Origin of the sequence: Odoribacter sp. N54.MGS-14, assembly GCF_000980295.1 — a bacterium.
In the GTDB taxonomy this organism is placed as follows: Bacteria; Bacteroidota; Bacteroidia; order Bacteroidales; family Marinifilaceae; genus Odoribacter; species Odoribacter splanchnicus.
In genome coordinates this window covers 1-55,681 of sequence record NZ_LARL01000019.1, presented here as the reverse complement: position 1 = coordinate 55,681, position 55,681 = coordinate 1, and the positions used below count along the sequence as shown (strand labels likewise).

The window sequence follows — 55,681 nt, the reverse complement described above, 5'->3', positions numbered from 1 at the left end:
GCAGCGGCAAGCATAACTATGAGGTGGACTTTCTGATTGCGGATGGTGACAAGGTAAGCCCCGTCGAAGTCAAGTCATCCGGTTATAAGGCGCATACATCGCTGGATGCCTTTTGCGGCAAGTTCTCTTCCCGGATAAGGAACAAATATCTGGTTTACACGAAAGATATGCGCAAGGACGGCGATGTCTTGTATCTTCCCGTATATATGACAATGTTTCTATGATTATGGACGGTATGCTATCGAATATCTCCCAACGGTTGCACGAAGTGAACACACTTCTTGCCACTTACGGACAAGGTGTCTTGTCTTTTGAACAGGTCTTGCCGCCGTCCCTGTTCTATCAGGATTTCAACGACACGAACCTTCTTGTCAAGGAGGCTGCCTGTCTGGTAAAGGAGAACCCTGGACAACTTCTGGACTTTTCCTCTTCCCTTCTTTCGGAAACGAACAAATTCCTCTCACTCGACAGGACACCGTTGCAGGTGGCGGACTTTGAAACCCTTTTCAGGGAACACCTCAAACCGCTTGAACTCCGGTACGAGGAAGCGAAAGCAAGCGCCACAAAACTATGGAGCGAATATTCGGCGATGAGCAGCCGATTGGATTTTCTGCCTCTGGGTAGCAGTTGAACTTGCGGTTGTACATCGTTGTAAGCCGTTCCTTGAACTGCGGCGACTGCTCTTCCAGCCATTCGGAGAACCCGTTTCGTATCTCGTCAATCTTGGCGTTGGCGAGCTGTATGCCCTCGCTGTCGCGTACCTTGATGTCGTTGCCATGCTCGTCCTTACCGATGAACTTCATCATATCCGGGCAGGTGTTGTGCAGGGCGTGTTTCAGCAGGTGCATCCCGTCATAGTTCCGGTAATAGCCCTTCACTAAAAACTCGTCCGTGATTTTCATGGTGCGGCAGCCGCACGCCACCGAGAATTCGTCCAGACTTGCGGAGTAGGCTATCTTGACCTCCGTGTCGAAAAGGCGGCTCATGTAGGCGGCGTACACGCCCGTGGGAATCCAGCGTTCCCCGAAGTTGAAGTCGAGGTCCTCGAACGGGATTTTCTCCGGCTCGGCTTCTTTCAGAGCCTCCAACGACTGCCTTACTTCCGGCAACCGCTCACTTTCGGGGTTGCCGTCGATCCATGCCTCGATGCGTTCCGCCTTCTCTATCACGTTCCCCGCGATGAACCTGTCCTTTATCTCGTAGCCGGTCACGAGCGGATTGTAGAAGATGCGCCCCTTGAGGGCACCAAGCAGTTCCTCCTCCGAAAACAAAGGGACGGGGGTAATGTTTCATACATAACACCAGAAAATTGCTCAAAATGAATAAATCACAATACAAGGATTGCTATCTTCCTGTATGCCGGAAAATTCTTCTCTCATCCGTTGTATCTGTTTGGGATACTTCTCTTCAAAATTGACATATTCATTTCCTCCTTTCAAATACGTACACATATCCGAGGCACTGACAGAGGTTATTATATAATCCGAAGTGATGTCAATCATACGCCCAAAGGAAATAAAATACTTTCCGGTATAAGCCGTTAGTTCACAAACCTGAGACTCCCGATTGTTCTTATTATACAGGCACAAGCGATTCTGACCGGCTGCCAGCACCCAATAAATATAGAAATCCGGAGTTTCCTGGAATTTCTCTATGGTTGTAATATAATCCGGATTGCGTGTATATTCTTTGTACTCATCATATGAAAGTTGTTCCGCTGGCAAATGAAATTTTCCAAAACGTACCGTATGGTCAACACACATATCCTTCCCCTGGCAACGATAAATGTTAAAGTCTGTAGGTGCTATATAATACAACGAATCCTGGTATGTGGAAAGCGAATGGATACTGGCCATTTTACTTTCCCAGCGGGAGTCTATTTTCATATACTGACTTTCGATTTCGTACCGGGAATTCATTGCCCACAAATTGTATGGTTGGTTTTTATCTTGCGAATAGTTGCCCATATATCCGATGTAGCCGTTTTCCAATGAGACCATTTTAACAAATGCTTTCGGAAGACGGATAGTCTTTACCAAGCGGTATTCGTCCACATCAAACACCAATAGCTTTTCGTCTATTCTTGACAATAAATTCAAGGTCCGGTTCCGGGAATCGATAAACATATCGGATAATTGCAAATATTCTTCTGCCCCGCGTCCTTTCCTGCTTATTTTATGCAACAATTTACCCTGTAAGTTAAAAATATAAACCGCTTGCTCAGGAGAAAAGGTGGCGACATACAGACGGGTTTCGTAAAAGATGACCTTATCAATCTCTCCTATCAGAACCGAGTCGTTTGTTTCCAAAGGAACAATAGTACAATCTTTTAACAAACCCATTGTATGAACATCCTTCATCTCTTGAGTGAAATCGAAATGGATGCAACGAGACACTCCAGATGGTTTAGTCCGACAACCGGATAACAAAATGATAATGGCAATCATTACCATACAACTTAACTTTTCCATGATGAAAACAACATTATTTCTGTTTCTTATCCTGTCTTCCCCCCTTTTTATGGTTAAACAAACCCAATAAATATAGACATCTATTTATATCGTATATCCCTTTTCATTATTTGATTTATATACTTAACAAATATTATTCTATATTTCTGAAAAGAAGACAGCCAAAAGTCCGAAAAGGGTTGTTCGGGAAATGATTTTTACAAATAACGTTATTTTTATATAAAATCAACCCATTGATGAAATTAATAATTATATTCAAAATAGATATACCATTGATAGTTAACGACTTAAATATAATCAAAAAACAATTCTCAATTTGCATCCAAGCGAATACGGCGGTAAATTGTTTCGTGGGAAATATTCATATCATTGAATTCTGTCAATACATCTACCCTATTTTCATTAACCGAATCGCCTCTACGATACCCTCGTAATCGTCGGGATGAAACCAACGGATATCGTCATCGCGCCGGAACCAGGACAATTGTTTGCGGGCATACCGCCGGGAGTTGCGCTTGATCAGGCGGACGGCTTCGGCATAATCGGTCTTTCCCTCGAAATAATCGAACAGTTCTTTATAACCTACGGTATTCAAGGCATTCAAATGACGCAAAGGCCACAACCGCCGGGCTTCATCTTCCAGTCCTTCCTCCAGCATCAGGTCTACCCGCCGGTCGATCCGGGCATACAACTCTTCTCTTTCGCGGTTCAAGCCGATACGGACAATACGGAATCCCCGGTCTTTGGGGGTGTTTTTCCGTAGCGAAGAGTAGGGTACACCGGCCATGCGACACACTTCGACAGCATGGAGCACCCGTTTTCCGTTGTTCAGATCGACCTGTCCGTAAAATACAGGATCCAATTCTTTCAGCATCTGCCGGATACTTTCCAAACCTTCCCGTTCATATACCTCCATCAGCCCGGTTCTCAATTCAGGAGAAATGGTCGGAATATCGTCTATACCTTTACATACGGCATCGATATACAGCATCGATCCACCGGTCATCAGGACCACTTCCTTCTCCTGAAATAATTCCCGGATCCGCTCCAAAGCCTGCACTTCGAATTGCCACGAATTATAATAATCGTGCACCGAGATCATTTGGATAAAATGATGCCGGACAGCAGCCAATTGACCGGATGAAGGCACTGCGGTCCCTATCCGCATTTCTTTGTAGATCTGCCGGGAATCACAAGAAATGATTTCCGTACCGAACGCTTTGGCGATACCGATACTGAGATCCGTCTTTCCCACTCCCGTCGGTCCCAATAAAACAAGTAGTGTTTTCATCCTGACTGATTTTCATGACAAAGGTTACAAGTGTCCGCATTCATTTTTGTGACCCTTGTAACCTTTGCAACCAAGTAACTGAAAAAAAACTATAGTTTATCTATATAATCGTCCAGACTTTCATAGCGGTCGTCATACCCATCGTCGTCGCCATAACTATCGTCCCTATAATCGTCGTCTTCATCACCGAAGCGAAAATCTTCGTCATCGTCGTCTCCTCCCCTTCTGCGGCGTCCGCTACCACCGAATTCCTCCATAAAACTATCGTCATATTCGTCGTCGTCTTTATCGAAAGCCCAATCTTCATTGGCATCGTATTCCGTCTGATGGGGCAATTCTCCTTCGCAATAGACACACAAGGGCAAAACATCGGCAGAATCCCCGATATATTCCCCGGCATATTCGACTTTCAGATACTGATTGGCAAAGAAATCATATACATATTCCAATTCGATGCAACTGGCATTCACCACTTCACGAATGGTCGTAACATCCATCACCAGCGTATTATTATCTTCTTCATCGTCGGCCGACATTTCCATCAGAGCAATTTCTTTTCCCCGGTTTCCCATTTTATCCAAGGTAAAAAAGGAGGCCATCTGCGAACCGTCGAAGTTCAATGTTTCCACCAATTTATCGTGCAACTGCTGAAAAGTCTGCTCACCGTTAATAGCTATTTCACACCTAAAATCATTACTGTCTGGTTTACTGATCTCAAATCTGTAGTCCATATTATTAAGTTTTTATAATCCAAAACTAGCAATACCTATGCCGGCAACAATTCCCATTAATACTAAAAGTAATACCACGACCACAACCCCCGCAATGCAGATGGAAATAATCCCGCACACCCGGCCTGCATTCACATTCTTGAATGAAGACTCGGTATATTCATCCGGCGACTGCAAATACAGTTTCCGTTGTCCCCCGGCCAAGACTACGGCAATGATCCCCAATATCAAACCGAAGAACCCGTAACACCAACAAAATATCAGGGACAGAATTCCCAAAACCAATACGACCGTCGCATTGGGCAGGTCCTTTTTCGCTCCATTCATTATTTCCATAATACACTGATTATTAAATTTATATTCTGTTTCCTGTTTTTACCTTCCCTCCTCATTTCTTCTTCGGTTTATCGCCTGGTTCATTAAAGCAAATATGAAATTAAAATTATTATCAAACAAACAAAAACGACATTTTTTAACAACCCGGCCAACATTTTTTTCATATCGGTTCCTCAGGAATAAATTCGAGCTTAGGATACGACGACAGGCCGATAAGGTTACAGGAATAAGCATACAAATCAAATCACCTGCCCCATTCTTATAAACCGGAATACATAAACGAGGAGAATCGTAGCGACACAACAAAATCCGGTTCCTTTCAAAAAACCGGCAGAGATCTTTCTGATCCCACAACAACGTCCGATCAGAAACAGGCCGAATGCGAAAAGGGGAACTATTCCCGGCCAGCTAACGACCGCTGCCTGTATATTTCCTTTTAACAGGAGTAACAGCGCAGTCTGAAATCCGCAACCGGGACATTGGATCCCCCAAATCTCCCTGAAAAAACAGGGCAACTGATGTGCCTCCAGCCATTCGATCATGCCGTTATACGCTTAATTTCCCCGGATTACCCCTTCGAGAATATCCATCGCTTCTTTCACCAGATTGAGGTTGGCCTGAGTCCCCATATGTCCGATACGGAAAACTTCTCCTGCCAGACATCCGTAGTTTCCGCCGACCACCAGGCCTTCGGCCCGCAAACGTGTATCCAGATTCTTCCAGGATATTTTCTGCGGAACGTAGACTGCCGTCACTGTAGGAGAAGGTACAGCATCCATTGCCGGATATAATTTCAATCCCATTTTAACGATCCGCTCCCTGCAATATCCGGCCACTTTCTGATGACGTGCGATCACTTTGCCCAATCCTTCTTCCAGAATCAGTTCGCAAGCCTTATTCAACTGTGCAGTTCCTTGCCAATAAGGAGTATAAGGGAAATAAGCATTTTTTACCGCTGTACGGAAAGGTAAGAGGGCATCGTACCCCACATATCCCACTTCTTCGATTATTTCCCACGCCCGGTCGCTCACCGACAAAAAAGACATCGAAGCCGGTGCAGACAAACATTTCTGCGAAGCCCCCAGACAGAGGTCGATATGCCATTCATCGGTTTTGACTACGCTGCCCCCTAATCCGGAAACCGCATCTACATATAATAAAGGTACGGCATATTTTTCTTTTAAGGCCCCGATTTCAGCCACGGGATTCATCGTCCCGCTCGGCGTCTCGTTTTGTACCATCGTAATCATTTTCGGCTGGAATTCCCGGATGGCCTTTTCAATCAGATCAAAATCGGTAAAGGTCTCGTCGAATCCGAATCCGACCGTCCTTACCTCACAACCGATAGCCTCCGCCATTCCCCCCATACCGTAACCGAAAAGCCCGGTCGACAACACCAACACTTTATCCCCCGGCAACAAACAACTCTTCAAAGCACTCCAAAGCGCCAACATCCCTTCACCGGTTTGTATAACGACACTATTTTTCGTCTGCATGATTTTACGCAGCGATTTTTCAGTGGCCTTATACAGCTCGATATACTCTTTTTCCAGGTCGGCAGAACCGAAATTCTCCTGTCCTGCCTCCAAAACTTCCCGGGATACAGAAACAGGTCCCGGCACCATAGGAATTCGATATATTTTCATCGTTTAAAGTATTTAGTAACTAAAGTAAAAACATACAAAAATATTCTTTTCACCTGAAATAACGCTAAAATAAAAAGAATGATTCAAAATTATCCATATTTCATGATTTTTTCTAATTTCGCATCATATGCAGTAACCCGAAAACGACATAGTAAAATTGAAAAAAGGAAACAAAGGTTTTCTGGCACAGTTTTTCGTTTTTAGTTGATAAATAGTATATATTTGTAGCCTGAAAAGTTATAGTCAAAAATGTTAAAAACGGAACAGGTAGTAAATAAAATTATTGAAGCGCTGGAAGATAATAAAGCGCACCGGATTGTAAAAATCGATTTAAGAAAAATAGAAAACTGTTTTTGTAGTTTTTTCGTAATATGTCATGGAACTTCCGGCACGCATATTGCAGGGTTAACCGATGCTGTTGAAGAAAAAGTGAGAGAAGATCTGGATGAAAGGCCTTTTCATATCGAAGGATTGAATGCAGCACAATGGGTAGTCGTCGATTATGGGGATATTGTCGTACACATTTTTGAAAAAGAATTGCGCGACTATTATCAATTGGAAGATTTCTGGGCAGATGCACAGATCACCGAAATAGCCGGAGAGCCGGAAATGCTCACTTATTCCGGTTATCATACGACAAACGGAACAAATTGAAAACAGTAAAGAATACAAATATTGCGAACATACCAAATGGCAGACAACAACGAAAACAAGAAAGACGGAGGATTCAATTTTCCTCCAGTAGGGGGAGGTAAAAATATCAAAGCTCCGAAATTCAACGGATATTGGATGTATATCATACTGGCAGTCATTATTATCGGATTTCAATTTTTCAATATGAATCCCGATCCGGTAAGGACAACCTGGCAAGAAGTCAAGACTAAAATGCTCGAAAAAGGTGATATCGAAAAGATTACGGTCATCACGAATAAAGGGCAAGCCCAGGTATATATGAAGCCCGATAAGATCGAGAATTACTCCCAATTGAAATCGCAGGGGTTCAAAAATTCCAGTCCCGGTCCTCAGTTTTACTTCTCACCGGGCCCGTTGGAAACTTTTTCCAAAGAATTTTCCGAGCTCCAGGAAAAGACTCCGGCAGCAGCGGATATCAAGATCGACTATGATCAGGAATACGACGGTTGGGGAAACCTCTTCTCTATCTTCTTCCCGATCGCTCTTTTGGTATTTATCTGGATTTTCTTCTTCCGCCGGATGAGTAAAGGGGGCGGAGGTCCCGGAGGAGTCTTCAATGTCGGCAAATCACAGGCCAAGTTGTTCGATAAGGACACCCACATCAAGATTACCTTCAAAGATGTAGCGGGATTAGCTGAAGCCAAACAAGAGGTGGAAGAGATCGTTTCTTTTCTGAAATCTCCGGATAAATATACCAAATTGGGGGGTAAAATTCCGAAAGGAGCTCTCTTAGTAGGTCCTCCGGGAACCGGAAAAACGCTGATGGCGAAAGCTATGGCCGGCGAAGCCAACGTACCTTTCTTCTCGATGTCGGGTTCCGACTTTGTGGAGATGTTCGTCGGTGTCGGTGCCTCCCGTGTCCGGGATTTATTTAAACAAGCCAAAGAAAAAGCGCCTTGTATTATCTTTATCGACGAAATAGACGCCATCGGTCGGGCCAGAGGTAAAAACCCCAACATGGGCTCGAACGATGAACGGGAAAATACGCTGAACCAGTTACTGACCGAGATGGACGGTTTCGAGACCAATTCGGGGGTGATTATTCTGGCTGCAACCAACCGGGCGGACATTCTGGACAGCGCCTTGCTTCGTGCCGGACGTTTCGACCGCCAAATCTATGTCGACCTGCCGGAATTGAAAGACCGGGAAGAAATTTTCAAAGTGCACCTGAAACCGTTGAAACTGGCCGGAGATGTGGATATCCCTTTCCTGGCCAAGCAAACGCCGGGTTTCTCGGGAGCCGATATTGCCAATGTCGCTAACGAAGCAGCTTTGATTGCAGCCCGTAAAGACAAAAATGAAGTTGAAAAACAGGATTTTCTGGATGCAATCGACCGGATTGTCGGGGGGCTGGAAAACCGTAGTAAAGTAATAAAAGTAAGTGAAAAGAAAGCCATCGCTTATCACGAAGCCGGCCATGCTACCGTCTCCTGGTTGCTCGAACACGCCCATCCCCTGTTAAAAGTGACTATCGTACCCCGGGGTAAAGCTTTAGGAGCAGCCTGGTATCTTCCGCAGGAACGTCAGATCACGACAAAAGAACAACTGCTGGATCAAATGTGTTCTGTATTGGGAGGACGTGCTGCCGAAGAACTCACTTTCGGTCAAATCTCTACCGGAGCACAAAACGACCTGGAACGGGCTACCAAACAAGCCTATGCGATGGTTACCATTTTCGGTATGAGCGAAAAGATCGGTAATCTGAGTTATTACGATTCCAGTGGTCAAAGCGATTTCAGTTTCACCAAACCTTATTCGGAAAAGACCGCAGAACTGATCGACAGTGAAGTAAAAGAACTGGTTGAAAATGCTTACAACCGAGCCAAAGAATTACTTAAAACTCATCAGGACCAACATCGGCAGGTTGCAGAGTTATTGCTCGAACGGGAAGTTATTTTCAGTGACGATCTGGAACGCATCTTAGGGAAACGCCCCTGGAAAGACGATGAAGAAGAAGAAACGAAGGAAGAGAAAACAGTCGAAAATGAAATAAAATCGCTATGAACGATTGGGTAGTTATTTTCGAAACCGGCCAGCTCTACCGGGCAGAGCTGGTTAAAAGTTTGCTTAACGATAACAACGTAGAAGCAGTGATTCTGAATCAGAAAGACTCCTCTTTTAAAATAGGAGCGATCGAAGTCATGGTTAAGAAAGAAGATAAAGGGAAAGCAGCAGCAATCATAAAATCAGTCAATTGTGAATAATTTCGGTAAACGGGCAATCAGCGGATTCCTATTTGTGGTGATACTAACAGCATGTATTTATATACATCCATTTTGTTTTTTTGCACTTTTTTTTATTATAAACATTATCGGATTACTTGAATTCAGCCATATGGCAGAGGTGATTCATATCCGGGTCAACCGTACCATGTGTATCCTCAGCGGGAGCCTGCTTTTCATTTCAGGGTTCATTCATAACTATTTCGGTTATAAAGAAGGTTATCTGTTTTTCTTCAGTGCCACATTCTTTATGGGGATTTGGGAATTGTACCGGAAGAGTACCCATGCTTTTCAGAATATGGCTTTCGGGATTTATGCTCTGTTTTATTTCACCCTGCCCTTTACTTTGCTGATTTACCTCCCCTACTTGTGTACGGGCAGGTGGCAACCGGATATTATCTTCTTTCCTTTCTTATTGGTATGGTTCAATGACACTTTTGCTTATTTATTCGGTTCGAAATTCGGAAAGCATAAATTATTTCCCCGTATTTCGCCTAAAAAATCCTGGGAAGGAACCATCGGAGGCGGACTCACGACACTGGTCGGCGGATTGCTTATCGCTCCCCATATCGAAGGTTTGTCTTATATCGATACCACCGTTATCTCGGCCATTGTCATTGTATTCGGTAGTTTCGGTGATCTCGTAGAATCGATGTTCAAAAGATGCATCGAGATCAAAGATTCGGGACATATCATGCCAGGTCACGGTGGGGTATTGGACCGATTGGATTCGATTTTGTATGCTTTGCCTGTAATCTTCGTATATATCGCCTTTAAATTCGGTTGCTGACCTATAGTAAACCGAATTTATTCGTTCGGGATATTAGCTTTTAAATCGAAAATTGATACCTTTGCGAGCTGATACCGTATAAATATTTAAAGTTAAAAATATGACCATACATAAAGCTGGATATATCCTGTTATTGAAAATTTTAATCGTGCTGATTATCCTTAATCTGGCATCTTTTTATTTCATCAATAATACCTCTATTGTCTATACAATTCTGGGGATTACGGTGGTTATGTATCTTCTTGTCGTCAATTTTTTCCGTTTTCCGAACCGGGTGATCATACAAGACGACAACACGATCTTAGCCCCTGCCGATGGAAAAATCGTCGTGATTGAAGAAACCGAAGAACCGGAATATTTTAAAGACCGCCGTCTTCAAGTCTCTATTTTTATGAACATTTTCAATGTACATATCAACTGGTTTCCCGTAAACGGTGTGATCAAGTATTTCAAATACCACAAAGGCAATTTTGCAGCGGCTTATCTACCCAAATCCTCGACCGAGAACGAACGGACTACCATCGTTATCGAATGTAATAACGGTAAGACCGTCCTGATGCGTCAAATTGCAGGGGCTATGGCTAAACGTATTGTCTCTTATGCTCCTGTCGGAGGACAGGCCCGTCAGGATCAGCACGCCGGTTTTATCAAATTCGGTTCGCGGGTAGATCTTTTTCTTCCTCTGGGTACCCAAATAGAAGTGAAATTGGGACAAAAAACGACCGGTTCTCAGACGATAATCGGAACCTTTAAATAAATTTCAGATTTACGGACGACGATTCGGATGACTTTTCCCATCGGAAATCCCAGTTCTAAAGTCACAAATCAAATTAATCATGTCAACACAATCAGCAGTAAAAGTGGTAACCACCCATGTTTTATCGGAGATGAAACTCAAGGGTGAGAAAATCAGTATGCTTACTTCATATGACTATTCTATGGCCCGTATCGTCGATCAGGCAGGTATAGATGTTATCCTGGTCGGCGACTCGGCTTCCAATGTAATGGCAGGCCATGAGACAACCTTACCGATCACCCTCGACCAAATGATTTATCATGCCGCTTCGGTAGTCAGAGGAGTAAAACGGGCATTAGTTGTTGTAGACATGCCTTTCGGTAGTTATCAGGGAAATAGCAAAGAGGCCTTAAACTCAGCCATCCGTATCATGAAAGAAACGGCTGCCGACGCCATCAAACTCGAAGGAGGAGAAGAAATTCTCGAATCTATCCAACGTATCCTGTCGGCCGGAATTCCGGTTATGGGCCATCTTGGACTTACCCCCCAGAGCATCCATAAATTCGGGACCTATGCCATTCGCGCCAAAAAAGAAGAGGAAGCGGAAAAATTGGTTCACGATGCCCATCTCCTGGAAGAAGCAGGTTGTTTTGCCATCGTGCTGGAGAAAATTCCGGCAGCTTTGGCAGCCAGAGTCGCCCAAGAAGTCAGTATCCCCGTCATCGGCATCGGTGCCGGTGGCGGTGTAGACGGACAAGTCCTGGTCATCCACGATATGCTCGGTATCAATCAGGAATTCTCTCCCCGCTTCTTACGGCGCTATCATAACCTATATGCAGAAATCAGCGGTGCTGTCGGCAATTATATCGCCGACGTAAAAAGCGGTGATTTCCCGAATGAGAGAGAACAATACTAATAAAGTTATAGGCTATAAGCTAAAAGCTAAAATGTTTATCTATCTTTTATTTACTTTTAGCCTATAGCCTTTAGCTTATAGCTTATTGCATCTAGCTTATAGCCTATAGCCTTTAACTTATATCTTTTATTTATGTTAGAAGTTTTATACGAAGATAATCATATCATCGCCGTCAATAAGAAAATTTCGGATATTGTACAGGCAGATAAAACCGGAGATACCCCTTTGAGCGAAGAAGTAAAGGCGTATATCAAGAAGAAATACAACAAACCGGGAGAGGTTTATCTGGGTATCCCCCACCGGGTGGATCGTCCTGTCAGCGGTGTAGTGATTTTTGCACGCACCAGTAAAGCCCTCACCCGGCTGAATAAAATGTTCCAGGAACACGAAAAGGAGATCAGCAAGATCTATTGGGCTATTGTAGGCAATTTGCCGGCCGAGGATCATGCCGTACTCACCCACTATCTGATGCGTGATCCGGAAAAAAACAAATCGCACGCTTACAACCAGCCCAAAGCCGGAGCCAAAGAAGCCACCCTGGAATACAAACTACTCGGAAGTTCACAACGTTATTACCTGCTCGAAGTGAAGCTTTACACGGGCCGGCATCACCAAATCCGGTGCCAATTGGCTAAGATCGGTTGTCCGATCAAAGGAGATCTGAAATATGGTTTTCCCCGTTCGAACGAAGGAGGAGGGATCAATTTGCACGCCCGTTCGATCACTTTCAAACATCCGGTGAGCCAGGAAATGATTACCATCACGGCAAAACCTCCTTTGAACGATCCGCTTTGGAAAGTATTCTATGAAGGAATGAAAGAATAAATTTTCTCTATCGGCTCATAGAAACATAAGATCGGAATCTTTACATTCATTGCAGATATTCTTTTATTTTTGCAAATAAAAGAATAATATGAATCAATAAAATGGAAAGACTATGAGTGAAATTATTTGCCACTGCTTTGAAGTAAGCAGAGAAGAAATTGAAAATGCAATTCGTGAAAAAGGATTAAAAACCGTTGAAGAAGTAGGCGAAGTGACGAACGCAGGAACCGGTTGTGGCGGCTGCCAGGAACAGATACAGGAGATTCTGGACGAAATCAATGGGAAATAATCTCCCTTCCAGCAATAACAAAAAGATCCCGGATAATGAATTTTCATCCGGGATCTTTCTGTTATTGTGGCGCTGAATAACTTTTAGCGGTTCAACCAGTCCCGGAACTCGCGAATGCGGTCGGCACTGACGATAGCTTCTATATTTTCAGGAGGCAAAGGAGATAAACCGATTTTTATGCGGTTGTTGGAATAACGGATCATTTCTTTGATAGCAGAAAAGCTCACTATAAACTTCCGGTTGATCCGAAAAAAGATTTGGGGATCCAGGCGTTCTTCGAGTGCAGCCATCGTCTGATCGAGGATATACCCTCCCCCTTCATGGGTATATAACATCAGGTATTTTCCATCGGCCATAAAATAAGCGACTTCTGCCACCGGTACGGATTTGATCTTCGTTCCGATCTGCACCAAAAAGCGCTCCTGAAATCGGACCGTCCGGGGTGCTTTCTTTTCTTTTGCAAACCAATTCCGCACTTTTTCCAACGCCCGCAGTATTTCCTCTTCGTCAAAAGGTTTCAGGATGTAATCTATTCCCTGGCTCTTGAAAGCTTGCAAAGCATATTCATCATAAGCGGTAATAAAAATGACAGGAGCTTTGATCTCTACTTGTCCGAAAATATCGAAACTACGTCCATCTCCCAAATGAACATCGCTGAAAATCAAATCTACCTGATTTTCTTTCAGCCATTGTACACTTCCCCGTACAGAATCCTGACGGGCAACGATTTCTATTTCCGGTGCCAACTTTTTCAGAATACTTTCCAATTCACGGGCAGCCAAAGCTTCATCTTCAATAATAATTGCAGTCATATTGAAATATAGGATCGCCCGAAAATACGAAAAAAGGACTTGCCTGCCAAATCAAAGTTTTTTATTTTATAAAAAAAACGGTAACAACCGTATTTCTTTACCATTTTTACTGTTGTTACCGTTTTATCCGTTGTTACCGTTTCAACTCAACCCTAATTATTCAATTCCGGATTATTCTGAATCGCTTCTTTCGGATAAGGAATAATATACTTGGGATCGTCCTGCCGGATCGTAACCGTAAGCGAATTCCAATCGGCATCCATATAGTTTTTTATAACCTCCGGGCGGGTTGTTCTACGAAGATCGAACCAGCGATGTCCTTCGAATACCAGTTCCCGGGCCCTTTCCTCCATGATATCGGCCAACAATTGTTCCTGATTCATGGTTTCGATCTCTGCTTTCCGTTCGTTATAATAACTTTCAGCCAGACGCTTCTGAAGCAAGGTCAACAGATATTCTTTGGCTGCCGGCAGTTGTCCTTCGCGGTGAGCAGCAGCTTCGGCAGCAATCAGCCAAAGCTCTGCACTCCGGAAAGTGACCTTCTCATTCTTATTCCCTCCTTTATTACAATACCAGGTTCCGTATTTATCGACCAAATAATTTCCCAGCCGGGCATCTACATATTCATCTCCCTCTTTTATCTGATTAAATTTTCCGCTGATATTATCCAATACGTACATATCTTCTTTCATTACGGTACTGGATACCGTTTCCAAAGCAAGTATCGCTTCTTTCGACGTATAAGTCCAAGGTTGGGCTTCGGTAGTCGTCAGATCCTCCAGCGGACAAGCCGCCAGCAGACTTTCGGCTGTCTCCTGAGCCTGTTTCCAATCCTGATGATAAAGATATACCCTGGCCTGGAAGGCTTTCAGCGCTTTCTTCGAAAACCGGTACAGATAAGCACCCGTCTGTTGCTCCACCTGCATATATTTCTCCGCTTCCTGCAAATCGGCGAACACCTGTTCATATACCTTTTCCACAGTAGTAGGTATAAACGACTGTCCGATATCGATCTTTAAAGAAAGCGGAACGGCTTTATCTGTTGCCGCAGTAGCCGGATCATACCATTTGGCATACAGATTGATTAAATCGAAGTGAACAAAAGCCCGGAGACAATAGGCTTCAGCCAGCAATTGCTCGCGGGAATCCGTCGTGACATCCGCCCTGGCCTCCATCACTCCTTCGATAACCGTATTGGCATAAAAAATCATATTATACATAGCCGTCCAGGGATAAGTCTCGGTTAAAGGATCCGGATTTTCATCATTCAAAGTAGCCAAGTCGATGTAATTATCGTAAGACAACCCATACAAATCCGGAAATACTTCATCGGAACGTACCATCAGATAGCGGCGGTATTGGGGATAGGTACTATAAGCCGTAGTCAGAAGGGCCCGATATTCCGAAACTTCATCCGGAATCACCTTTCCGACAGGATCGACATCGACATAATTACATCCTCCCATTCCCAGTGAAAAGACAGCGATCAATAGGATATATATTCGTTTCATATTTTTATATTTAGAGTTAAAATGTCAAATCGATTCCACAAGAAAAGGTCTTCGCCAACGGCTGGGTATAAATATTCCCATAGGTTTCCGGATCGAAATAACCTTTATAGCTACTACCGAACACAAAAGGATTACGGGCTTCAAAGCTGATGCGTGCAGAGGAAAAACCGATATGTCCTAAAAGCCGTTCGGGAAAAGTATATCCTAAACGTATACTATTGATGCGCATATAACTCATCTTCTTGAACCAGTAGTCGTATTTCCGGTAAGAATTACCGGGATCGAGCATACCGAGCCACTGATAAGCCCAATTCTCCTCCCCTTCGGTATAAGTACCCATGATACGGGGATATTTACCGGAGGTATTATCCGGAGACCAAATCTGTGACATCCGGCGGGAATAATTCTGTCCCGGTGAAGTCTGTACCGGATTATAGAAAGGTTGTTCCTGCACGGTCTGATCCAACACAAAAGAAGCCGATACGGTCAAATCGAAATTCTTGTAATAAAACCGATTGATCCAGCCACCGGTAAATTTCGGTTCGGTCGTACCTTCGTAGGTAAATAAATTACGATATTCTTCTGCACTCAGGTTACTTTTCAGGAAAGGAATCAGGCCTCCCATCATATAACCGTATTCCAGACCGAAAAAGTCATTGAAAGAAACCTTTTCCCCCTGTTTATTATAAAACATCTGCAATCCATTTTCATCCAGCCCTGCGGTCTTCAGCGAAAATACAGCACCGACAGAATAGCCTTCGCGTGAAGGTTCATAGGAATTATCCCTGACATTCAGCCGATTGATCTTACTCTTATTATGCGCCAGATTAAAATCCATCACCCACCGGAAATCCTTTGTTTTCACATTTACTGTAGACAGAGATAATTCGTATCCCCGGTTGGTCAATTTCGCCCAGTTCATGGTCGAATAATCGAAACCGTTCTCTCCCGGCAAGCTCCTCATACCGATCAAATCATCACTCACCCGTCTGTAAACATCGGCTGTAAACGCGATCCGGTTACCGAGCACCGCCACATCGAGTCCCCCGTTCCAGTTGGTGGTTTTTTCCCAACGCAAATATTGGTTAGGGGGAGACGATACGATAATATTGGACTCGGAATTGTCCGGTAAAACCTGGGTATTGTCCCATTCCCCGACAACCAATGGAGAGGTATCTTTATCGACATTTCCCTGGACCCCATAGGAAGCTCTCAGTTTCAGATCGGACAACCAGTCGGCATCGCTCAAAAATGCTTCCCGGTTGATATTCCAGGCACCGGAAACAGCCCATAAAGGCAAGTATTTGTACTTCCGGTCTACTCCGAACATATTGGAACCGTCATACCGTAAACTTCCAAAGAAAGTGTAACGGTTATTATAAGTATACGAACCGGTCATATAGACAGAAAGGAAACGGTCCTCCGTGAACGATTTACTATACTGTTCAAATTCGGCATTATCCATCTGGGTACTTCCTTCAGGAAATACCAAAGGCTTCGTAGTCAACGAATTCGGATCATAACCGAATCCACGGGTCATCAGATCTGTCACCTTGCTGCGACGTAATTCTATACCGGCCATATAATTGACAGCATGTACTTCTCCGAACACCTGATTGAACTCACCTTGCAATTTCCAATGATATTGATTCATATCTTTGGTAGAATTCTGTATAATTCCTCCGTCGGGCAAAAAATAACTGCCATCGTTCCCTCTTGTTTTTTCGCGATATTTACGAACATAATAAGTTTCTTTAGCCGCCACCTTTTCTGTCGCAGTATGATCCAGCTGCATAGAAAACTGGGTTTGTAGTTTTAGCCAGTCGGTCAGCCTGTAATCTAAAGTAAACAAAGGCTTTATAGAGCGATTTTTCAGCGTATAATCCGTATTGTCCACCTCTTCCAGGTAATTGAATTTCACATAACGGCCACTGTATCCTTCGATATCAGGGTCATAAATATAGTCTCCTTTTTCATCAGTCAGCTGCAAGTAAGGATTGGCATTACGTGAATAATTGGCGGGATTGATAAAAGCATCCCCATCCGTCAGATAACCGTTTTTCTTACTGTCGTTCAAAAAAAGAGAAACGCCGGCCTTCAGGTTTTTAGCCAGATCGAAATCGGTCTTCAAAGTCAGGTTGTAGCGTTCGAAACCGGTTTTACGGGTCGTCCCCTGCTCATTGTAATATCCGCCAGAAAAATAATAAGTCGCCTTATCCGATCCTCCTGAAATGCTCAGGTTATACTGTTGGTTGACTGCATTCCGGTAGATCACATCCCCCCAATCGGTAGTTTGTCCGCGCAAAGCATCGATAGCCCCCTGTGCCTCGGAAGAAATACCGTTGAACCCATTTTCCCTCAAAGCATCCAATTGCCCGTATTTTGACAGCAGACGGGACACTTCACCATAGTCGCTCCGGTAATCCAAAGCGGAACGGGAAGCCAATCCCAACTCGAAGTCCACTTTCTCAGACGAATTCATCAGATTCAGTTTGCCCAAATCAGGTTTCAGTGTATAGAATACCCCACCGGAAAAATTCACCCGTAGTTTTCCCTGCCGGCCCTTTTTCGTCGTAATCACAATCACCCCGTTAGCGGCCTTAGCTCCATAAATAGCTGTAGCTGCCGCATCTTTCAATATAGTGATGCTCTCGATATCTGCGGGATTAACCCCGCCGATCGAAGTATTCTGCAGTTCATCGATATTATCCTTATCTCCAAAATCTTTGGGTATATCGTTTCCTTCCAGGATCATTCCGTCGAGTACCCACAACGGATCGGTACTCCCCGACAGAGAAACCGTACTCCGGATCCGCATTTTAGCGGGAGCTCCGGGCGCACCGTTCGTCGGTGTCGACATCAAACCGGCCACCTGTCCTTCCAGCATCTGGTCGATACTGGCCACTCCGATACTTTTAATATCGTCTGCCTGTACAGTAGTAATAGCCGAAGTAACTTTCCGCTTTTCTATCTGCTGATATCCCGTAACGACCACTTCATCCAACTGACTCACTTCTTCCTTCAGGCGGAAAGTAAATTCGGTCTTTCCCGATATATCCGCTTTTAAAGCCTCGTATCCGATAAAACTCACCACCACATAACGAATCGAAGCAGGCAAGGTCAATTCGAATTTTCCGCTTACATCCGTCACTGTCCCCGCAGGATTATATTCTTTAGCTTCAGGAGCATCCGGATCGATAAAAACCGTAGCACCGGGGAGAGGTTCACCGCTCGCAGCCTCGAGCACTCGCCCGGTAATCTTCCGCATATCCTGTGCCCACACCACCACAGGCAGGCACAATATTATTAAGATCAAAAGTTTACGCATCTATATTTATTATTTAGGTTTGTATGTTATCTTATATTCAAAGCCTCTTTAATCCGCACAACCAAATCTTCATAATGTTGCCGGGTTTCCACATTTCCTGTATTCCGGTTTCTTTCTGCCAATTTTAATACCTGCAACATAACTCCTCTCTTCACCGATACAGCCTCGGATACCCGTCCCATAGAAGAATATTGCATATTGCCAAGCCGGGTTTCAGGCTGTTCAGGGAGCGTGAAAGCAGCTTCCCGGGCTGCAAAACCACAACAATAACCGGTATGCAAAGCTTTTTTGGTCGTTTTTTCCACCGCTTTATTGGAACTGACAATGATAGCATCGATAAAATTCTTTTGGGTCATCCTTTCATACAAAGACAAATTACGTCCCTGTAGGGATCCCTTGAAAACCACCTGGTATAAATCGGCAAACATTTCTTCGGGTGTATACACATTTTTCTTTCCCTTCATCGCTTCGGCTTCGTACATCCGCATCAACCGATCGTCTTTCAATAAATCATAAAAACAGGCATACTGTAATTCCCGGGCAGTATTATAAGGTGAATATTCTACTTCCTGGGGGGAAGTACGAACGGGAAAACTCTTCTTCCAGACATCGGCAGCAAACAACCATTCAGGAACGGTAAATACTTCTTCGGATAAATATTTCACCGCTTCTTTCTGCCGTTCTTTCTCTACCGGTACATAGCGTTCCAGATCATCTCCCATCACCGGATTATTGATATAGAAACCTCCGACATTCGCAGTTACATGTCCGGCATACATTTTCCATTGATTGATCACCGCCATCAATAATTTTCCCGCTTCCAGATAACCTTGTCCTTCTGCTTCGGTCCATGCTACAATATTCGGCACAATCCGTTTCAGATTTTGTATACCGTAGCGGTTAGCCTTGATCACATCGTCACCGAGGTCCTCATCCTGCGAACGGGGATCGATCGGATCTTTAGGGTCCTGTTGTTCGCCGTACCAATACATCTTGTCTCCGGAATGTTTCGTAATCCATTGATTGAGTACAGGTAATTCTTCGTGCGGATCCTTTACATCCAGCCAACGATAAGCCCAATTTATCGCAAATTTATCATATACCCCGATCACCGGCGTAATTCGTTCTACCTCATCTTCGGGTTGGGCCACGTAATTAAAACGGGCATAATCCATAATCGAACTAGCCGTCCCGCCCATCCTTGCTGTGAAGGTCTTCGAGCGCAACGAATCTACCGGAAAAGACGAAGAAGCTCCCATATTGTGTTTCAATCCGAACGTATGTCCCACTTCATGGGAAGATACAAAACGGATAGCACTCGCCATATAAGCATCATCGAAAGTATTCGCTCTGGCCCGGGGATCGATAGGCCCGGTCTGTACCCGCATCCAGGTATGTAACATCGTCATCACATTATGCCACCAAACGACATCGGCTTCGATAATCTCTCCCGAACGGGGGTCGACCACAGAAGGTCCCATGGCATTCGCTTGCTGCGAGGCCGCATAAGTAATCACCGAATAACGCGCATCGTCGATATCGAAATCAGGATCATCGGTCGGAGCATCCTTCGCTACAACCGCATTTTTAAAACCGGCAGCTTCAAAAGCTTCCTGCCAATCAAAAACACCGGCTTTAATCTCCTCCCTCCATTGAGCAGGAGTTGCCGGGTCGATATAAAATACAATCGGTTTGGCCGGTTCTACCAACTCGCCCCGTTTGTATTTCTCTATATCCTCCGGTTTCGGTTCCAGCCGCCAGCGATGTACAAAATCACGGGTTTCCACCGCCTGTTGTTTGTCATTGAAATAAATGTGAGGAGTCGTAAAAAATCCGACTCTCCGGTCTGCAAAACGCGGAGTCATCGGCACCTTCGGCAACAATACGATATTCGTTGTCGTTTCGACAGTCAAGGGTACCGACTCGGTACCTTCCGTAATCTGGGTTGTCAGAAAAGCTTTTACTACAATATTCTGAGGAAAAGCTTTCATTCCTCCGATCCGGGACAATTCTTTTTTCACAGAAGCTCCCAAAGAAATACTATTGTATAAATCGTTAAAGCTCTTCTCACTTCCGTCGAAAACTTTATTCACCTTGATCAAGACGGCAGAAGAATCGGGCTTGAAGGCTTCTATCGGAAACTGTTCGATCACAGCTTCACGATAGTTGTCCTTCACCGAAAGGGCTATAGCATCCCCCTCGGGCACACTGACACGGGGATTCCACGTTGTCACCCACACTTTATTAAGCACTGTATCTTTATGAAAACGGATCAGCTTATCTTCGTAAGCCATCCCTTTATTTAAACCGGCATCGTTCAATTGATAAGGTACACCGGAAACTTTATTGACAATCAGGAGATCACGGTTCATCAACGAATCGTCGATCTCGAAATACCAATCCTTCTCTACCTGATGAATACGAAACATACCTTCCCGCGTCTTTGCCTTCTTCACCAACTCATCGTATTTACTTTCAGAAGTTACGACCGAATCATTTTTTACGGATTTTCTTTTATGCCATCCCCAGGCATAAGCATCGGAGACTGTTCCGGTAAAACAGAGTGCGAATAACGCTACAATTAAATTTGTTCTGGTTTTCATCATATAGTTTATTCAATATTCATCGATATTTATGCAGTTTACAATATTATCGGGATTTTTTATAAAATGAAAAAAAACCAGAATGAATCCCCCGAATAAAAGTATGAAACACGATAAAAAAGGAGTGAATTATTCAACCAAAGGTAAGCGGCAGATAAATTTCCCTTCCTTTATCTCATATTCCGGCTGAACGTCAGCATAATAACGATAAATTTCCTGAATACTCTCCATGCCGACTCCGAAAGATGCCTCCGGCATATCGGTCCGGGGATGATAGGAATTTTCTACAATCACCGCTCCAACTTCCGCATAAATATCGATATCCAAAGGATATCTATGAGTAATTTCATTGTACTTAAGTGCATTTTCGAAAATCAATTGCAGACTCATCGCCGGAATCCTCCCGTTTACCGTTGTCAAATTATCGGCCAGGTGCAGATTCAATTGTTCCCCGAAACGTATTTTTTGGAGAAAATAATAGTGGCGGATAAATTCAACCTCTTCTTCTAATTTACTCAGGTTTTCTTTCCGTTTTTCCAGCACATAACGATACACTTTCGACATTTCCAATATAAATTTCCGGGCTACTCCGGGGTCGGTAGTGATCAAGGCACTCAAAGAATTCAAAGCATTGAATAAAAAATGAGGATTGAGTTGATTTTTCAATTGTTGCAAATTCAGCCGGATGGCTTCCTGTTCGGCCTTTTGCCGTAAATCGTATTCTTTCCGCCACCGCCGTTGGGAATAAGCAAGCAAAACAATAAAAATCACGACTGTAAACACGACTATCCACAAAGCATACCGATGGAAATCGGCCATAGCTTCCTGATTATCCAATTGCACCACGTTAATGACGACCGTACATTTCTCTGTCCCCACCGTGAGCGGATAATAAATCTTATCGACAGGCAAGAGTAAAAACTGCGAAAAACCGGTAACATGGATCCGCTTATTCTCCCCGACGACCTGTTTTACCCTTCTTCTTTCAAGCGAATCGAGGAGCCGCATCCCCAGCCATTTTTCTTCGGGATGGGCGACAATTACCCCGGAGTCGTTCAGGATATAAGCATAATTCTTCCCCGCAGGTAATAAGTTTGAAAAATAAGCATGTAAATGATCCAAAGCGATATCGATCCCCAATGCCACCTCCCCCTGCCGCCCGTATAACGTCCAGTAATAAGTGGAATCTTCGGCATACAACCCTCCATTTCTTTCCTTTGAAGGTCCGGCTTCACTCTCCCGTATACCGGAATCGGTACAAATCGTTCTTTTCCCTTCCGTTTCGAACCAAATTCGGCTCACCTTATTATCCTGTCGGATCAATAAGGCAATCAACTCTTCGAATTGTTCCTTCTGATAGCCCCGTGTCGCCAAATAATCCTGCATACTTTCAACCAGCTCTGCCGTCTTTTGGAAATCCTGCCGGATCAGTTCCGTCCGGTACTCCCCCATCTCTTCCACCACTGAATAATGCATCCGATTCACCGTCTTGTCCATCTGTACACTGACTAAGCCGATAGCTCCGGCAAATAAGATCAACAACAATATTCCGGCAACAATTCCGTTTTGCTTATAAAACATGTCTCCGCTTTTTTATTTATTCTCTAAACAAAAATAGGTATTTTCTACGGGAGATATCCTATAAAAGAAAAGGGTTATCGAAATTTTCCGGCTTTAACAGAAAAACCTAGAATTATTCTGTCGTTACTTATTCGTCTTCGGTGTTCGTGTTCGGGGACCATTGGAGCGGGAACGAGGGTCCGGTTAGGTTTTCCGAACGGCCGAGCGGTGGTGTTTGACGAACGAAGTGAGGAGTTCCGCCGGTCAGTGAAGGAAAGCCTTAACGGACCGGTCCAGGCGAACCGGTCCGATGGCACAAAACCTGGAATCGGAATAGAAAGAAAAAATAAACCTACTATAAATATGAAAAAACGGAGCATTGGAAAAAGGGGGAATTATAAACTCCTATCTGTTCACTTTATAAAATTAGCCGGCACGTCGGTCAATTCTTCATGCCGCATTTCCTTTGCCAGTATTTTCCCGTCCGGCCCCACTAAAATAATGTGAGGGATTCCCTTGATGCAATAAGTCGTAAAAATATCCGTTTTTGGAGGCAATAACAAATGATCCCAGTTACTATGATCTTCTTTGATAGCTGCCAGCCACAACTCTTTCTTCCGGTCATCCGATACGCCTAAAATGGTAAAATTTTTTCCCTTAAAAGCTTCCAATGCTTTTCTCAGCCACGGTGTTTCTTCGCGACACCAATGACAATAAGAATCCCAAAAATCCACAATAACATATTTACCTCTGAAATCACTTAATTTGATCGGATTACCCAGCGTATCCCGGCCGGTAATCTCCGGGGCGACAGCACCGATAGCACATCCCGCATAACGGTCGAGCTGAGCGTTCATCAAAGCGATATAAGGAGTCTGCTGAGCTTCCGGTCCAAAATTTTTCTGGTATTCCCTTTCCGCACCGATATTTTCTTTAGTAGAGAAATCTTTCCGTCCGAATAATTTACTGTAGTACAAATAAATTCCGAACGGATTCTCCATATTTCCGTCAACCGTTTGTCTTACCAACTGATCTTCGGCCATCTGTGCCTGCTCATAATAAGGCATAGACTCCTCTTTGATCCGGGCCATTTCCTCCCGGTCCTCCCGGTCGCGGGCAGTAAAAAACAAGGCATCCAACGAATCCAGCAACCGATCGTTTCTGACAACGGCACAGGCTTTCAGAAAATCCCGATACTTATTATTTAAGACAGACCCGGAAACTTCCCATACCACTCCTCCCTTCTTAACAGTTGCAGGTTTTACCTTCAGATTACCGGCCTCGGCAAATACCATTCCTCCTTGTCCGGGCCTGAATCCCAGAAAGAGCATTTGTTTTTTCGCACAATCTACCGTAAAAGTAAATTTACCCTCTTCAATTTCAGCCGAATCGATCGGATCGAACAACCCATAATAGGTATTCGTTATTTCCCCGAGATAGATCTTATTTTCCTTTATATCTCCGATTTCTCCTTCAATCCGCATGCGATTGGAATGGCATGCCCCTAACAGGCATGCTATTCCAATGATTAAGTTTATTATTTTCATCACTTTCATATATTAATCTTGTTTTTCCACCGTCGCTACCACCTCATCACAAAATCCTGCTTTGGTATAAAGTTTTTGTGCTGCAAGTCCACCGATATTATTCAATTTATAAACAGCAATTCCCCCATTCGGAGCCGGAATATTCCCGTCTTTAATGGCTATAGTCAACTGTATCATGGTAGCATTCGGATTCTCTGTCGTCGGAGCAGCTACTTCTGTACAATCTACCCCATCGATCGCATAATGCTCTTTCGTACCGTCGATAATCACTCCCTCAGAAGCCGTTTCCACATTAAAAGCATAAACTTTATCATCGCTGACATAGAAAAAGATATCCGAAATTCCTTTCGAATCCATATGCCAAGGCATGTAATTGTCTACCTCGGCCTTGTTTCCGGGTATCATCGCCGTAGCGTTGTATAATCCGGGATAGGCTGCTCCGGTTAATACCTGCTTTGACAGAGAGATAAAATCATACGTCCAGTCGTCATTAAAAATAAATTTATAGGTAATCAAAAAATATTCATTCTTATTTTTATCTCTCATCAACGCCCATACTTCATTCAGAGTCGAATTCATACTTCCTGAAAGTACTAATTCTACCCCTTCTCCCATTGCTTTGGGATCAAATTTCGAAAAATCGGAATTCGCCCCACCGATAAAACTAAAATACCCACCGCTTTGGTTGATCATAAAACGTCCGTGCAGGTTATCATAAAATAAGGGAGCGGCATAAAACGGATAGCCTGTCGGCTGTGCAACATAAAGTGCTGCCGAATAATCCTGAGGAGCCGACAAAAATACAATTTCCGGATTCCATACGGCTGTTTCCTCAAAACCATAGGCCCGCCCGTGTACTTTCCCATTCACCACCAGATAATCACTCCCCTGGTCCGTACAATAACCGTCGATCCCGATGTCTCCGGTCAGGTCTTCACCCGAAAAGAATTTCTCTTTCATATAAGCCTTCCGCACAAATAAATCGGGATCGAGATATACGCCTCCCGTATTATTTTTTGCAGTAACGACGACTGCCTTATAAGGTCTCGGGTTACGGGCATAAGGTTTGATCAGGATGATTTTTCGAGACTGCTCACTGAGTTTCTCTCCCTCATTGATTTGAGTATAGATCTTTTCGTATAGGGTGGTACCATCTTTCTTTAACATCGTCAGGTCGTACTCTCCACCGGTTTTACATAACATCAGGGTGCCTCCTGAATATTTACCGATAGTGGTAAAACTGGATTCTTCGATCACATAAAGACCGGTTTTATTGTCGGTCACTTTAAATTTTAAAGTAGTTTTCACCCCCGGTAAAACATCCGAGATCACCACATCCAGATTTTTTTCAAAAGACAAGGTATCGGCGACCGACTGTTCTTCATTGTATTTATACCACACATAGGAAAGATCCGATTTTTCGCCGAACTTTGTCGTCACTACCGGAGTGATGGTCAATTTCCCTCCCACTTCGATCTCCTGATAATCTTTGATCCCCTCAATTTTAATCTCATCGATATCGATATCTCCGTATCTGGATTCATCATCCACACAAGAGAACAGGATCAACAAAAATAATATTCCTATATATTTCAATTTTTTCATAGCTATCTTCTTTTTTAATTAACAACCCATAGACTAAGGTACATTCCATCCTTGCATCACTTTACCGGTTTCATCCCTGATTTCACTCCCGGTAATGATCTTATACAGTTTTCTGGCATAGGGAGTGTAATAATCTTCCTCGTAATAAATGCCATAATTACCGTTTCCACTACCATAGGTATCTTCCCAAAAATCATGTCCGGTCATTTCGATGATCATCATATGCTTTTTTTGGGAATATTCGCCGAATAATTTCTTAAACGCAGTCATATCTCCATAATAGCCTTCTCCCTCAGGCTTTTTCAACATATCGGCAATGAGCAGACGAATCTCGGACTTATCGGCATAGGCCACACCCAGATCACCGGTAGCAACCAGCCTCAACGTAAGAGTCACCGGTTTCTGTTTAATAGCCGCATCCCCCTTAATCAACCGCACAGGCATTTTATAAATAAATTCTCCGGCCGGGAACTCATAGAATTCAGGAAGTTTTTCATAATGTATACCTTCTTTGGCATCCGTTCTCTCCCCGACCACCTCGACTTTAAATTTCTGCGGCTTGGTCAATACATTTCCCAACATCTTCACATCTACGGTCGTCTCCAGAATCTGATCGGCCATCAGCAAGGAAACATACAGACTATCCCGGGTATCTGTCACAATGGAATAATAGATATCGTGCATATGCTCATCGTATACCATCCGTTCATTCTCACTACATGCTAACAGGATCACTGAAGCAAGAAGAAAAAATATCTTTTTCATAACGCTTAATTTTTAATATTCCCAAAATCGATTTCTACTGTCGGAATAGGCAAATTATACACCGCATTCACATCTTGATGAGCGATATTATTTTCAGCCCCGATAGTTTCCATTGCTTTCCGTTTATAATAGAAGAACATTTGTCCCTCACCTATAAATTCCCGGCGATATTCCTGAAAGATATAACCGGCTAAATCATCGGTCGGCGCAATACTGCTTAATCCCCGGTGATTTCTCAATTTATTGAGATAATCATAGGCAGCCTTCCCTTGAGCACATTCGGCAGCTATCAGATACAATTCGGAAATTTTAAACATCGGAATATAATTTACTCCGGTATATTTCTTCAATACGAACGAACTACCGTCGGAATACGGGGTGATCCAATAATTTCTGAACTCATTATCCAGTCCGGAACTATTAAAAATAGTCGCTTTTCCTTTTGAAGACATCGTCAATATATTAGAAGTAGAAGAAAAACTCTCGGTAAAATAAATATCGCTATTGTCTTTCAATTTCTGCACATCCAATGTGAAAATCAACTCTTTATTGAACATCGGATCGGAAGTAGTAGCAGCACTATTGGCCAATTCATAAGAAGCAGGACTTTCTCCGTCGGCTTCACCGATAATTTCCTTTGCTTCTTTCAAAGCCGCCTCTTTATCGTTTCCCCAAAGATATACCCGGGCTAAAAGTGCTGTCACCGCATAATAATTCATTCTTTGTTTCCGGTTATACAACGGATCGGAAGTATCGGAAAATTTAAATTCTTCTTTCCCTTTCATCAACTGTTTTGCAGCCAACAAATCCGTTTCTATTTTTTTCAAAACCTCTTTCACCGTCAACTGGGACTGGGCGATATTCGTAAAAACATCTATATAAGGAATAGCCAATGCGTCCAATCCTTTATTATTATTCATCGCAGCCGAAGGAGCGAATAAACGGAGTATATCGAAATGCAGAAAAGCCCGCAAAGCCAGAAATTCTCCTTTATACACATCATGTACCTCGGGTGAAGTAAAAACCCCTTTATTTTCGTCGATGAACAACATGGCCTGATTGATATTGGCTACAGCAGAAAAATGATTACTCCAAATAGAGCTAATGCGACTTTCCTCTGTTTTCTCGGTATACTTATATTCTGCTGCATTTTTGAAATTATGCTCATAACCGGAAGAAGTTGTTTTCAACGGACTGTTGTAATATTGAGCCAATACATCCAGGTAGCCGTACGTCAGATCTCTGCCGTAACTATTCGTACCGCACATCAATGCATAAACACCTACCAAAGCATCTCTGAATCCGGCTTCAGTACCGAACAGATCCTCTGCTTTCATATCCGCTTTCGGAGAAACGTCCAGCCAGTCGTTACAGCCGGTCAATGCCACAAAGAGCGAAAGAATGATCGTTTTATTTATTAATTTTTTCATAGTATTGTCCGATTAAAAAGTGATTTGAGCAGCCAGTGAAAAAGTCCTTGCAAAAGGATAGGAAGTACCTCTTTCCATCCGCACCGTGGAAGAAGTGAAAATATCGTTTCCGATAGCGGAGATTTTCAAGCGCTGAATCCCCCACTCTTTCAATTTCGCACTCCGGAAATCATAACTCACAGATAAAGCCTGAAGCTGAATATAATTTTCTTTTTCCACAAAGCGGGAAGTCGGATTAGTGACCGAAACATCGCTTACCTTTTTGAATTTTGCCACGTCTCCCGGTTCATTCCAACGGTCGTACAGAATGCGCCGGTCTCCGTTCTCGTTGGGATTTACATTCTCCACTTTGTCGACTAAGGTCTGATTGTAAATATAACCACCGTATTTATAATATAAATGCGCATTCAACTCCCAGCCTTTATACATAAACATCGTTCCGACCGTTCCATAAATTTTAGGATCGGAAGATCCCCAGGGTTTGTAATTTTTACTATCCCATTTATTCACTTTATTCCCGTTCATATCCAGGAATATTTCATCACCGGTAGCCGGATCGATTCCCAAAGATTCATTCACCCAGATGGTATTCTGCGACAACCCTTCTTTGTAACGGATCATCGGTTTGTTTTCCACTTTGGAATCCTGGTCGGCATTAAAAGCTGTCAAAGCTTTGTTGATTTTCTTCACTTTATTTTTATTGTGTGCCAGATTGAAGAAAATATCCCAGTTCAATTCCCGTTTGACATCCCGGAGTACCGTACCTTTTAAGGATAGTTCGACCCCACTGTTTTCTACTTCTCCCAAATTTTCTTTATAAGAAGAAAAACCCAAAGACGGAGCAATAGATACGTCGATCAGCACATCTTTCGATAAATCCCGGTATACATTGAAAGATCCGGTCAGACGACTATGGAAGATTTCGAAATCCAACCCTACGTTTTGTTTTTCTACCTTCTGCCATTTCAGGTTTTTATTTCCGAAAGCCTTCATAATGGCTCCCAGATAGCCGCTGTAAGAAATGGTATTGATCCGGCTATCGTTATAGGAATACATGGCCATAGCCTGGTAAGGACTAAAATTCTGGCCACCGGTTGTCCCGATAGATCCCCTGATCTTCAACAGGTTGATCACGCCCCAGTTTTTCATGAATTTTTCGTTATGGATATTATATCCGACACCGACCGACCAGAAAGTACCCCAGCGGTTGTTCGAACCGTAAATAGACGAACCGTCGCTTCGAACAGAAGCATCCAACAAGAAACGATTGTCATACGTATATCCCAGGTTACCCACAAAACCGACCAGGCGGGTCACATCGAAACTACCTCCGGGTTTCGCCCCTTCCTGATACCCCGAACCGATCGACACATGATCCATGTTCGCATTGGGAAAACCGACAACGTAGATACTGGTATTGTCATACTGTTTTTCCTGAAGGTTATACACAAACCCCAGGTTGATAAAATGTTTTTTCAGGCTCTTAAAATATGATAAGATGACGTTAATATCATAACTGAAATCATTGGAAGTCGACTGGGCATAACTCCCTTTTTTCTCTTTGTCCAAAAATTCGGTATTTTCATAGGATTTATAAACATCAGTCTTTCCATTATCCACGCTTAACGAAAGATTGGCCTTCAATTTCAATCCCTGAATAATATCGTATTCTATCGAGAAATTATTCAGAAAATTATTAGAAGTCTGCTGATTTTTAGAAGGCAATACCGCATTGTACAATTCATTATACATGGTCTTCGAGGTAATTCCCCGGTCATAATATTCATAAGAATAGAGGACCTTTTTCACATTCCCGTTTTCATCATAAGGATTATAATAGGGATTATAATAGAGGTAAGAACTAAAACTTCCGTAAGGGGAATTGACCGACTTCAAATGATCGAAGGAAGCATAATTGGAGAATTTCAGGTTTTTCAGGTTATATTGAAGCCGGATCCCTCCACCGTAATTATCCCGTTTCGAGCCTTTCATCACTCCGACTTTATTCGAATAGAAAAGATCGAAAGCATAACGGAACGATTCGTTTCCACCTTCTGCCATTACGGTATGTTTATGGCCGACCCCCAATTCCCGTACCGGAATGGACAACCAATCCACATCATTTCCTTCCTTCACCAATTTCAGAATCCGGTTATATGCATCCAACTTATCATCCGTCCATCCGGGTTTGGAAGATTTTTCATACAATCCGGAACGCACTTCGTATTCCAGTTTTTCTTCTGCATTCATCAGATTATAATCCGAAAGATCGGCTATTTCGAAGTTGGCACTACCGTTATAAGACAACTGCAATTTCCCGGCTTTGGGAAGTACCGTCTCGATCACCACAACGCCGTTAGCAGCACGTGAACCGTAAATCGCAGTAGCCGCCGCATCTTTCAGAATGGTGATATAACGTACCCGGTTGGGGTCGAGGTCGAACACCTTCTGAGCGGTTACTTCGAAACCATCCATAATAAAAGTCGGCATATTCGGATTGTTTTCATACTCGGCCTTCAAACTACTGGACCCCCGGATTTCAAAATCAGGAATGGTATTCGGGTCGCTACCCATTTCATTATTCACCACTTTAGTAAAAGAAGGATCGAGCACAGACAAGGTATTCAGGATATTTCCCGTAGAAATAGTCTTCAGTTCATCTCCGGAGAAGGTCTTGGATACACCGGTAAAGCTCTCCTTCTTCCGGGTAAAGTAACCATTGACCACCACCTCTTCCATTTCCGCCACTTCCTCGGTCAATATCACATTCAACGTTTCTTGCCCGGCATATCTGACCTCCTGTGGCTTCATGCCGACAAATGTAAACATCAATACCGTTTCTTTCCCATCCTCCGGAATGGTGATCGAATATTTTCCATCGATGTCGGTCGATACGCCTAAGGTCGTCCCTTTAATTACGACGGTCACTCCCGGTAAGACCGCCCCGCTTTTATCTTTCACCACCCCTTTCAGTACTTTCGGCCCGGCCGGTACTTCTCCTTTTGCACGAATCAGAATGATATCATTGTACAGCTCATACTCCAAATTCACTTTTTTCAATACCATATCCAACACTTCGCTCAATTCTTTGTCTTTAACCTGAACGGAAACCTGACCAGCTTCCCGCACCACACCGGAATTATACATCATTTTCATACCGGTTTGTTGTTTCACGGCATCGACAAATTTCTCCACAGAAACCTCTTTCAAGTCTAAAGTCACCAGCTTGTTTTGAGAAAAAACATGAGCCGATAAATTCAGGCTAAAAACAAAAATGAAAACAATACAACATTTGATAAACATCAAATTTTTCCTAAACCTCTTTAAAAGGCCCGGAAATCGGATCAGACGATTTTTTTTCATACCATTGTAATTTAGTTAAGTAATTAAGAAGACTTTCGAGATAACAGGATTTTATTATTATCTATTTCATAATGAATATCCTGGAGTCTTTCCAACACTTGCAGGAAAGTATTGATCGAATCATACCGTTCGAGACTACCGGTATATTTCAGCTGTTTCATTTCCTCATTCCGGAAAACCACTTCAGATCCGTACCAACGGGACAGTGTTTCCATAATTTCCTCCAGGGGCTTATCCCTGAAAACAAAAACCCCGTCTTTCCAGCCTACATATTCTTCAACTTCGACTTTACGACTGATTAATTCACCGGACCTTTCCAGGATAGCCTGTTCACCTGGCGATAAGATTACGCTTTTCTTTGTATGGGAAGTATAACGTACACAGCCTCTCACTAAGGTGGTATATTCTGCTTTATCCATGTATGAACTTATTCCGAAAGCCGTCCCCAATACGGTCACCTCTCCCTGAGAAGTAATTACCTGAAAAGGACGTCCGTCTTCGGCCACGTCGAAATAGGCTTCTCCTTCCAAATACACTTTACGTTCCCCAGCAGTGAACTGCACCGGATACTTTATTTTCGATTCTGCATTTATCCATACTTTCGTATGATCTTCCAACGTGATGTAACACTCTCCGGCTGTGGGCACAATCAATTCATTATAAGCCAATTCCTGTATTTGAGGCGTAGATCGGTAAGTAATCTTTCCCTCTGCATAACTGATCTGTGTTCCATTTTTTTCCAGTACCTGCATGGAATCCCGCTCGAGATTCACCGTCTCGCCATTTGTCAGTCGTAAAATAGCTTTGTAACTCCCGGGGCGAATCGTCTCCTGCTGTGCCGGTGGAACAACTTCTACCTCCGGTAATCCAAGATTCAGTAACCAACTCATTCCTAAAAGTAAAACCACCACTGCTGCTGCAGTAAGAATCCGGATAATCCTCTTTTTATGACGAAGCGATTTTTGTTACCTGCTGAATTTGCCGAAAGCTTTCCGGGCATCGTATTGTTTATATTCCTCCAGCTTTTCAGCCAAAATATCTCCCTGACTCAACTGCCGAAACACATTTTCCAAATTCTGATCGTTCAACATTTCCCGAAATTCCTGCTTTTCCCTTTTCTCCAATGTCCCGGAATAATATTTTCTCAAAAGAGTAACCTGTCGGTCAAATTTATCTTTTTGCATCTTAAAAAACGTTCGATTCTTTTTGCGGGAATCCGCAAAAAGAATAATTGCCAGCTGACCAATGACAATTGACAATTACCTGGAAGCTTCGCTTCCATTAGAAAATATTAAGAAAAGAAAAATGAGAAATAGGATGAAGAAAAAAATCATTGATTATCAAACAAATAAAGAAGAAACCACAGATTGGAAAATATGTGGTCAATTGTCACGCGACAATTGTCAATTAACTAAGTGCCCGCAGGATCCAATAGCTTTTTAAACTTTATGAACTTTCAACTAATTTAATCGAACGTTTTTTCGGTTCATTCAATGATAAAATGCATGAAGCAGGATTTGGTATGACAGAAATTTCATTTTTTTTGAAAAAAATTTACCTCATCTGTAAAAAAAACGGAAATTGACAGGATTATTAATGGAAAGTCCGGGGAGCGAATGGGCTATCGAAGATTTTCAAATAGATTAAATAAAAGAATAAAAAATAGAAAAAGTCTTAGAAAAGAGGACAGGAATTATTGGAAAAATCAAAATGTCGGAAAAATCCCCCTAAAAGGTTGATTTTTCCGACATTTTGCATTCTATTTTGAAGAAACGAACTTAATAAACAGTCTTGTCTTTGTTTTCTTTCCACAAGCTGAATTCTTCTCCAGCCGTATCCTCTTTCTCATTCAAAAAGGGAATACTCCGATCGGCCTCGGGGAGGGCAATCTCTTTATAGATCAGGGAATCATCGAATCCGGCAAGTGCTGCATCTTCTTTTGTAGAGGCATAATATACCCGGGAAGGTCTTGCCCAATAAATAGCACCAAGGCACATAGGACAAGGCTCACAACTGGCATATATCTCACATCCCCCGAGTTGAAAAGTATCTAACTTACGACAAGCCTCGCGAATCGCATTCACTTCGGCATGTGCTGTCGGGTCACAATCCGGAGTAACCGTATTGGCACAAGCTGCGATAATTTTTCCCTCCTTGACAACAACAGCGCCGAACGGCCCCCCGGTCCCCTGTTTCACATTCTCTACAGCCAAACGAATAGCTTCTCTCATAAACTTCTCTTCGTACATAACCTCTCAACTAAAATTTCATATTTCCCGTCCCCTCTCTCTTCCACCTCTAACCTCTATTCTTTTTACCTCTAGTTTATAGCTTACAGCCTTTAGCCTTTCCCTTTTTTTCCTTTCTTCTCCCCCTCATCCGGCAACTTCTTACTATACCAAAGCATAAAAATCCCCGCCAGAATAAAAGGAATACTCAAAATCTGTCCCATATTCAAGGCCATTCCAGCTTCCCAGGGTTCCTGTACTTCCTTGACGAACTCGATAATAAAGCGGGCAGAGAAGATCAGGATCAAAAAAGCGCCGAAGATAAATCCCATTTTCTTCTTAACGTTCGTTCGCCAATAAAGATACATCAAAACAAAAAAACTAAACAGGTAACAAATTGCTTCATACAATTGAGCCGGATGGCGCGGCAATTCCGGATTCGGTAGATCACTATTCATGAAGCGGAATCCCCAAGGCATATTGGTCGGTAATCCCACAATTTCAGAGTTCATTAAATTTCCTGTCCGGATAAAAAAGCCGGCTAAAGCAATCGGAATCACAGCCCGGTCTAAAATCCAGAATATAGATTTTTTGCTGACTTTCCGTGAATAATACCACAATCCGGCTATAATACCTATTGCAGCGCCATGACTGGCCAATCCCTGATAACCGGTAAACTTAAATTCGGGCGAAAACCGTACAGGCAGGATCATCTCCAGCGGATGCTGGCTATAATAAGCCCAGTCGTAAAAGATACAATGTCCCAAACGGGCACCGACTATCGTCGCGATCGCTACATACAACCACAATTTATCCAACCAGGCCATAGGCAATCCTTCGGACTTGAACATTTTCTCTTCAACCTTATAACCTAAAATAAAGGCCACAGCGAACAGCAACCCGTAATAACGAATGGAAATACCCCCCAAATTGAAGATTTCGGGACTAATATCCCAATTAATAAATAAAGACAACATACATTATGATTTTCGATTTATGATTTTTGATTTACGATTCAGACTTACCATTGAAATCTGAAATCGTAAATCCTAAATCAAAAATCAGTTTATTCATTTTTCCCGTGGCAGTTCTTATACTTCAGTCCGCTACCACATGGACAAGGATCATTCCTCCCCACTTTCGGTCCTACTTTCACCGGTTCGTGCCGCACCTGTTCACGGTTGGCGGCAGCAGCCTGAGCCTCCGAACGACTTTCCCGCAGTTTACTCAAATCGGTCCGCTTTTCTTCAGCTTCGCGTACATGCTCGGGTTCTTGCATCGGAATCTGCCCTTTCATCAGTGTAGACACCATCCCTTTATTGATCTTTTCCACCATAGTCTTAAACAAATTATAAGACTCGAATTTATAAATCAACAAAGGATCTTTCTGTTCATAAGCAGCATTCTGAACCGATTGTTTCAGATCGTCCATTTCGCGGAGATGTTCTTTCCAGGCATCATCGATATGAGCCAGAATGACCGATTTCTCGAAAGAACGCATCAAATCTTCACCATTCGTACGATAGGCCTTCTCCAGGTTGGTCACCACGCTGTACATCCGTTGACCGTCGGTAAAAGGAACGACAATATTCTTAAAGACATCTCCCCGTGTTTCGAATACATTCTTGATCACCGGATAAGCTTGCTGAGCGATATGTTCGACTTTACGCTGATAAGCCTCCCGTACGTATTGATACAACGATTCGGCCAATTCATTGGGACGGGCTTTCTGGAATTCCTCCGGATCCACTTCATAATCGACAGACAATACCCTCAATACTTCCATCCGGAAACCTTCCGGATCGTTCACCGGCTGGTATTCCGTAACGATTGCCTCACAAACATCGTAAGTATTATTTGCTACAGCCACACCGATACGTTCTCCTAACAAAGCCTGACGACGTTGTTTGTAAATCACTGTACGCTGGGAATTCATCACATCGTCATATTCCAGCAAACGCTTACGAATACCGAAGTTATTTTCTTCCACCTTCTTCTGTGCACGTTCAATAGACTTGGTAATCATGGAATGCTGAATCACATCCCCTTCCTGATGTCCCAAACGGTCCATCACCCGGATTATACGTTCCGAACTGAACAAACGCATCAGGTCGTCCTCGAGCGATACGAAGAACTGGGAAGACCCCGGGTCTCCCTGACGTCCGGCACGTCCACGTAACTGACGGTCGACACGACGGGAATCATGCCGTTCGGTACCGATAATAGCCAAACCTCCGGCCTCACGTACCTCAGGGCTCAATTTGATGTCCGTACCACGTCCTGCCATATTGGTAGCGATAGTTACCGTCTTCGATTTACCGGCTTCGGCAACGATCTCGGCTTCCCGTTGATGTAATTTCGCATTCAATACATTGTGTTTGATACCACGCAGTTTCAACATACGGCTCAGCAATTCGGACACCTCGACAGAAGTCGTTCCCACCAAAACCGGCCGGCCTAAATCTACCAAACGGACAATTTCATCGATAACCGCATTGTATTTCTCGCGTTTCGTTTTAAACACAAAATCATTGGCATCGATACGGATCACCGGACGGTTAGTCGGAATGACCACCACATCCAGTTTATAAATATCCCAGAACTCACCGGCTTCCGTCTCTGCCGTACCTGTCATACCGGCTAACTTGTGATACATACGGAAGTAGTTCTGTAAAGTAATCGTTGCAAAAGTCTGAGTGGCAGCTTCGACTTTTACATTTTCTTTCGCTTCGATAGCCTGATGCAAACCGTCCGAATAGCGGCGTCCTTCCATGATACGCCCGGTCTGCTCATCCACGATCTTCACTTTATTATCGAGTACTACATATTCTACATCCTTCTCGAACAAGGTATAGGCTTTCAACAACTGATTGACAGTATGTACCCGTTCGGATTTCATCGCATAATTCTGGATCAGTTCATCCTTCTTCGCCAATTTTTCTTTATCATCCTTCGTGTCCCGTTCGATCTCTGCAATCTCCGAGCCGATATCCGGGAGGATAAAGAATTTCGGATCTTCCCCTGCGGCTGTGATGGTATCATGTCCCTTATCGGTCAGGTCGATCGAATTCAGTTTTTCATCGATCACAAAATATAAAGGATCGGTAATCTCCGGCATTCTCCGGTTATTTTCCTGCATGTATTCGTTTTCCGTCTTGATCAGGATCGCTTTATTGCCTTCTTCACTCAAAAACTTGATCAAAGGTTTGTATTTGGGCAACCCTTTATGTGCCCTCAGTAACAATATCCCCCCTTCTTTTCTCTTTTTAGAATCATCGCTGGCCAACAACTCTTTCGCTTCCTTAAAAGTCTGCATCACAAATTCCTGTTGCATTCTCACGAGGCGCTCCACCCGGGGCTTGTATTCATCGAACATCTGATCGTCTCCTTTGGGTACAGGGCCGGAAATAATCAACGGCGTACGGGCATCGTCGATCAATACGGAATCGACCTCGTCGACAATCGCAAAATTGTGCTTACGCTGTACCAAATCCTCCGGATTGATAGCCATATTATCACGCAGATAATCGAAACCGAATTCGTTGTTCGTACCGAAAGTAATATCGGCCATATAAGCCTGCCGACGCTGGGGAGAATTGGGTTGATGCTTATCGATACAATCGACAGAAAGCCCATGGAACATATAAAGCGGTCCCATCCACTCCGAGTCACGTTTGGCCAGGTAATCGTTTACCGTCACCATATGCACACCACGTCCGCTCAAAGCATTCAGGAACACCGGAAGAGTAGCCACCAAGGTTTTCCCTTCACCGGTAGCCATCTCTGCAATTTTTCCCTGATGCAAAACAGCACCACCGATCAGCTGCACGTCATAATGCACCATATCCCAGGTCACCTCATTTCCTCCGGCAAGCCAGGAATTGAAATAAATGGCTTTGTCACCTTCTATCTCGACAAAATCGTGAGTAACCGCCAAATCCCGGTCGAACTGGGTCGCCGTCACTTCAATTTCAGTATTCTCTTTAAAACGACGGGCGGTTTCCTTCATCACAGCAAAGGCTTTAGGCATCAATCCGGTCAAAACTTCTTCTACCTTTTTGTCGATCTGTTCTTCCAGCTTATCTATACGATCGTAAATTTCCTCCCGTTCTTCGATCGAAGGCCTTTCCTCTTCCACTTTCCGTTTGAGTGCTGCAATCTCATTCTCTTCTTCTCCGATATATTCACGTACTTCCTTTTTCATATCTTCAGCAACTGCACGTAATTCATCGGCACTGATACTTTTCAGCTTCTCCCACTCTGCATTCACTTTGGCCACAATCGGCATCAGTTCTTTCATATCCCGGTCGGATTTATTTCCGAACAGGCTTTTTAAAATATCATTAAAACCCATTTAATTATAAATTGTAAATTGTAAACAGTAAAATTTTAATTGACGACACTTCGTCAACCTTTCAGAAAATTGAATTTCCTCTCGTTTATCCGAGATAGACTACCCTCGTAAATCTTAATTATAATTTGCAGATTAAACCTCAGGAGCCCTGATCTTATGGGCAATACGACATAAGGATCCGATATTGACACGGACCGTTTTATCGAAAGTAAAATCATCGGCAAGCGCCTCGACGACGGGGATTTGAAAATAATCCGGAGGCAAACCGGAACAAAAAACCTGTTCCTCTTCTTCTTCTTCCAAATAAACAGATACGACCTTTACCGTATTGGTTATGATCAATCTACACCTTTCCCCTCTCAAAGACTCTCCACAACCCTGAGCCTTTAAAGGAATCGTTACGGCACAACCGGCCATAACATACAATGCAGCGATCAAATATCTGTTCATTTCCACAAGTGACAAATATAAGGGAAAATACAAGAAGTTAAAAATGTTTCCGAAAGAAAATCAACAGATAAATGATCGGTAGCTTCCTGTGTATCCTAAAATGTAGGTTCAATTTTTTTTCATTCTATTCCGATTCCGGGTTTTGTGCCGTCAGACCGGTTCGCCCGGAACGGTCCGCCGGTCAGTGATAGAAAAAGGTAGACGACCGACAGAAGCGACCGGGTCCCCAAACACGATCACCGAAGACGGATTACTAACGAAATAAACCTACTTTTATAAGTCCTAATATGTATATAACGGCCCAAATAATACTTTTCTTATATTTGCCGGACATATGGGAATTTAATCCGTCACAAACATGAATAAAATCGTTGTAGCAATAGATTCTTTCAAGGGAAGTTTAAGTTCCCGTGAAGCCGACGAGGCAGCAGAACAAGGTATCAAAACAATCTTTCCGCAGTGTGAAGTACTGCATTTTCCGGTAGCCGACGGGGGTGAAGGCATACTGGAAATCCTGACGGATGCTTTCCACGGCCATACCGTTCCGCTTGTCGCCCATAACCCACTTATGCAAAAAATAACTACACAATACGGTATCTCGGAAGACGGCCGCACGGCATTGGTAGAAATGGCAAGGATCAGCGGCCTGCCACTGTTACCTCCCTCCCGGCGGAATCCCATGCTCACGACCTCCTATGGTCTGGGAGAAATCATTGCAGAAGCCCTGAACAAAGGATGCCGGCACTTTATTATCGGAATAGGCGGAAGTGCCACGAACGATGCCGGTTTAGGCATGTTACAAGCTTTAGGATTCCGCTTTTTCGATCACGACAATAAGCTTTTAGGAAGCGGAGGACAAATATTATCGCGAGTCGCTGCTATTGACACCACAGCGGTTCATCCGGCTCTGTCCGAAGCCAGTTTCACCATCGCCTGCGATGTCGATAATCCTTTTTACGGTCCCCGTGGGGCTACCCGGATATTCGCCGGACAGAAAGGAGCAACCCCCGAAATGACAGAGCATCTGGAAGCAGGCATGCAAGCTATAGCTGCCGTTATCGCCCAAACTACCGGAAAAGACATCGGCCGGATTCCCGGCTCCGGAGCAGCCGGAGGAGTCGGAGGAGCTTTTCTGGCTTTTACGAATGCCCGGTTAATGTCCGGGATTGACTTGATCCTAACCCATCTTCAGTTCGGTAAGCGAATCCAAAATGCCGATCTCATCATCACCGGAGAAGGAAGTGCCGATGCACAAACGACTATGGGAAAAGTAGCTTACGGCATACTTCGGGAAGCCCGTAAACAAAACATTCCGGTCCTTCTGGTAGCCGGCCATATCGCAGATACCCCTTCCTTGTATACCGCAGGATTCAGTGGCATATTTTCCATCGCCCCGGGTCCGGTGACTCTGGAAAAATCCATGCATCCCGAATTTGCCGCTACCCACCTGCAACGGCTGATCACTCAGATTTGCAAGCTATTACAAGCTTTCAGGGTTTGATCTGATTCAAAATCAAATGACAGGCAGGAGTATATACCGATCCATGATCGAATCCCTGCAATTCATAAAGGGTGACTTTGTCGTTCCCCAAAGCTTTCAGTATAACTTCAAGGTGCAAATTTTCTTCATAACGGGCTGTCATTTCCAACTGCCGGTCTCCGGTTATCATCACCAAAGGAGGTATCCCCTTACGTGCCCGATTAAGCGGTGCATAGCAATCGACAACAGGAATATCGAACGGGATATTCCGTTCCTTCCGAATCGTAAAATGAGTATTCGTCTGACCACTTACCGGGAAAAGTCCGGCCAAACGATCGGCATCTTCCCCGTACCGTGCCAGATAGGCTTTATCCAACCCCACCATCAGGGTGAGGTATCCTCCGGCAGAATGCCCGGCCACGTATACCCGGGTGGGATCTCCCCCATATTCCCCGATATGTTTCATCACCCAAGCCACAGCAGCTGCCGCATCGTCGATATAAGCCGGATGGGTAGCCCGGGGACTTAACCGGTAATTCACGCCCGCCACAGCTATTTTCCGTCCCTGAAAAACAGGCGGAATTTCCTTTCCCCCACCTTCCAATCCACCCCCGTGAAACCAGACGATCGTGGCAAAACCTTTCTGCTGCTCCGGATAATACAAATCCAGTTTACAACGTTCTTTCCGGTAAGCATCCGTATCGGAAACAGGTACATAAGAAATATCCTTCAATGTTTTATACTGTGCCCACACGGGAAGACCGATCCATATAAATAGAAAAAACAGTATGCTATTTTTTTTCACCTCTGTGCTGATTTTACTTCGCAAAAAACGACCTTATTTCTTATCTCCGAATGCCAGATCACCGGCATCTCCCAACCCCGGATCGATATAGAATTTATCGGTCAAAGCCTCATCCAGAGCAGCTGTCCATAAAGTCAACGGCTCTCCTGCCAATTCTTTTTCCACATATTCCACACCTTGCCGGCTGGCAATGACTGAAGCGATATGCGTATGGGCAGGCAAACTCCCCTGTTTCAACAATTCCCGGTAAGTGATCACCAGGGATTTACCGGTTGCCAGCATCGGATCGACCAGTAAAAGTTGTTTTCCAGTCAAATCGGGGGTATAAACCGAATCGAACCGGATTTCGATTTGTCCCTCTACCCGGCTATAAGCCCGGCGGGCAGAAACAAAGGCACTTCCTGCATGATCGAAATAATTCAGAAATCCCTGATGAAAAGGCAAGCCGGCCCTCAACACTGTAGCGATAACCACTTCTTGCCGGGGCAACATCACCGAAATCGGATTGATCGGAGTCTGGATCGTCCGGGCACTATAATCGAACGTTTTACTGATTTCATAAGCCATCACTTCCCCCACCCGTTCCAGATTACGCCGGAATCGCATGCGGTCTTGCTGAATATCGACCGCTCTGATCTCAGACAAAAAAGTATTTAAAACAGAATTCCGGGTATCAATTACATTTACCATAATCTTTTCCTTGTATTTAGCACACAAAGAAAACAAAACTTACCCCAAGGAACAAAAAATGTCCGTTCTTTTTCAAGTACGGTAATAGAAAACAATAGAAGCCTTTTCTAAAGTATGTTTCCAAAGCTTAAATCCGACCTGTGCGGGAAGAGTATCTTTGGACATTTCCAGTGATTCGATATCCAAAGCATACAAGGTAATCATATAATTATGCCACCCATGCCCATGAGGAGGATTAGGCCCTCCATAACCATAAGTACCGTAATCATTCAAACTCTGTATTGCCGAAACCGGTGCTAAATGGCCGAATGTATTCCCGGCATCCGGACGCAGTTCACCGACACTAGCCGGAATATCGAACATCAGCCAATGCCAGAACCCACCTCCGGTAGGAGCATCTTTATCGTACATGGTAATGGCAAAACTACGTGTACCTTCGGGGGCATTCACCCAGGAAAGCCCGGGAGAGATATTCTGTCCGCCACAATCCGGATGTACCTGCCGTAACGCAGCCACACCCCCGGTATCGTTGCTACGTAAAGTAAAAGTTTCTATTTTCATGACTCTTCGTTTTTATTTTCTAAACGAAAAATCACGAAAAATGTTTATCGAAGTTGGGTTGAAAATTCTTTGATCCGTTGTTCGTCGGCTTTCCGGCATATCAGAATCACATTGTCCTGTTCGGCAACAATATAATCTTTCAATCCCTGAATCAATATTTTCTTATCAGCCGAAACATGCACGACACACCCTTCACTCTCCACCATACATACCTTGCCGCCGACAACCGCATTTCTTCCATCTCCTTTCGGTAATTGTTCGTACAAAGACCCCCAGGTTCCCAGATCAGACCATCCGAAAGCTGCGGGAAAAACATAAATATTGGAAGCATGCTCCATAATGGCGTAATCGACAGAAATATGCTTACATTCGGGGAATTTTGCATCGATTGCCTGCTGTTCGTCCGAAGAATAATAAATATCGTTCAAAGAATCGAATATAGCCGCTATTTCGGGTTCATTCCGGCGGAAAGCATTTTCAACCGTCCTCACATTCCACAGAAAAATTCCGGCATTCCAATAATATCCCCCTGCCGCCAGATAAGCTTCTGCCGTTTTCAAATCCGGTTTTTCTTTAAATCCTTCCACCTCCCTGATTACTTTTGCTCCGGATTCCGCACCGTCTTCTTCCTGTTTTACTTTTATATAACCATACCCGGTTTCCGGACGGGTCGGCCACATCCCTATAGTCAGAATCCGATCCTCGCTTTTCACAAAATCTATCCCTTCACGGATCACCCGTTTAAATTCAGGCACATCCATCACGATATGATCGGCCGCCGTGACAATCAAATTCGCTTGCGGATCTTTCTTTTTAATCTTCCAGGCTGCATAGGCAATACAAGGAGCCGTATTACGCATACAGGGCTCAAGCAGTATATTGGAATCCGGGATTCCGGGTAATTGAGCTTTCACCAACTCCCGATACCGGACAGAAGTAACGACCCATATATTTTCCACCGGACAAATCCCTTCAAAACGATCTGCCGTAAGCTGCAATAAAGTATGTCCAGTCCCTAAAACATCGATAAATTGCTTCGGTCTCTCAGGAGTACTCATCGGCCAAAACCGACTTCCTACTCCACCAGCCATAATAATAATATGATTCATCGGATTCTCTATTTTAAGCTATTAATTGCGGTAAAGAAAAACTGAAAACAGAACCTAGATTTTCTTCGGATTCAAACCAAAGTTCTCCCCCGTTTTTACGGGCGAAATCCCGGCAAAGCAACAATCCTAATCCCGATCCCTCCTCACTATTGGTACCGTAAGTGGTAAAATGAGTACTATCTTTCAACAACTTATGCTGATCTTCTTTTTTTATCCCTTTGCCTGAATCGGTCACCGATACGATCACTTTCCCATCCTCTGCCTTGATCCCGACCTTGATCTCCGAATCAGGATTACTGAATTTCACTGCATTAGATATTAAATTTCTCAAAACAGATTTGATCATTTCGATATCCACATAGACAAAAAAAGACTCATGATCCGTGCGGATCAACTTGATATGTTTCACTTCGGCGACAGAGTTCATCACTTCCACCACTCCATCCGCCAGTCCACTGATATCCAATTTCTGCGGAATAACCGTCAATTTACCTAATTGACTTTTCGTCCATTTCAACAGATTATCCAGTAAGCTGAATACTTCTTCCGAAGTCTTGTTACTCATTTCAAGCATATCGAAAATATCCGGATCGATCTTATCTTTCTCCACGCTCATCATAATGGTATTCAATAACATCTTCATGGAAGCCATCGGAGAGCGCAAATCATGAGCAATCACCGAATACATTTTATCTCTCCCGGCAATGGTTTTCCTCAGCTCTTCATTTTTTTCCTCTATAATCCGCCGGGCAGCCACCAACGACAATTGGTGTTTTATTCTGACCATCAATTCTTCTTTCCGGAAAGGTTTGGATATAAAATCGCCCGCACCCAGTTTGAAGCCATTGACAATGCTTTGGGTGTCATCCAAAGCTGTCAGAAAAATAATAGGAATCTCACAGCGGTACTCTTCCGATTTCAGACGTTCAGCCACCTCGAATCCATCCATTCCGGGCATCATAACATCCAGCAATATCAAGTCGGGATTTTCATTCCGAATCACTTCCAAAGCCTCCTGCCCGTTATTCGCCACCAGAATGCCGTACCCATCCTTACTAAGCAAAGCTTTTAACAACAGTACATTGGTTTGAACATCATCAACTACAAGTAACTTAAATTCTGCCGGATTTATCTGCATCATTTATTTTGTTTATACAACTTTTAAATTTTGTCCAAAATTACAAATATTCCCGATTTTTCTCTCCATTCAGGAAATTGTTTTTCTATTCAACCCGAATATACAACAATCTTGTCAAAATTTATAACTGAAAAAAAAAGAGGAATGTATTGATTATGAATCTCCTTTACTGAAATGGAGTGACCACAAGCCTGTGATAAGTAAACTTACATTTGTAATACAATGAAATAATATGTATCTTCGTTACATTTAAAATTGCAATTCAGCATGGAAGAATCGAATGATAACATAAAGAAAACCATTCTGGTCGCCGAGGATGTCGAAAGTAATTTTTTATTACTAAAAGCCTTACTCGGTAAGACTTACAACCTTTTACACGCTTACAATGGTTCAGAAGCGGTCGAAATGTTCGATAACAATCAGCCGGATCTTATCCTGATGGATGTAAAAATGCCGGTAATGGATGGACTCGAAGCGACACGGATCATTCGACAAAAATCGACTGAAATACCGATCATCGCCCTCACCGCTTTTGCTTTCGATCAGGACAGGATCAGAGTCATGGAAGCCGGATGTAATGATTTTCTAACTAAACCACTCTCTCCACCTCTTCTTAAAGAAACGATCATCAAATATCTCAAATAAGCATGCAGCCTTTCTTTACAGAATTTTTTTTCTGGTTCTGTACAGCTATTGTATTCTATACTTATCTGGGATACGGTTTAATCTTGTATGTTCTGGTACATATCAAAACTATTTTTTATCCAGCTCCGGTCTTGAATTGGGAAGGAGACCTTCCTTCAATTACAGTATTAATAGCTGCCTATAATGAAGAAAAAGTAGTTGAAGAAAAAATGGCCAATTGCCGGGCTCTGAATTATCCTCAGGGGAAATTGCAGGTCGTTTGGATTACGGATGGCAGCAACGATCATACAAACGAAAAATTAGCCCGATACCCCGAAGTAAAAGTATTGTATCGACCACAAAGACAAGGTAAAACAGCAGCTCTTAACCGGGCTGTTCCTTTGATCGATACTCCCTATATCGTTTTTACAGATGCCAATACGATATTGAATACCGAAGCGATACTCGAGATCGTACAGTGTTTCGGTTCTGAGAAGACCGGTGGTGTAGCAGGTGAAAAACGGATTTCAGTAAAAGATAAGGACAATGCTACAGCCGGTGGAGAAGGATTTTACTGGAAATACGAATCCAGGCTTAAAGCCTGGGATTCCCAGCTTTATTCCACAGTCGGTGCTGCCGGAGAACTGTTCGCCATTCGCAGAGAACTATTCGAACCGATGCCCCCGGATACTTTACTGGATGATTTCATCCTATCCATGCGTATTGCCGAAAAAGGGTATAAAATTGCTTATTGCGATAGAGCCTATGCGCTAGAAGACAGTTCTGCCGATATAAAGAACGAGGAAAAACGTAAAATCCGGATAGCTGCAGGAGGGCTCCAATCCATCGGCAGACTACGGCACCTCCTGATTCCGAATCCTTTCCATTTAGGATTGCTCCGTTTTCAATACATCTCCCATCGGGTACTGCGCTGGTCCGTAACCCCGGTAGTGCTCTTTTTATTAATTCCTCTGAATTTACTACTAGCTTTCTGGCCAGGATTCTCTACCTCGTATTTTATCCTGTTTCTGTTGCAAGGGCTGTTTTATTCTATGGCCTTTATCGGTCATCATGCAACGAAAGAATATTGAAATCAAAGGCTTGTTTATCCCCTATTATTCTGTTTTTATGAATCTAAATGTACAGAAAGCCTTCTTTTATCTGAAAAGCCATAAGGGCCAAGGTACCTGGGAAAAAGCGGAACGGCGCATCGGCTAATCACATATTTCATCTCATCATAAAAGGAATGATAAATAAAAAATGTACATTTGTCCACATCAGTATTTTCTTAGTGTATATACATTCATATCGGAGTATCTATGGTAAACTATGAACTCTATTCAAAAAAAGAACTAATTCACAGAATTGAAGAATTGGAAGATCAGATCCTCCGGCAGTATACACAAGCCACTCCCATCATTGCATTGACCGCATTTGCTTTCGATTCGGATAAGGATGCAGCCTTAAATGCAGGCTGCAATGATTTTCCGACCAAACCGATTTCAGCAGAAAAACTTCGCTCAACCTTAAAAAAATATATCTGAATATGCTAAAATGGTATCTGGGTTTTCTATTACTCCTGTCTGTCTCAGCAAATATTTATGCCAATCCTGCCAACGAAGAAATAAAAATCAGGATCACAGACGAGAACCAAAAACCCATTTTTGGAGTATACTTTATTTTAAAAAAACAATTTACACTTTTAGCTACTTCCGATATGGAAGGGGAAGGAACTTTCCCGGTCAATTCTTTACAACCTTCCGATACCATTGTATTCCAAGGCATAGGATATGCAACGGTCCAATACAGTTTACAGGAACTGAAAAGGCATCCGGCCTTCACTATGCAGGAGCTGCAATACAACCTACAGGAGGCGACAGCCACGGGCATATCTCCGAAAGAAATCTTAAAGAAAGCCATCGAAAAATTACAAAAAATAAAAGCAGGACGTTTACCCGTTTGCCGTTATTACGGACCGGCACAATATGAAAAGATCACCGTCTGCCGGGATACGACAGTCGAATACCGGAGAGAATTCGGTTTTTACTTCACTTCAGGCAACATAAAAGCTAAAAATACCTGGGATGAAACTTACCGTTCTTATCTGGTACCCCAGTATATCGCCCGTAGTCTTAATCTGACCAATAACGGAAGCGATACCCTGTCACCGATGTTTCTGACTTACGAAGATATCCGGTTCGATGTAGGTACCCGGAAAATTTTCACCCTTCTCCGGGCGATCCAACTCTTCGGTCCCCTTTTCGACGGAATCGACTCTTACGATATCCGGGCCATAGACACCGAAGATCCGGATTATACCTTTACCTTCCAGACCCGCCGTTCGGCCTATCCCGAACGTACCCGGATTTCATGTAAAGGTACGCTGATTATCGACAGAGAAAACTATTATGTAAAAAACATGACCTTCGATTATATCGATTATCAACTATTAAGACAAACTTTATTAACCAACCGGAGAAAAACCAGTTCACCTTTTTCGACCCATGCCCAACTCACCTTCGTTTATGATAGTTGCGGACAAAACTATATCTCTTCCTGCCATCAACAAACCACCTGGAAATACAACCTGGGAAAAGATTTTATCCTGATCGAACAACCTTCCCGGCACCAACCCGGTATCAATCGCCTGATCGAAAAGGAAGCTTTCCACCTGTTCGGCCAGAATAAGATAAAAACAGCCTATCAGACAGACCCTGTCCTGGTCAAAATTCATTTAGCTCAACGCTATCCGACCGGAAAATATGATTCCGCCTTTTTTCACCGCCTGCCTCCCCTTCTGGATTCCCGGAAAGCAGTCGGTGACCTGAATCACTATATGCAGCTGGAAACGCAATTCAGGATGAACGATGGGAAAACCTATTATCCGGATAATTATATACTTACAAATAAAATCGACAAACTCGGACAAAAAAACTATCGTCAGAATCTGGAAAAAGCCCGCAAAGAATTGTTTTTACTCTTCGGTGACAGTAGAAAATACCCCTGCCCTAGTATTCCCAGTCCTTAAAAAAATGAACCTCCGTCCGGATCGGTACCGACAACGAAGGTTCACTATTATTCATTCAAATTTACAGATCACCAGTCAAGCTGAGCCGCTTCCGAATACATTTCTACCATACAGGCATTATTCAGCAACCATTTGTGTTCGTCTTTGTGATTACCCGACCAATCTCCATTCAACAGTCCATGTTCATCCCGGGTCTCTTTCCAGGCATAATCTGTATTTTCCATCATCGCCTTTACATATACCGGATTTTTATCCACTTCATACAAAGCTTTTAATCCCCGGAACAGGATCACATTGAACCAAGGCGAACTGGTATAAAACATCGCTTCTCCCCCCTGAACAGGCTGCATTTTCCGAAAATATCCGTGAGCTCCTTTTGCCGTCGCCTGAGCATCTTTCAAATAGGTGCTGTCACCGGTCGCCTGGAACAATAACACGCCGGCCTGAATCATTTGCCCGCTATTATAGGTATATTTCTGCTTAGCTATATTCCCTTCCAGATTAATATTATCCCAATACACACCATCCGAGGGATCGCACAAATTTTCTTTGGTCCATCGATAAGTCTTCTTGGCCAGATCGAGATAATCAGGATCGGAAGTCAGGTTATACAATTTCATACATAAAACCGTAGCAGGTGCATTCGAACAGGTGTTCTTAGACAATTTCTTCTGTTCACACCAATAAATCCCTCCTCCTAATACTTCATCCCAGCCGCTGTAAATATACCGGTGTAGCTCTTTCGCTCTTTCCAAAACCGCCGGATCTTTCGTCAAAGCATAATAATCACAAAGGTCGATAGCCAACCAGTCATTATCATCATAATAACGGTCACTATACCCGAATTGCATCGGATAAGACTGGTAACAATAGGGTTCCCGTTTACCGTCCCAGTATTTCTCCAACCCAGGTAGTATACGATTTTCCAACAATTGTTTATATTTTTCATCTCCTGTGGTCTTATACAGCGAAACACAACCGGATACCATACCGGAATACGGCCAAAGATAAGAGACTCTTTGATTGGTTTTCTGCTGTGCATTATCGGCCAGATAGGTCGCTCGTTCGTTTTCTTTCGGAGGATAATTCTCCAGCAATAACCCATATTCTTTCACTTCATAAAGAGCCAGCACCTGATTCAATAACGAATCGGCACGTACAACATTAATATTCACCTTCGAATTTTGTTCAGAGGTACAGGCCACACAACACATCCATGCCTCTAACAGGAATAAAGCACATGTTCTCATTCAAAAAATATTTTCAGATTATTAATTCAGCGCAAATATATCACACTTTCTCCGGGTATCGATCATCAGCTTCTTCTTTTTACAGCAGGTACTTCAAAAAAATCTCCGTCAGAACACAAAAAAGTGTTGGGAAAGACTTCCCGTGCTTCAGCCAAAAGTTCCGAGCATTCCGTATAACGGGCCGAAAAATGACCCAATAATAATTTTCCGACTCCGGCTAACTCAGCAATACGGGCTGCTTGCCCCGTAGTGCTGTGATAACTTTCTTTCGCTAAAACAGCATCAGCATTCATATAGGTCGCTTCGTGATAGAGTAAATCCACCCCCCTGACATAATCGGCAAAACGTTCCCGAAACAAAGTATCTGTCATATAAGCGAAGGAACGGGCCGGTGGCGGTGCTACCGTCAAAAGTTCGTTAGCCACAATCTCCCCCTCCGGAGTTATAAAATCTTCCCCCCGTTTCAGGTATTGCATAAATGCTATCGGTACGTTCCAGGCAGCAGTCCGATCTTTCAGGATAGTCCTTTCGCGTTCTTTTTCCCGGAAAAGAAACCCACTAACGGGTGTGTCATAATGATGTTTCAACGGGAAAGCCGTCACAGTAACCACTTTATCTTCATAAATCACCTCTTCGCGGCGGGATAAGGCATGAAAAAACAAAGGAAAAGTGAAACGGCTATGCAAGATTTTCATCTGGCACCCGAACAGTTCCTGTAAACGCGGTTCTGCATAAATGTGCATTTCTCCCCGTCTGCCTTGTAAAGAAAGAGTGGATAAAAAACCGATCAATCCAAAAAAATGATCTCCATGGAGATGAGAAATAAAGATGTGATTGATCTTATTATAAGGCACATGAAAACGCCTGAGCTGATGTTGGGTAGCTTCGGCACAATCGATAAGAAAATACCGCCCAAGTACATGAAGTACCTGAGCGGCAGAGTTTCTATTGGAAGTAGGAATGGATGACCCGCTTCCCAATATTGTTAATTCAAACTTCATTTCCGATCTGCAATTTCAGGTTGAGATTTCGTTTGCAAGTTACGAAGACTTTTCCAAATGCATCTCATCTGAAATCCAGAATCTGAAATCTGAGATTAATCTTTGTTCTCTTCTTTAGCAGCAGCTGCATCGGCAGTCATCTGTTCTTTCAAAGCAGCTAACTCGGTGATATCTCCCAAAGTGGTTTTTTCCAATTTTTCTTTCACCTGTTTAACCGCTTTTTTAGTAGATTTCTCTTCAGCGTTCTTCTTTGCTTTCTCTTCTGATTTCTGAGCATCTTCGAATACACGTGAATGAGAAACGATGATCCGTTTAGCGGCCTTGTTGAATTCGATCACTTTGAATTCCAATTTTTCATCCACTTTAGCCTGACTTCCGTCTTCTTTCACTAAGTGGCGGGGAGTAGCGAATCCTTCAACACCATAAGGTAATGCAACTACAGCACCCTTATCGAAAATTTCGGTAATCGTACCTTCGTGTACGGAATCAACGGTGAAGATCGTTTCGAATACATCCCATGGGTTTTCTTCCAATTGTTTGTGACCTAAGCTCAAGCGACGGTTTTCTTTATCGATTTCCAATACAACTACTTCAATCGGAGCACCGATCTGAGTAAATTCTGCCGGATGTTTTACTTTCTTCGTCCAGGACAGATCGGAGATATGAATCAATCCGTCAACCCCTTCTTCGATTTCTACAAATACACCGAAGTTCGTGAAGTTGCGTACAGTAGCGGTATGTTTGGTACCTACACCGTATTTCTCTTCAATATTTTGCCATGGATCGGACTTCAGCTGTTTGATACCCAAAGACATTTTCCGTTCGTCACGGTCCAGGGTCAATACAACTGCTTCTACTTCATCTCCCACTTTCATGAAATCCTGAGCAGAACGCAGGTGCTGAGACCATGACATTTCAGAAACGTGGATCAGCCCTTCAACACCCGGAGCAATTTCGACAAATGCACCGTAATCAGCCATAACCACTACTTTACCTTTTACAGTATCCCCCACTTTCAGGTCAGCACTCAGAGCATCCCAAGGATGTGGAGTCAATTGTTTCAGACCTAAAGCGATACGTTTCTTCTCATCATCGAAGTCCAGAATAACCACGTTCAGTTTCTGATCGAGCGTCACAATTTCGTTCGGATGATTTACACGGCCCCATGACAGGTCGGTGATGTGGATCAATCCGTCTACGCCACCGAGGTCGATGAATACACCGTAAGAAGTGATATTTTTAACAGTTCCTTCAAGTACCTGTCCTTTTTCCAGTTTAGAAATAATGTCTTTCTTCTGCTGTTCGAGTTCAGCTTCGATAAGAGCTTTGTGTGATACAACAACGTTTTTGAATTCCTGGTTGATTTTAACCACTTTGAATTCCATTGTTTTACCGACATATACATCGTAATCACGGATCGGTTTAACGTCGATCTGAGAGCCCGGTAAGAAGGCTTCGATACCGAATACGTCAACGATCATACCGCCCTTGGTACGACATTTAACAAAACCTTTGATGATTTCGTCTTTTTCCAACGCTTCGTTCACACGATCCCAGCTGCGCAGAGCACGAGCCTGTTTGTGTGAAAGGGTCAACTGACCTTTTTTGTCTTCCTGAGTTTCTACATAAACTTCTACTTTATCTCCCACTTTCAGTTCCGGATTGTAACGGAATTCGTTCAATGAGATGATACCGTCAGATTTGTAGCCGATGTTCACCACAACCTCTCTTTTGTTCATAGAGATTACGGTTCCTTCAACAACTTCTTTCTCTCCTACTTTAGAAAGAGTTTCTGCGTATTTTTGAGTTAACGCATCTTTTTCGGATGCCGGTACCACGGCGTCGTTTTCATAGGCATCCCAATCAAAATTTTCTTCCGGCTCAGCGGTTGTTACCGGAGCTACTTTCTTTGCGGCTTTTTCTGCAGCTTCCACCTGCATCTCTTTTTGTTCTTCTGACATAAATTTAATTGTTTCCTATCTAATGAGTTAGACATTATTTTGAATACGGCCGCAAAGGTAAGAATAATAATCTGTTTTACAATTAATTATTTTATAAAAAAACGATCAAAAATCTCCTTGCTCCCCAAGTAAATCAGGACGCAATGTTTTCGTCCGTTCATAAGCGACCTTCTCCTGCCATTCCCGTATTTTAGCATGATTACCGGACAGCAGGATATCAGGAACCCGCCAACCGTTGAATTCCGCAGGACGAGTATATACAGGAGGCGCTAATAGATCATCCTGAAAAGAATCACTCAAAGCCGAACTCTCATCGTTCATCGCCCCGGGAATCAGCCTTACGATCGCATCCGTCATAATGCAGGCAGGCAATTCTCCTCCCGTCAGGACATAATCCCCCACCGATATTTCCCTGGTCACGAGATAATCCCGTATACGCTGGTCGATCCCTTTATAGTGACCGCACAAAATCATGATGTTCTCCTTCAAAGACAATTCGTTCGCCATTTTCTGATTAAAGGTCGGAGCATCCGGAGCTGTATAGATAATCTCATCATACTGCCTCTGTGAAGTCAGCTCGTTAATACAATCGAATACCGGTTGAATCATCATCACCAACCCCGCTTCTCCTCCGAAAGGGTAATCGTCTACCTTCCGGAACTTATCTTTCGACCAATCCCGGATATTGTGAATATGAATCTCTACAATTCCCTTATCCTGCGCCCGCTTGATAATCGAATGGTTCAACGGACTCACCAGTAATTCAGGCACCACACTTAATATATCGATACGCATAACTTCTTTTATGATGGATTTAAATTGCAAAGTTAGATATAAAAAGTGAAAATCACACGGCTCTTTCGTTTAAGTCGCAACTAATTCAAATAATATCTCTCATTCCCATAACGTCTTTCCAATTCACAGCAGGATAATTCACTAACAATTCTTTATCCATAATTTTATCCAGATTCTTCACACTTTCACCCACTGCGATCAATTTCATACAAACACTATCCAATAAAATAACACCATTTTCAGTATCCAAAAAATCATGAACAGAAGTAATACCACTTACCCGCTTCAGTAAAATCTCCAATGTTTTCTCTAACAACTGTATGGTCTCTCTGACCAATTCCTTATCATACATAGAGTCCCTCCTTTTCTATCCGTTTATGTAGCGCAGCATTCATGTGCTCCCTTAGGCGGACAATATCCACAGAACATCCTAACAACCTCTCCAATTCATTCTTTAAATGCGATAAAGCAAACAATCCCACTGTTTTTCCCTCAAAAAACACATCCACATCACTATCCGAAGTCTGCTCCCCACGTGCTACAGAGCCAAATATTCCCAAACGTGAAATTCCATAACGATCTCCTTCTGTCATTTTAAAATATCTCAAAATCGCTATTATTTCCTGTGTTGTTTTCATATCTGAATGATTTACACAAAAATAGGACATTTGTACGAATCCATCAAGTAAAAATTATCATTTTCTTAAAACTAAGACATTAAATTCAATTTTCCAGTCAAGACACACTCCTACCGCCCCCGAAGGGGCACGTCCTGAGTCTCCCGGGATCTGTCCTAAAGTCGCCCCCTAAGTCAATTCTTCTAAAATGGTTTCCACATCCGCCAATTCTTCTTCCCCCCTTCCCATCTTCCTCAACTCCTCCAGCATCCTTCCGGCCCGCTCCACACATTCCTCCTCCTCCACATAATAATAACAGCAGGCCAGTAATTTCACACTCTCCGCCGAAACGGCCAGGCGATCCAAATTCCGACCAACCACATCCAGCACCTCCTGCAACATCCCCTCATCCCGCGTCACCTCACAGGCATCCAGCAGTGCCAAAAGCAATGCCGGATCCGAAATATCCAGTCTCTGCCTCGCCATCGCACACACACTCTCCAGGGCATTTTTCACCCTCCGGGCCTCCTCCATCCGTTCCGCCTCCACCCGGCATTCTCCGTACTCCCGGCAAAGCCGCAAAATTTCTTGTACCAACTGTTTCATATTATTAATCAACATCATTAATATCGCGCAATCACCTGATTGTATATCAATACTTTCACTATTTCCCGATACACTCATACACGAACCCTTGTTCTTTCAGCTCTCCTGCATCATAAATATTCCGCCCATCGATCAGGATACACTGCTTCATCAGTTTCTTCAGTACATTCCAGCCGGGCAAGCGAAATTCCTTCCATTCCGTCAGCAGCAAAAGTGCATCTGCATCTACCACGGCATCATACATATCCCTGGCGTATTCCACCCGGTCACCCACTCTACGCCGGCACTCCGGCATAGCTATAGGATCATACACCCGTACCTTTGCTCCGGCCCGGGTCAGCAAGCCGATCATCACCAAAGCCGTAGCTTCACGCATATCGTCCGTCTCAGGCTTGAAAGCCAGACCCCAAATTGCTATGGTTTTTCCCGACAGATCCGGATAATATTTCGCCAACTTATGAAATAAAACCGTTTTCTGGGTCTCGTTCACCTCTTCCACAGCCTCCAATACCCGCATCCGATAACCATTCTTTTCCGCCGTTTTTATCAATGCTTTTACGTCTTTCGGGAAACAGGAACCGCCATACCCACAGCCCGGATAAAGGAACTTACTGCCAATCCGGCTATCCGCCCCGATCCCCTTCCGTACCATATTCACATCAGCACCGACCAGCTCACACAAATTAGCGATATCGTTCATAAAACTGATCCGCGTTGCCAGCATCGAATTGGCCGCATACTTGATCATCTCTGCCGACGGGATATCCGTGAAAATCAAACGGTAGTTATTCATCATAAAAGGCTTGTAAAGCTTCTCCATCAGCCGCCGTGCCTCTTCCGACTCCACACCGACCACCACACGGTCCGGTTTCATGAAATCGTCCACGGCATTCCCCTCCTTCAGAAACTCCGGATTCGAAGCCACATCAAAACCCACTTCTACTCCACGCTTATCCAACTCTTCCTGAATTACCGCCTTTACTTTCCGGGCCGTCCCGACAGGTACCGTACTTTTGGTTACGACCAAAATGTATTTATTTATTCCCCGTCCGATTGTACGGGCCACCTCCAGCACATATTTCAGATCGGCACTCCCATCCTCGTCAGGGGGAGTCCCAACGGCACTGAAAACCACTTCCACTTCATCCAACACCTCTGACAGAGCGGTAGTAAAACTCAGACGTCCCGCCTGAAAATTACGGTGTACCATATCCTCCAATCCCGGCTCATAAATCGGAATGATCCCTTTTTTCAGGTTCTCTATCTTCTCTTCCACCACATCCACACAAGTCACGTTCACCCCCATCTCAGCAAAACAGGTGCCTGTCACAAGGCCGACATAACCCGTGCCCACTATTGCTATATTCATAACACGATTGATTTAAATGAAAAATCCCTTACCGGAAAAACAGTAAGGGAAAACTGGTATATAAACAAAACTATTCAGATCAAAAATGAAGCAACTACTCCAAATGATAATACGACTTAAACCAGGCCACGGTCTCCCTGACGCC

47 protein-coding genes and 4 pseudogenes are annotated in these 55,681 nt (G+C 43.5%); 15 read left to right on the top strand and 36 right to left on the bottom strand.

Translation table 11 applies throughout. From position 1 onward, the window contains the following. Both WS42_RS06160 and WS42_RS15380 read left to right on the top strand, forming a co-directional pair. The coding region (locus WS42_RS06160; RefSeq protein ID WP_046450860.1) for a DUF4143 domain-containing protein at window positions 1-224 on the top strand (224 nt) is incomplete at its 5' end. Further along, a pseudogene (locus WS42_RS15380) lies at window positions 221-625 on the top strand (hypothetical protein); the annotation flags it as partial. The gene WS42_RS06160 and the pseudogene WS42_RS15380, both read left to right, overlap by 4 nt. Here the strand turns inward: WS42_RS15380 and WS42_RS06155 are convergent. The 7 genes and pseudogenes from WS42_RS06155 to WS42_RS06125 form a co-directional block, all read right to left on the bottom strand. Further along, window positions 621-1,259: pseudogene (locus WS42_RS06155) on the bottom strand (DUF8437 domain-containing protein); the annotation flags it as partial. The pseudogenes WS42_RS15380 and WS42_RS06155 sit on opposite strands and share 5 nt — an antisense overlap. A 54-nt stretch (window positions 1,260-1,313) precedes the next feature. Next, window positions 1,314-2,471: a DUF4934 domain-containing protein gene (locus WS42_RS06150; RefSeq protein WP_087383063.1), complete on the bottom strand. Its 1,158-nt coding sequence runs from the start codon at window positions 2,469-2,471 to the stop codon at window positions 1,314-1,316. A 388-nt stretch (window positions 2,472-2,859) separates the two neighbouring features. Continuing rightward, window positions 2,860-3,762, bottom strand: a complete 903-nt coding sequence (miaA, locus tag WS42_RS06145) for a tRNA (adenosine(37)-N6)-dimethylallyltransferase MiaA (protein WP_022160717.1) — start codon at window positions 3,760-3,762, stop codon at window positions 2,860-2,862. 89 nt (window positions 3,763-3,851) lie between these two features. After that, the gene (locus WS42_RS06140; protein WP_013610845.1) at window positions 3,852-4,493 is read right to left on the bottom strand and encodes an IS1096 element passenger TnpR family protein; all 642 of its coding nucleotides are present in this window, start codon (window positions 4,491-4,493) and stop codon (window positions 3,852-3,854) included. Between the two features lie 12 nt (window positions 4,494-4,505). Further along, entirely contained in the window at window positions 4,506-4,829 is a 324-nt protein-coding gene (locus tag WS42_RS06135) for a CCC motif membrane protein (RefSeq protein WP_013610844.1), read from the bottom strand. A gap of 239 nt (window positions 4,830-5,068) precedes the next feature. Further along, a complete protein-coding gene (locus WS42_RS06130) occupies window positions 5,069-5,371 on the bottom strand; it encodes a DUF2752 domain-containing protein (RefSeq protein ID WP_013610843.1) in 303 nt (100 codons plus the stop codon). A 12-nt stretch (window positions 5,372-5,383) separates the two neighbouring features. Then, complete coding sequence (locus tag WS42_RS06125) at window positions 5,384-6,475, bottom strand: pyridoxal-phosphate-dependent aminotransferase family protein (protein WP_022160718.1); 1,092 nt, start codon at window positions 6,473-6,475, stop codon at window positions 5,384-5,386. A 249-nt stretch (window positions 6,476-6,724) separates the two neighbouring features. Here WS42_RS06125 and rsfS point away from each other — a divergent pair, with 249 nt between their 5' ends. The 8 genes from rsfS (at window position 6,725) to WS42_RS06085 (ending at window position 12,946) form a co-directional block, all read left to right on the top strand. Next, window positions 6,725-7,129 carry a ribosome silencing factor gene (gene rsfS, locus WS42_RS06120; RefSeq protein ID WP_013610841.1) on the top strand — a complete coding sequence of 135 codons (405 nt, stop codon included), beginning with the start codon at window positions 6,725-6,727 and terminating at the stop codon, window positions 7,127-7,129. A 135-nt stretch (window positions 7,130-7,264) separates the two neighbouring features. Continuing rightward, complete coding sequence (gene ftsH / locus WS42_RS06115) at window positions 7,265-9,172, top strand: ATP-dependent zinc metalloprotease FtsH (RefSeq protein WP_228026222.1); 1,908 nt, start codon at window positions 7,265-7,267, stop codon at window positions 9,170-9,172. Next, entirely contained in the window at window positions 9,169-9,372 is a 204-nt protein-coding gene (locus WS42_RS06110; RefSeq protein WP_013610839.1) for a putative signal transducing protein, read from the top strand. Before ftsH ends, WS42_RS06110 begins: the two co-directional genes overlap by 4 nt. Beyond that, window positions 9,365-10,180 (top strand): phosphatidate cytidylyltransferase, encoded by an 816-nt coding sequence (locus WS42_RS06105; RefSeq protein WP_013610838.1) that lies wholly within the window; start codon window positions 9,365-9,367, stop codon window positions 10,178-10,180. The genes WS42_RS06110 and WS42_RS06105 overlap by 8 nt, the downstream gene beginning before the upstream one ends. 100 nt (window positions 10,181-10,280) lie before the next feature. Further along, window positions 10,281-10,937, top strand: a complete 657-nt coding sequence (locus tag WS42_RS06100) for a phosphatidylserine decarboxylase family protein (protein WP_022160719.1) — start codon at window positions 10,281-10,283, stop codon at window positions 10,935-10,937. Between the two features lie 79 nt (window positions 10,938-11,016). Beyond that, window positions 11,017-11,832, top strand: a complete 816-nt coding sequence (panB, locus tag WS42_RS06095; RefSeq protein WP_022160720.1) for a 3-methyl-2-oxobutanoate hydroxymethyltransferase — start codon at window positions 11,017-11,019, stop codon at window positions 11,830-11,832. A gap of 132 nt (window positions 11,833-11,964) precedes the next feature. Next, complete coding sequence (locus tag WS42_RS06090; RefSeq protein WP_022160721.1) at window positions 11,965-12,657, top strand: RluA family pseudouridine synthase; 693 nt, start codon at window positions 11,965-11,967, stop codon at window positions 12,655-12,657. Window positions 12,658-12,769: 112 nt separating this feature from the next. After that, window positions 12,770-12,946 carry a (2Fe-2S)-binding protein gene (locus WS42_RS06085; RefSeq protein ID WP_022160722.1) on the top strand — a complete coding sequence of 59 codons (177 nt, stop codon included), beginning with the start codon at window positions 12,770-12,772 and terminating at the stop codon, window positions 12,944-12,946. A gap of 83 nt (window positions 12,947-13,029) precedes the next feature. Here WS42_RS06085 and WS42_RS06080 read toward each other — a convergent pair whose 3' ends face one another. The 16 genes from WS42_RS06080 to WS42_RS06000 all read right to left on the bottom strand — a co-directional run bounded on the left by WS42_RS06080 (window position 13,030) and on the right by WS42_RS06000 (window position 38,502). After that, on the bottom strand, window positions 13,030-13,758 hold the full coding sequence (locus WS42_RS06080; RefSeq protein ID WP_013610815.1) for a LytR/AlgR family response regulator transcription factor: 729 nt from the start codon (window positions 13,756-13,758) through the stop codon (window positions 13,030-13,032). A 152-nt stretch (window positions 13,759-13,910) separates the two neighbouring features. Continuing rightward, window positions 13,911-15,269, bottom strand: coding sequence for a RagB/SusD family nutrient uptake outer membrane protein (locus WS42_RS06075; RefSeq protein WP_013610814.1), 1,359 nt, complete (start codon window positions 15,267-15,269; stop codon window positions 13,911-13,913). 16 nt (window positions 15,270-15,285) lie between these two features. Continuing rightward, on the bottom strand, window positions 15,286-18,597 hold the full coding sequence (locus tag WS42_RS06070) for a SusC/RagA family TonB-linked outer membrane protein (protein WP_046450859.1): 3,312 nt from the start codon (window positions 18,595-18,597) through the stop codon (window positions 15,286-15,288). 26 nt (window positions 18,598-18,623) lie between these two features. Continuing rightward, a complete protein-coding gene (locus WS42_RS06065; protein WP_046403943.1) occupies window positions 18,624-21,203 on the bottom strand; it encodes a zinc-dependent metalloprotease in 2,580 nt (859 codons plus the stop codon). Between the two features lie 126 nt (window positions 21,204-21,329). After that, entirely contained in the window at window positions 21,330-22,781 is a 1,452-nt protein-coding gene (locus WS42_RS06060) for a histidine kinase (protein ID WP_013610811.1), read from the bottom strand. 392 nt (window positions 22,782-23,173) lie between these two features. Further along, window positions 23,174-24,307: a TlpA disulfide reductase family protein gene (locus tag WS42_RS06055; RefSeq protein ID WP_046403959.1), complete on the bottom strand. Its 1,134-nt coding sequence runs from the start codon at window positions 24,305-24,307 to the stop codon at window positions 23,174-23,176. Window positions 24,308-24,319: 12 nt separating this feature from the next. Further along, entirely contained in the window at window positions 24,320-25,912 is a 1,593-nt protein-coding gene (locus WS42_RS06050; protein WP_046450858.1) for a PKD-like family lipoprotein, read from the bottom strand. A gap of 33 nt (window positions 25,913-25,945) precedes the next feature. Then, window positions 25,946-26,677, bottom strand: a complete 732-nt coding sequence (locus WS42_RS06045) for a DUF4843 domain-containing protein (protein WP_013610808.1) — start codon at window positions 26,675-26,677, stop codon at window positions 25,946-25,948. Window positions 26,678-26,682: 5 nt separating this feature from the next. Beyond that, window positions 26,683-28,107, bottom strand: coding sequence for a RagB/SusD family nutrient uptake outer membrane protein (locus tag WS42_RS06040; RefSeq protein WP_046403947.1), 1,425 nt, complete (start codon window positions 28,105-28,107; stop codon window positions 26,683-26,685). A 12-nt stretch (window positions 28,108-28,119) separates the two neighbouring features. Then, on the bottom strand, window positions 28,120-31,470 hold the full coding sequence (locus tag WS42_RS06035) for a SusC/RagA family TonB-linked outer membrane protein (RefSeq protein WP_046450857.1): 3,351 nt from the start codon (window positions 31,468-31,470) through the stop codon (window positions 28,120-28,122). Window positions 31,471-31,493: 23 nt separating this feature from the next. Then, window positions 31,494-32,360 (bottom strand): FecR family protein, encoded by an 867-nt coding sequence (locus tag WS42_RS06030; RefSeq protein WP_286728352.1) that lies wholly within the window; start codon window positions 32,358-32,360, stop codon window positions 31,494-31,496. A 75-nt stretch (window positions 32,361-32,435) separates the two neighbouring features. Further along, window positions 32,436-32,654 (bottom strand): hypothetical protein, encoded by a 219-nt coding sequence (locus WS42_RS06025; RefSeq protein WP_046450855.1) that lies wholly within the window; start codon window positions 32,652-32,654, stop codon window positions 32,436-32,438. Window positions 32,655-33,248: 594 nt separating this feature from the next. Beyond that, on the bottom strand, window positions 33,249-33,719 hold the full coding sequence (locus WS42_RS06015) for a nucleoside deaminase (RefSeq protein WP_013610803.1): 471 nt from the start codon (window positions 33,717-33,719) through the stop codon (window positions 33,249-33,251). 92 nt (window positions 33,720-33,811) lie between these two features. Beyond that, complete coding sequence (lgt, locus tag WS42_RS06010) at window positions 33,812-34,675, bottom strand: prolipoprotein diacylglyceryl transferase (RefSeq protein WP_013610802.1); 864 nt, start codon at window positions 34,673-34,675, stop codon at window positions 33,812-33,814. 89 nt (window positions 34,676-34,764) lie between these two features. Then, entirely contained in the window at window positions 34,765-38,052 is a 3,288-nt protein-coding gene (secA, locus tag WS42_RS06005) for a preprotein translocase subunit SecA (protein WP_022160733.1), read from the bottom strand. A 132-nt stretch (window positions 38,053-38,184) separates the two neighbouring features. Then, window positions 38,185-38,502, bottom strand: a complete 318-nt coding sequence (locus WS42_RS06000) for a hypothetical protein (protein ID WP_013610800.1) — start codon at window positions 38,500-38,502, stop codon at window positions 38,185-38,187. Window positions 38,503-38,860: 358 nt separating this feature from the next. Between WS42_RS06000 and WS42_RS05995 the strand changes: the two genes are divergently transcribed. After that, entirely contained in the window at window positions 38,861-40,003 is a 1,143-nt protein-coding gene (locus WS42_RS05995; protein ID WP_022160019.1) for a glycerate kinase family protein, read from the top strand. Here WS42_RS05995 and WS42_RS05990 read toward each other — a convergent pair. From WS42_RS05990 to WS42_RS05970, 5 genes are all read right to left on the bottom strand, one after another. Further along, complete coding sequence (locus WS42_RS05990; protein ID WP_013610798.1) at window positions 39,993-40,787, bottom strand: alpha/beta hydrolase; 795 nt, start codon at window positions 40,785-40,787, stop codon at window positions 39,993-39,995. The genes WS42_RS05995 and WS42_RS05990 overlap by 11 nt on opposite strands. Window positions 40,788-40,820: 33 nt before the next feature. Then, window positions 40,821-41,477: a uracil phosphoribosyltransferase gene (gene upp / locus WS42_RS05985; RefSeq protein ID WP_172720437.1), complete on the bottom strand. Its 657-nt coding sequence runs from the start codon at window positions 41,475-41,477 to the stop codon at window positions 40,821-40,823. A gap of 72 nt (window positions 41,478-41,549) precedes the next feature. Further along, window positions 41,550-42,038: a YbhB/YbcL family Raf kinase inhibitor-like protein gene (locus tag WS42_RS05980; protein ID WP_046450854.1), complete on the bottom strand. Its 489-nt coding sequence runs from the start codon at window positions 42,036-42,038 to the stop codon at window positions 41,550-41,552. Between the two features lie 44 nt (window positions 42,039-42,082). Next, window positions 42,083-43,147, bottom strand: coding sequence for a mannose-1-phosphate guanylyltransferase (locus WS42_RS05975; protein WP_286728347.1), 1,065 nt, complete (start codon window positions 43,145-43,147; stop codon window positions 42,083-42,085). A 13-nt stretch (window positions 43,148-43,160) separates the two neighbouring features. Continuing rightward, complete coding sequence (locus WS42_RS05970; protein ID WP_046450862.1) at window positions 43,161-44,285, bottom strand: hybrid sensor histidine kinase/response regulator; 1,125 nt, start codon at window positions 44,283-44,285, stop codon at window positions 43,161-43,163. 294 nt (window positions 44,286-44,579) lie between these two features. Between WS42_RS05970 and WS42_RS05965 the strand changes: the two are divergent. The 4 genes and pseudogenes from WS42_RS05965 to WS42_RS05950 all read left to right on the top strand — a co-directional run. Beyond that, window positions 44,580-44,930 (top strand): annotated as a pseudogene (locus tag WS42_RS05965) (response regulator); the annotation flags it as partial. A 2-nt stretch (window positions 44,931-44,932) separates the two neighbouring features. Next, window positions 44,933-46,127: pseudogene (locus tag WS42_RS05960) on the top strand (glycosyltransferase family 2 protein). Between the two features lie 101 nt (window positions 46,128-46,228). Then, window positions 46,229-46,453, top strand: coding sequence for a response regulator (locus WS42_RS05955; protein WP_046450852.1), 225 nt, complete (start codon window positions 46,229-46,231; stop codon window positions 46,451-46,453). A 2-nt stretch (window positions 46,454-46,455) separates the two neighbouring features. After that, the gene (locus tag WS42_RS05950) at window positions 46,456-47,937 is read left to right on the top strand and encodes a hypothetical protein (protein ID WP_046450851.1); all 1,482 of its coding nucleotides are present in this window, start codon (window positions 46,456-46,458) and stop codon (window positions 47,935-47,937) included. A 68-nt stretch (window positions 47,938-48,005) separates the two neighbouring features. Here the strand turns inward: WS42_RS05950 and WS42_RS05945 are convergent, their stop codons facing one another. The 8 genes from WS42_RS05945 to WS42_RS05910 all read right to left on the bottom strand — a co-directional run bounded on the left by WS42_RS05945 (window position 48,006) and on the right by WS42_RS05910 (window position 55,536). After that, entirely contained in the window at window positions 48,006-49,187 is a 1,182-nt protein-coding gene (locus tag WS42_RS05945) for a glycoside hydrolase family 76 protein (protein ID WP_046450850.1), read from the bottom strand. Between the two features lie 65 nt (window positions 49,188-49,252). Beyond that, entirely contained in the window at window positions 49,253-50,188 is a 936-nt protein-coding gene (locus WS42_RS05940) for a ribonuclease Z (protein WP_046450849.1), read from the bottom strand. A gap of 95 nt (window positions 50,189-50,283) precedes the next feature. After that, window positions 50,284-52,128 (bottom strand): 30S ribosomal protein S1, encoded by a 1,845-nt coding sequence (gene rpsA, locus WS42_RS05935; protein ID WP_041557133.1) that lies wholly within the window; start codon window positions 52,126-52,128, stop codon window positions 50,284-50,286. Between the two features lie 126 nt (window positions 52,129-52,254). Next, the gene (gene trmD, locus WS42_RS05930; RefSeq protein ID WP_022160027.1) at window positions 52,255-52,944 is read right to left on the bottom strand and encodes a tRNA (guanosine(37)-N1)-methyltransferase TrmD; all 690 of its coding nucleotides are present in this window, start codon (window positions 52,942-52,944) and stop codon (window positions 52,255-52,257) included. 85 nt (window positions 52,945-53,029) lie between these two features. Further along, window positions 53,030-53,296: a HepT-like ribonuclease domain-containing protein gene (locus tag WS42_RS05925; protein ID WP_046450861.1), complete on the bottom strand. Its 267-nt coding sequence runs from the start codon at window positions 53,294-53,296 to the stop codon at window positions 53,030-53,032. Next, window positions 53,289-53,582: a nucleotidyltransferase family protein gene (locus tag WS42_RS05920; protein ID WP_046450848.1), complete on the bottom strand. Its 294-nt coding sequence runs from the start codon at window positions 53,580-53,582 to the stop codon at window positions 53,289-53,291. Before WS42_RS05920 ends, WS42_RS05925 begins: the two co-directional genes overlap by 8 nt. A gap of 168 nt (window positions 53,583-53,750) precedes the next feature. Next, on the bottom strand, window positions 53,751-54,167 hold the full coding sequence (locus WS42_RS05915; protein WP_147347729.1) for a hypothetical protein: 417 nt from the start codon (window positions 54,165-54,167) through the stop codon (window positions 53,751-53,753). Between the two features lie 58 nt (window positions 54,168-54,225). Next, the gene (locus WS42_RS05910; RefSeq protein ID WP_046450846.1) at window positions 54,226-55,536 is read right to left on the bottom strand and encodes a UDP-glucose dehydrogenase family protein; all 1,311 of its coding nucleotides are present in this window, start codon (window positions 55,534-55,536) and stop codon (window positions 54,226-54,228) included. Between the last annotated feature and the right edge of the window lie 145 nt (window positions 55,537-55,681).

Excerpts from the sequence above, each read along its gene's own strand:
- WS42_RS05975 (WP_286728347.1), bottom strand. The coding sequence starts at position 43,147 with ATGAATCATATTATTATTATGGCTGGTGGAGTAGGAAGTCGGTTTTGG.
- rsfS (WP_013610841.1), top strand. The coding sequence starts at position 6,725 with ATGTTAAAAACGGAACAGGTAGTAAATAAAATTATTGAAGCGCTGGAA.
- WS42_RS06060 (WP_013610811.1), bottom strand. The coding sequence starts at position 22,781 with ATGTTTTATAAGCAAAACGGAATTGTTGCCGGAATATTGTTGTTGATC.
- WS42_RS05940 (WP_046450849.1), bottom strand. The coding sequence starts at position 50,188 with ATGAAGTTTGAATTAACAATATTGGGAAGCGGGTCATCCATTCCTACT.
- WS42_RS06140 (WP_013610845.1), bottom strand. The coding sequence starts at position 4,493 with ATGGACTACAGATTTGAGATCAGTAAACCAGACAGTAATGATTTTAGG.
- WS42_RS05945 (WP_046450850.1), bottom strand. The coding sequence starts at position 49,187 with ATGAGAACATGTGCTTTATTCCTGTTAGAGGCATGGATGTGTTGTGTG.
- WS42_RS05950 (WP_046450851.1), top strand. The coding sequence starts at position 46,456 with ATGCTAAAATGGTATCTGGGTTTTCTATTACTCCTGTCTGTCTCAGCA.
- WS42_RS06000 (WP_013610800.1), bottom strand. The coding sequence starts at position 38,502 with ATGAACAGATATTTGATCGCTGCATTGTATGTTATGGCCGGTTGTGCC.
- WS42_RS05925 (WP_046450861.1), bottom strand. The coding sequence starts at position 53,296 with ATGTATGATAAGGAATTGGTCAGAGAGACCATACAGTTGTTAGAGAAA.
- WS42_RS06075 (WP_013610814.1), bottom strand. The coding sequence starts at position 15,269 with ATGAAACGAATATATATCCTATTGATCGCTGTCTTTTCACTGGGAATG.
- WS42_RS06025 (WP_046450855.1), bottom strand. The coding sequence starts at position 32,654 with ATGCAAAAAGATAAATTTGACCGACAGGTTACTCTTTTGAGAAAATAT.
- WS42_RS06050 (WP_046450858.1), bottom strand. The coding sequence starts at position 25,912 with ATGAAAAAATTGAAATATATAGGAATATTATTTTTGTTGATCCTGTTC.
- WS42_RS06135 (WP_013610844.1), bottom strand. The coding sequence starts at position 4,829 with ATGGAAATAATGAATGGAGCGAAAAAGGACCTGCCCAATGCGACGGTC.
- WS42_RS06035 (WP_046450857.1), bottom strand. The coding sequence starts at position 31,470 with ATGAAAAAAAATCGTCTGATCCGATTTCCGGGCCTTTTAAAGAGGTTT.
- lgt (WP_013610802.1), bottom strand. The coding sequence starts at position 34,675 with ATGTTGTCTTTATTTATTAATTGGGATATTAGTCCCGAAATCTTCAAT.
- WS42_RS06055 (WP_046403959.1), bottom strand. The coding sequence starts at position 24,307 with ATGAAAATAATAAACTTAATCATTGGAATAGCATGCCTGTTAGGGGCA.
- WS42_RS06065 (WP_046403943.1), bottom strand. The coding sequence starts at position 21,203 with ATGATGAAAACCAGAACAAATTTAATTGTAGCGTTATTCGCACTCTGT.
- trmD (WP_022160027.1), bottom strand. The coding sequence starts at position 52,944 with ATGCGTATCGATATATTAAGTGTGGTGCCTGAATTACTGGTGAGTCCG.
- WS42_RS06015 (WP_013610803.1), bottom strand. The coding sequence starts at position 33,719 with ATGTACGAAGAGAAGTTTATGAGAGAAGCTATTCGTTTGGCTGTAGAG.
- WS42_RS06080 (WP_013610815.1), bottom strand. The coding sequence starts at position 13,758 with ATGACTGCAATTATTATTGAAGATGAAGCTTTGGCTGCCCGTGAATTG.
- WS42_RS06070 (WP_046450859.1), bottom strand. The coding sequence starts at position 18,597 with ATGCGTAAACTTTTGATCTTAATAATATTGTGCCTGCCTGTGGTGGTG.
- WS42_RS06030 (WP_286728352.1), bottom strand. The coding sequence starts at position 32,360 with ATGAGTTGGTTACTGAATCTTGGATTACCGGAGGTAGAAGTTGTTCCA.
- WS42_RS05970 (WP_046450862.1), bottom strand. The coding sequence starts at position 44,285 with ATGCAGATAAATCCGGCAGAATTTAAGTTACTTGTAGTTGATGATGTT.
- WS42_RS06090 (WP_022160721.1), top strand. The coding sequence starts at position 11,965 with ATGTTAGAAGTTTTATACGAAGATAATCATATCATCGCCGTCAATAAG.
- WS42_RS06045 (WP_013610808.1), bottom strand. The coding sequence starts at position 26,677 with ATGAAAAAGATATTTTTTCTTCTTGCTTCAGTGATCCTGTTAGCATGT.
- WS42_RS06150 (WP_087383063.1), bottom strand. The coding sequence starts at position 2,471 with ATGGAAAAGTTAAGTTGTATGGTAATGATTGCCATTATCATTTTGTTA.
- WS42_RS05955 (WP_046450852.1), top strand. The coding sequence starts at position 46,229 with ATGGTAAACTATGAACTCTATTCAAAAAAAGAACTAATTCACAGAATT.
- upp (WP_172720437.1), bottom strand. The coding sequence starts at position 41,477 with ATGGTAAATGTAATTGATACCCGGAATTCTGTTTTAAATACTTTTTTG.
- WS42_RS06110 (WP_013610839.1), top strand. The coding sequence starts at position 9,169 with ATGAACGATTGGGTAGTTATTTTCGAAACCGGCCAGCTCTACCGGGCA.
- WS42_RS06130 (WP_013610843.1), bottom strand. The coding sequence starts at position 5,371 with ATGATCGAATGGCTGGAGGCACATCAGTTGCCCTGTTTTTTCAGGGAG.
- rpsA (WP_041557133.1), bottom strand. The coding sequence starts at position 52,128 with ATGCAGGTGGAAGCTGCAGAAAAAGCCGCAAAGAAAGTAGCTCCGGTA.
- WS42_RS05915 (WP_147347729.1), bottom strand. The coding sequence starts at position 54,167 with ATGAAACAGTTGGTACAAGAAATTTTGCGGCTTTGCCGGGAGTACGGA.
- miaA (WP_022160717.1), bottom strand. The coding sequence starts at position 3,762 with ATGAAAACACTACTTGTTTTATTGGGACCGACGGGAGTGGGAAAGACG.
- panB (WP_022160720.1), top strand. The coding sequence starts at position 11,017 with ATGTCAACACAATCAGCAGTAAAAGTGGTAACCACCCATGTTTTATCG.
- WS42_RS06125 (WP_022160718.1), bottom strand. The coding sequence starts at position 6,475 with ATGAAAATATATCGAATTCCTATGGTGCCGGGACCTGTTTCTGTATCC.
- WS42_RS06040 (WP_046403947.1), bottom strand. The coding sequence starts at position 28,107 with ATGAAAAAATTAATAAATAAAACGATCATTCTTTCGCTCTTTGTGGCA.
- WS42_RS05980 (WP_046450854.1), bottom strand. The coding sequence starts at position 42,038 with ATGAAAATAGAAACTTTTACTTTACGTAGCAACGATACCGGGGGTGTG.
- secA (WP_022160733.1), bottom strand. The coding sequence starts at position 38,052 with ATGGGTTTTAATGATATTTTAAAAAGCCTGTTCGGAAATAAATCCGAC.
- WS42_RS06100 (WP_022160719.1), top strand. The coding sequence starts at position 10,281 with ATGACCATACATAAAGCTGGATATATCCTGTTATTGAAAATTTTAATC.
- WS42_RS05920 (WP_046450848.1), bottom strand. The coding sequence starts at position 53,582 with ATGAAAACAACACAGGAAATAATAGCGATTTTGAGATATTTTAAAATG.
- WS42_RS05910 (WP_046450846.1), bottom strand. The coding sequence starts at position 55,536 with ATGAATATAGCAATAGTGGGCACGGGTTATGTCGGCCTTGTGACAGGC.
- WS42_RS05995 (WP_022160019.1), top strand. The coding sequence starts at position 38,861 with ATGAATAAAATCGTTGTAGCAATAGATTCTTTCAAGGGAAGTTTAAGT.
- ftsH (WP_228026222.1), top strand. The coding sequence starts at position 7,265 with ATGTATATCATACTGGCAGTCATTATTATCGGATTTCAATTTTTCAAT.
- WS42_RS06085 (WP_022160722.1), top strand. The coding sequence starts at position 12,770 with ATGAGTGAAATTATTTGCCACTGCTTTGAAGTAAGCAGAGAAGAAATT.